The sequence below is a fragment of the Flavobacterium oncorhynchi genome (genome assembly GCF_002217355.1).
Lineage (GTDB): Bacteria > Bacteroidota > Bacteroidia > Flavobacteriales > Flavobacteriaceae > Flavobacterium > Flavobacterium oncorhynchi.
The window spans coordinates 1-57671 of record NZ_MUHA01000005.1 but is presented as its reverse complement, the minus strand read 5'-3'; the positions used below and the strand labels follow the sequence as shown (position 1 = coordinate 57671).

Sequence of the window (57671 nt, the reverse complement as noted above, 5' to 3'; positions counted from 1 at the left end):
GAATCAATAATTTTATGTGAAGCTGCAGGTTTTGATACTATAATTATTGAAACAGTAGGCGTTGGTCAAAGCGAAACAGCTGTTCACAGCATGGTAGATTTTTTTCTTTTATTAAAAATTTCTGGCGCCGGTGATGAACTTCAAGGTATTAAACGCGGTATTATGGAAATGGCAGATGCAATTGTAATTAACAAAGCCGACGGCGATAATATTAAAAAAGCAAATCAGGCAAAACTTGAATTCAACAGAGCTTTACATTTGTTTCCTCCAAAAAAATCAAACTGGCAGCCAAAAGTAACTACTTGCAGCGCCATAACTAAAGATGGAATCTTAGATATCTGGAACACGATTTCTGACTATTTCGAATTAACAAAAGAAACAGGTTTCTTCCAAGAGAAAAGACATGAACAAAATCATTTTTGGATGATGGAAACAATAGACGAACAATTAAAGCAAAATTTCTATAACAGTCCTGAAATTATCTCCCTTTTAGAACAAAACAAAAAAGCAGTGCAAAATAATGAAATTTCACCTTTTACGGCTGCACAGAGTTTATTAAAATTGTATTTTAATAAAGGTTCAAAGTAGCAAAGATTCAAAGAGACAAAGGTTTTTTCTTATCAAACATAGCCCGTGGTTTCAACCACGGGAAACGTGTTTTTAAATACATTGTGTCCCCGTGGTTGAAACCACGGGCTATATTTTTGCCTAATCCCCAACTTTTTCGTTTGACCCAGGTTTTCTCCTAGTTTGTCTTTTCTAAGTCTAAATTCATAAAAGTAAAAAGGTTCAAAGTAACAAAGTCATTAACTCTGTTTCTTTGAACCTTTGCTCCTTTGTTGCTATGCACCTTTGAACCTATTTTTTAGCTCTAAGCTTATATTTGCTTTCTTTATACAAATTACCCGCTGTAATTACGTGTGCCAAGGCATCTTTTGCCAATTCTTCGTTTAATTTTACAGGAACTAAAGTCGTATCGTTTTTAACTTCAAACTGAAGAGGTTTTAAATTGGGCTGCATAATTACAACCTGATTTTCGACTCTAAATGCATTAATATCATTAAACTGCATAATTGCTCTTCCTTGTACCTTTTCATCAAGTTTGCTTAAGTTTCTGCCTACCATTGGTGTTTCAAACGGAAGTCCTAAATAGCTTAATAATGTTGGCGGAATATCAATTTGGCTTGCTAATTTATTATAAACAGCACCTTTTGGAACTCCAGGTCCCATAATAAATGCAGGAATATGGAATTTATTTATTGGCACTAAATTTTTTCCATAAGTTCTTGTATTATGATCCGCAATTACAATAAAGATTGTATTTTTAAAATAAGGCTCTTTTTTAGCCATTTCAAAGAATTTTCCAATCGAAAAATCGGCATACTTCATGGCATTGTTTACCGTTGCAGGTTTTGTATCATAAGGTTTTATTCTGCCAGCAGGATATTCAAAAGGTTCATGATTTGAAGTCGAAAACATTAAAGAGAAAAATGGTTTATCCCCTTTTGCTTTAAAGTAATTATTTGCTTTAGTAACCAAATCTTCATCAGAATAACCCCAAGTTCCTTTAAAAGCATATTTATTTCCATCAGATTCAAAATCTTCTTGATCTACAATATCTTGAAAACCATTTCCGTTGAAAAACGACGCCATATTATCAAAATTGGCCATTCCTCCATAGATAAAACTCGTATCGTATCCTTTTTGTTTTAAAGCATCGGCAAGTGTAAAAAATCCTTGCTGCGAGTTTCCAAGTTTTACCACACTTTCTGAAGGCGATGGTAAAAATCCAGTTACAACAGCTTCAATTCCGCGAACACTTCTTGTTCCTGTGCAATACAAATTGGTAAACAATAATCCTTCTTTTGATAATTTATCAAATTCTGGTGTCAAAGGTTTTCCTCCCAAAATTCCAACATATTCAGCACCTAGACTTTCTTGTAAAAAAATCACCAAATTGTATGGCTTTTTCATAACAGAATCTGGCTGTTGTACATGAAGAAACGGAATTTCAGCATCGGTAAAATCATTAGGACCGGCAATCATGTATTTTTTTACACGAGCTATTGCTTCTGTTTCATCCATTTTACCGTACATTTTTGTGTTTCCTTCATTCTTAATTGAATAAGCAGCAAAAGCAACAGTATAAAATGAATTTAATCCTAAAGTATTGGTCAATTGATCTGTTGAAAAAACAGCATTACTGGCATTAATAGGACGTTTTGAAGTAAGACTTGAACGTGCTCCAAAAAACAATAAAAATGCTAGTAATGGAAAAACCATTAATTTGAATTTATATTGAGTACTTGTGGTATGAAAATACTTTTTCCCTTTTTTGAAGGCAAAGTAAATCACAACTCCTAAAATTAAAAAAGTTACAATAATAGAAGTCAAATAACTTTTTAAAAGCATTCCAACAACTTCTTTTGGGTAAATAAGATAATCTAAGAAAATTTTATTGGGACGTGTGTCGTATTGTTTGACAAAATCAGGTGAAGCTAATTCTACAAAAAGAATCAGAAACAGGAATAAAAAACTATAAATTACCAAAAAATTATTGGTGAATTTGAGCCATTTATTGGGTAAAAAAGTAATCAAAACAGCAGGTAGAAATGACAAATAGCAAAGTAAAATCAAATCCATTCGCAAACCGATTGGAAAAATGTACCAGAAATTTGGTGTTTCTATTACTCTTTCTTTAAATAGAAAAAATAAAAAGATTCGGCTTAAAGTAGTAATCAGTAATCCGATTAAAATAAAATTAACTATAGGTTTTAAATAACGTAAATTTTTCATTAGATGATTTAAACTATTTTTTGATTAAGGCAAACTCCAGCGAAACACTCTGGTGCGTTTCTACTCTTCGTAACGTTTTATTTCTCTGTCATAGAACTCATTTGCCAAAACAATCAAGCCTTCCATTTCTGCATTTAACTCTGCTTCATCAAGATCTTCAGCTTCTTCCATAAACTCAACCTCATCATCTTTTAGATTGATTATAAATCTAGGGTAATCAAGGTGAATGATAAAAATATCATCTGGAAAATCAGTATTATCTCCAAGTAAAAATTTAGGTAATTCCATTTTTATTTATTTATTATTTTGTTTTATTTTTTTGCTTTTCCCGAAGTTATCGAAACGCAAGGATTAAAGGATTTATTATTTGTTTAAGTCATTTAATCCGTGCCAGATTCTTATTTTCTGCTCAAATTTAAGTATTTGAAACTGAATTAGTATTTAATTTCTTAGTTAAATAATGAAAGCGAATGAACAAGAAAATTGCCGCAGCGGTTAATCCCGCTAAAAGTCCAATCCAAACACCCTGTGCTTTCCATTCAGTATGTTCACCTAAATAATACGAAATTGGAAAACCAATTATCCAATAGGCTACAAAAGTGATATACATTGGAATTTTCACATCCTGCAAACCACGTAGAGCTCCAAGAACAACTACCTGAATTCCGTCAGAAATTTGAAAAACTGCCGCGATTAAAAGTAATTTTGATGCAATACTTATTACTTCGGTATTATCAAGAATCTGCCCAGTATTTTCCATATTTAAAAAGATATATGGCAGGTAATCATGAAAAACAACAAAGAGTATCGCAAAAACGGTTTCTATTATAATGGCAAGCAAGAAAATAGAACGTGCCACAATAATTAACTTTTTATAGTCTTGTAATCCTCTCTGATTACTAACTCTAATCATCGAAGTTACGCTTAGTCCCATCGCAAACATAAATGTCATGGAAGCAAGACTTAAAGCAATTTGATTGGCTGCCTGGCTCGTTTTACCAATATTGCCGCAAAGCCATATTGATGCTGTAAATAAAACAACTTCAAAAAGCATTTGCATTGCCGATGGAAATCCAATACTTATAATTTTTTTAATGGTTGCTTTTTTAATTTCCTGAAAGCTGAAATTCTTGAAAAAACGCTTTAAATCATTTCTTCTAGAAAGCATAATATGCATAAACATAACTAAGAAAATTCTAGAAATTACAGTTCCTAAAGCAGCTCCAATAATTCCCATTTTTGGAAAAATCCATATTCCATAGATCAACACATAATTGATTCCTACGTGCAGTACATTTGCCATAATCATGGCATACATAGAGTATTTTGTCAATGATAATCCGTCAGCAAATTGTTTGTATCCTTGATACATAATTAAAGGAATCAACGAAAATGCCACCCAGCCTAAATATGGTTTTGCCAGTACAATTACTTCTGCCGGCTGCTGCAGTAATTCCATTATCGGTTTTGCAAACATAATTACCGTAAAAAGAACCAATCCTAAAATGGTACATAAAAATAATCCGTGATGAAAAGCAGATCTAATTTTAGTATCGTTTTTTTCGGCATCACCTTCAGCAACAATCGGAGTAATAGCAGTAGAAAAACCAATTCCAAGAGACATTGCTATAAAAATCATACTGTTTCCAAGAGAAACTGCTGCGAGTTCAGTACTTCCTAGTTTCCCCACCATTATATTATCAACAATACCAATTAAGGTATGCCCAACCATTCCTAAAATTATAGGATATGCTAATTTTAAATTGTATGAAAACTCTTTGGTGTACTGCTTTAAATTCACTTCTATTCTTTTTTAGTGTGCAAAGATAATCAGAAGCTTCGAATTCTATTCTATTAATAAAAAGATAAGCCAATTTTAAGGTGAAATTTGACTAAACGCAATATTATGTAACGATTTTTTAAAATTATATAACGAGCTCCAAAGGTCTTGATCCTACTTTTACAATATTAGAAATTCAAAAAAAATTGTCATGAGAAAATTACAAATGTTATGCCTGGCGACTTTCGCTTTTTTATACGCCAATACCACTTTCGCTCAAGACAGTGAAACAAAAAATTACGATAAAGGTTTTAGATTAGGATTTGGTGTAAATGGCGGAATACCAACTGACAATGATTACAGATGGTCGCTTGGTGGAGATGTTCGTTTACAATACGATTTATCTAAAAAAACATCGTTGACCTTAACTACAGGTTTTACAAACTTGTTTATGAAAGATCAAAATGGAGTTGAAGTAAAAGATCTTGGATTTATACCTGCTAAAGCTGGTTTTAAAGCCTTTATCTGGGAAGACCAATTTTATGTTTTAGGTGAAGTTGGTGCTGGTTTTGCCGTAACAAATGGCTATAACGACACTACATTTTTGTGGGCTCCGGGAATTGGATATGCCAATAAGTACATTGATATTAGTGTTCGCTATGAAGACTATAACAAATTCAATACCAACCAAGTGGCATTACGCTTAGCTTATGGTTTTAAATTATAAAAAGAAAGGTTTAATTTATTATTTTGTTTTTGGTAACAAGCCCGATAGTTTTCATAGTCTATCGGGCTTTGTTTTTTTTATACCATTGGTCAAAAGAGAAGTGTCATTAGTCAAATGATTTTTTAGGATTGATTTAGAAGGCAGTAATTCGCAGAAAAATTAATCAAATCATGAACAAAACAGTTTTTTATTTAGCACAACTTTTACTTTTTTTATTGCTTTCTGTTGCCACAAGGGCACAATCTGGAATCTCAGGAGAATTTAAAGTCGATTATGTTCCTTTTTCTAAGTACGTTCGACCAATGGACAGTACTAAAACAAATGCTGAAAGTAATTTTAAACGAGCTCAAATTGCTTTTGAAGTTCCATTATCTTTAAAAATGGATCAATACAATCATCCAAGGCTCTGGTCTATTTTTGTTAATGGAAGTTATGCCCGAATGGAGAACAAGAATTATGAAATTCAATCGCTTCCAGCACAATTTCAAGAAGGATTTCCAAATGAACTGCTGAATACACAAATTGGTGTCAAGCATTTACGCTCTCTTTCATCCTCTTGGTCTTTATTGACAATGTTGTCAGTTGGAGTTTATACTGATATGGTCGAAATTAATAAAGATGATGTTTTAATACAAGGAGGTGTTCTTTTTATCAAACAATTCAATCCTAATTTGGCATTTGGTATGGGGCCAGTTTTAACCAATAGTTTTGGTGTTCCGATGGTTCTGCCAGGAATTTACTTTAATTGGGAATCTAGAGGAGCTTTACATTTTAAAGTTGCATTTCCAGAAGGTTTAGAATTAGGTTACCGAATGTCTGACAATTTTGATTTGAAAGCCGTCGCAGAAATAAGCGGAATGACAGCCGAAACTAGAGTTGAAAACAAATCAATGTTATTGGGATATCAACAAATTATTGCTGGATTGCGTCCTCAGATAAAATTAGGAGAACACTGGACATTAGAACCTACGGCCGGAAGCACTATTGTTCGAAATTTCTCAAGCAACAGCCGAAAAATTAAAGACATTTTTAAAGAAAAAGATATAGCCGATCCAAGATTCACTACTACTTTTTATGGAGCTGTGGCTTTAAAATGGAAATTCTAATGCTATCGACTTAATAAGTTTTTATACACTACCTCTTTCAGCAATGCTTCTCGGCGTGTTCTTGAAATAGGTAGTTCTTGTCCATTTATAAACAATCGTCCGCCAGAAACAGAATCTATGTGTGTTATATTTACTAAAAAAGATTTATGAATTCTAAAAAAAATCTCTGTCGGGAGTGTTTCTTCTAATGAAATCATGGTTTGATGAATTACCAGCACTTTATCTTTAAAATGAAGTTTGGCATAATTCTGCATTCCTTCAATATACAAAATATCAACCCAAGAAATTTTCTGAAATCCTTCTTCCTGACGCACATACAAAAACAGATCCAATTGGTTTTGCTTTGGAGATTGAATCATTTGATACCATTGTTTTGCTTTTAGCGAAGCCTGATAAAAACGCTGAAATGAAATTGGCTTCAATAAATAATCAACTACTTGCAAACGATATCCATCTAAAGCATGCTCAGAATATGCTGTTGTAAAAATCACCAAAGGCGGGTTATCTAATGCTTCCAGAAACTCTAATCCGGTAAGATAAGGCATGTTGATATCTAAAAACATCAAATCAATTTGCTTTTCCTGAAGATACGAAGTCGCCTCTAATGCCGAAGCACAAGTTCCTGCAACTTCCAGAAAATCAATTTTAGAAATAAAGTCTACGATTCCGTTTCTTGCGATAGGTTCGTCGTCTATAACGAGGCATTTCATAGTCATAATATTGTTTTGTTTCTGGTTTGGTGTTTTTTTGTTTCACGCAGATTTGGCAGATTTGGCAGATTTTTTTTGAAATCCTTTTAATCTGATAATCTGTGGCAAAAAATTTAACCGCAAAGGTTTACGCAAAGTTTTAAGTCTTAAAAAGGATGCAAAGATCACAAAGCAACATGTTAAGATTCTACAGATTAAAAATTCGTGCTAATTCGTGCAATTCGTGGCAAAAATAAAATCTTTTTAATCCTTATAATCTGCGGCAAAAGTAAAATCATTTTAAATCTAAAGTCACTGTAACCGTAAAATCAGAATCGCTTTTATTGATATTAAATTGATGTTTTTCTGGATACTGGATCGATAGCCTTTTCTTCACATTTTCAAGTCCTAAACCTTGATTTTTAGATGGTACTTTATATTGTTCAGTATATGAATTTTCGATTCTAAAATTCAATTGATCGTTTAGCTGTTCGCATGATAAACGTACATAACCTTTTTGGTTTGGAAGTCGGGAAACATGTTTAAAGGCATTTTCAATTAACGGAACCAAAAGTAATGGCACAATTTGAAGCTGTCCGTCTTCAATATTCCATTTGCTTTTTACTTCTAATTCATTTCCCCATCGGGTTTCTTCAACGGCAATTAAATCTTTCAAATATTTAATCTCGAGATGCAGCGGCACATATTCTTTGTTGCATTCATACAATTGATAACGCAAAATATCCGAAAACTGAACCAATAAAACAGACGCCAGTTTTACATTACTCTGCATTAGAATATGAATATGATTCAGGATATTAAACATTAAATGCGGATTAATCTGATCTTGCAATATTTTGATTTGAGCTTCAAGATGTACTTGCTGCAATTGCGCATGATTTCTTTCGATTACATTATGTTCCTGATAAAATCGAAGTCCGCAAGCAGTACCGCAAATTAAAATCGCTGACGGAATGTTGCCGTAAAATCGTGTCCATAAAAAATGAAGAGAATCCACATCTGCTTCTTCAGGATATATTCTGCTTCTCAAAACCGAATCTGAAAAAACAATATAAATCAATGACAGACAAAATGCCAAAAGCAGTACAACAATAACGCTTTGTACCGCAAAAGAGTTCATTTTATTTTGTTTTAGTGCTTTGGGCAATATAACATCGCTCAAAATATGAGCTAAAACGGCAGAACAAAACAAAACTAAAACAGCCTGAATTGTAGCCGTCAAAAAATCGTAATCTTCGATCATCTGCGCCCAGATTGTCATACCTAATAAGCTCCAAAAAAAGACTAAGAATATCCAATGCCTATTTTTATATTTTGCAATCATCTAAAAAAAATCTATAATTATGAGAAAGTTTGAGTTCAAAAATACCCCTATATTTTCTAAAGAAACAGCAAAGAACCAAAAAGATTCTGTGCTGTTCATAAGGCTAAACGATAAGTTGTGAACTTATAAGAAAAAGTATCCAACGCTTACATTAAACGAATTTGGTTTAGAGCTGAAATTATTACTTATATTATTTAATCCGCCTTGGTAAATTACATCTACAGTAAATTTCCACATTTCAACTCCTGCCCCAACCTGATATCCAATATTCGATTTATCAAATTTCTTATACGAATCTTTTAACTGGTTCAATGACGAAAAATTTTCATCCAAAACATAAGAATAAACTCCGCCTCCAAATACTCTGACATTTAAAGCCTCAAGATCAATTACTTTGTAACCAATAAGTAAAGGCATTTCAAGACTTTTCCATTTTGCATTTTTAGATCCTGTTGAAGTCGTTTTTTCGATTTCGGAAGATTTCTCGCTGTATAAGATTTCATTTTGAATATAGAATCTCTTAAAATCAAATCGAGCCATAGCGCCTCCAAAATAACCAACAGCATATTTTGATTTGTAACCATCTGAAACTGGAAGCTCAGAATAATTAGATCCGCCTTTAATTCCAATATGAATTGGAAACGAAGATTGTGCATTAATTTTAGAAGAAACTAATCCGAAAATAAAAACTGTAGTCAACAATAATAATTTGTACATGTTCATGATAATAATGTTTATAATTTGATGCAAAGGAGCACAAACCTCAACCACTATTAAAATTAGTTTGATGAACTACATTAGTGTTTTGACAAACGGATTTAAATAATTGCTATTTAGCTGTTTTAACTAAACGATTCCTATTTAGAACCCAACTTCAAAAAACAAACCCAACAAGTTTTAAAAACCTGTCGGGTTCATTATAAAAAAATGATCTAATAATCTAATTAATCATTTTCTAAAGCTTTTTTATACATTTCGAAATTAGCTTTTATTTTATCGTCTAATTCTGGTTCCTTAATATCGGTATGTTTTTGCATTTCTTCCCAAATAATTTTTGCCACAATGTAACGTGCCATTTCCTTATCATCGGCAGGAACTACATACCATGGCGCATAATCTGTAGAGGTTTGATTAATTGCTTCTTCATAATATTGCTGATATTCTGCCCAATGTTCACGTTCCTTCAAATCGCCTGGTGAAAATTTCCAATGGTGTTTTTCTTCTTCCAAACGGCGCAATAAACGATTCTTTTGTTCGTCTTTACTTAAATGCAAAAAGAATTTCATGACAATAGTTCCGTTTTGAGCAATATGCTTTTCAAAATTATTGATCTGTTTAATTCTATCTTCCCAAAATTTAGGCGTAATATCATCTATCGATTTAATATCTGGTAAATTCTCTGATAAAATATATTCGGGATGCACGCGCGTCACCAAAACATTCTCATAATGTGTTCTATTAAAAATCGCAAACTTTCCTTTTTCGGGTAAGGCAATATAATGGCGCCATAAATAATCGTGTTCCAGCTCTGTTGAATTGGGTGTTTTAAAACTATGCACCACTACTCCACGCGGATTAAATTCTTTAAAAACTTCTCGAATCAAACTGTCTTTTCCTGAGGTATCCATTCCTTGAAGGCAAATTAAAACTGCATATTTATTATGAGCATACATTACATCCTGCAAATCACTCAATTTCGCCTGAACCTTATCCAATTTTTCTTCCTTTTCATCGTCATCAGCATCGATATTTAATAAAGTAGGGAGCTTACTTAATTTAATTTTATCTGTAACTTTAAAATCTTTCGGGTCTATTGATTTCATATTTTTTTAGTTTTTTGTATTATAAATATAGTAATTTTACGAATTCCGATAACTATCGGAACTGCTATTCATTGCAATACTTTTCAAAACAACATTAATGGAAAAATTCACTTTAGAAATATTATTTCAAATCATAGGAATCGGCTCAGCATCAGGATTATTTTATAATAATGATGCACTTTATGTAATTGGCGACAACAGTGGATTCTTATACGAATACAATATGCAGAATCAGCAATTGAATCAGCATGCTTTAATTGATAATCCGACACAGAATATTCCAAAAAACTTAAAACCAGATTTTGAATCATTGACAAATCATAATGACACTTTATATGTTTTTGGTTCTGGTTCAACCGAAAATCGAAATAAAATGATTGAATTCGACCTTAAATCTAAAACTGTTTTACAAAAAAACAATTTGGTCGATTTATACGGTTTAATGCAAAATTTTGGAGAAATAAAACCCGAAGATTTCAATCTCGAAGGCTCTATTTTCGACGGCGAAAACTGGTATTTGTTTAATCGCGGCAATGGCGTTTCAAACAAAAACACCATTTTTACGATTCACGCCAAAAGTCTTGGTGAAGAATTTGCTTTAATTTCTGTGAATTATAAACTTCCAAAAATAAAAGGTATTCGTTCCAGCTTTACTGATGCAATTTTAGTCGAAGACAAAATCTATTTTCTTTCTACAGTCGAAAACACTAAATCAACTTACGATGACGGTGAAATCTTAGGAAGTTTCATTGGCCGAATCGATCAGAAAACCATGAAAATAGATTTTACTCAAAAAATTACTTCAACTAATAAATTTGAAGGTTTAACTTTTTACAAAAAAGAAAACAACAAAATTGAATTCTTGCTTTGCGAAGATAATGATACAGAAGTTTTAGAAACTAAAATTTATAAGTTGACGCTGCCAGTTAAATAAAAACTATTCTACTACAATAATAACATGAAGACGCACTGCGGTGCGTCTCTACAATAAAACCTTTGAGCCTTTGTAGCTTTGTAACTTTGACCCTAAAAAAATATTTTAATATTTTTTCACCCCTGTCCCAACCTTTTTATCTTTTTATCTCTCTATATAAGAAAGACAACAATTGTGATAAACGAGACTCAAATAGCAAACTGTAAAAAAATGCATCGTGATGCCCAGCGTCAGGTGTACGAATACATGGCGCCAAAGCTGTACCGCCTTTGCAAACGATATTTAAAAAAGGAAGAAGAAATCGAAGAAGCTTTGGCAGATTCTTTCTTTACCATTTTCACCAAATTGGATCAATTGAAAGAAGCGTATGCTTTTGAAGCTTGGGCAAGAAGAATAACGGTAAATCATTGTTTGGCGACCATTAGAAAAGAAACAAACTTCAATATGTATCTTGACGATGTTAAGCTGATTTCGCAGCCTTCAACAGATGAATTAACGACATTGGAAGAAGAAGATTTACTTAATTTATTAAACCATATTCCAGACGGCTGTAAAACAGTATTTAACCTTTTTGTTATTGAAGGTTTTGCGCACAAAGAAATAGCCGAAATGCTAAAGATCTCCGAGGGCACCTCAAAATCACAATTGAATGCAGCAAAGACCAAATTAAAAGAACTGGTTAATAAACTCTATTATCAAAAAGCAAAATAGTCATGGACAATCAAGATAAATTATTCGATAAAATAAAACAAGCTTCGCAAAATGCCGAGTTTAAAGACTTTCCAGGAATGGAAAAGGTCTGGTCACGCGTTGAAGAAAAACTGGACAAAAAAGAAGATAAAAAAACAATCGCATTGTGGAAAAAAATTGCTGTTGCTGCTTCTCTTCTTTTATTGATTTCTTTAGGTTCCCAATTTTTTCTTTCAGATAACAATGCTGTAACTGAAACTCCAAAAGTGGTAATTCAAGAAAATGAAAAACAAAAATCTAAAGAACCTGTTTTAAATCAAGAAAATACAATTACGTCTTCTGGTTCTGGGCTTATTTCAAATGAAGAAGCAGCTAAAATTTTAGAAAAACAAAATAAAGGACAAGAAGCTGTTGCCATTCATGAAACTGCGGCTCCAAATGCACAATCGATAGAGCCTTTAGCAGACAAAATAGTTTTAACAGAACCTGTTGGTTCAGCTCCTGCACTTGCTGCCCCAGTTCAGCAAAATTATGCTGAAGAACAAGACAATGCTGCATTTGCAAAAGAAGAAACAGTCTCAGCGGCTAGATATTCAAAAGCCAAAGAATCGGCTAAAGTCGCTTATGCTGCAAAACAATTTCAAAGCGTTAAAAAAAGTACGCCTTTAGTAATTTTGAACGGGAATGCAGTAGCTCACAGTGATGATGCCAAAAAAGAAAAAATGATGCAGGATGAGCTTCCGAATCTAAATCCAGAGAATGTAGATTCTCTTGTTGTTCTTGACGAGCCTTTATATATCATTGACGGTATTTATTATTCAGAAAATGATTTATTTGGTAATAACCCAACAAGTCCATATGCACCTTTAGACAAACAGGACATTAAAACAATAACCATTTTACAAGACCTTGAAGCTACAGCAAAATATGGCGAAAAAGGTAAAAAAGGAGTTGTCATAATTACAACAAAAACGGGAAAACCTACTCCGAAAAAATAATCCCAAGCTTTGTCAAAGTCTGCAGCTTTGACAAAGCTAAATCCGAACATTAATTCTTAAAACTTACTATCATGAAAAGTCTAAAACTTATTTCATCAGCCATTGCTATGCTTATATGTTTCGTAACCATAGCACAGCAAAGAACTATTACTGGAACAGTTACAGATGTAAATTCTGCTCCGCTTCCCGGCGCTAACATCTTCATTAAAAAATCAAAAACATCTGCTGTCACCAATTTTGACGGAAAATATACTATTAAAGCTGAGAAAGGAGACATTCTCGTTTTTAGTTATATTGGAATGCGGACTGAAAATATTGTTGTAAAAAACTCAAATGTAATTAATGTTACATTGAAAGAAAATGCTAACCAACTGCAAGAGGTTGTTACAACAGCTTATGCTGCTACAAAAAAGAAAATGACAACAGGATCAGTGGTGATGATTCGAGGTACGGCGGCAGGTGTTCCAGTTTCATTAAATAGCCAATATCTTTCGGCTCCGAATGTTAGTATACGTGAAATTGAATCTATTTCGGCTAAAAATGAACCCATGTACATTGTTGATGGTGTTCCTGTAAAAGCAGATCAAATTGCAAAAATTAATCCGAATGATATTGATGACGTGAAAGTTCTAAAAGATGAATCGGCGGCCTCTCTTTATGGCAGTAAAACTGCAAACGGAGCCGTTGTAATTGTCACTAAAAATGAACTTTATAAAAATCTTTCGGAAAAAGAATTAGACAAAAAATTAAACATTATTAGACCAATTCCAGCTCAACCAACTCAGGAAGATTACGATACTTTTGTAGAAAATGCTTTTGAAAGCCCAAAAACTGCTCCGCTTTCTACATTTTCTATAGATGTTGATAATGCTTCTTACACTAATATTAGACGTTTTCTAAACAACGGACAAGAAGTTCCAAAAGATGCTGTACGTGTTGAAGAAATGGTAAACTTTTTTAAATACAATTATCCACAGCCAAAAGACCAGCACCCGTTTTCTATTAACACTGACGTAAGTGACTCGCCTTGGAATTCAAAAAACAAAATTCTGAAAATTGGTTTACAAGGAAAAAACATTCCAACAAATGATTTACCAGCTTCAAATCTTGTTTTCTTAATTGATGTTTCAGGATCGATGAGCGATATGAATAAACTGCCTTTATTAAAACAATCTTTAAAAATATTGGTAAATGAATTACGTGCAAAAGACAAAGTTGCAATTGTAGTTTATGCAGGAGCAGCAGGAATGGTTTTGAAACCAACTTCTGGAGATGAGAAAAAAACAATAATTGAGGCACTGGATAAATTAGAAGCCGGAGGAAGTACTGCCGGCGGAGCAGGAATTGAACTTGCTTATAAAATTGCATCTGAGAATTTTATTAAAAATGGCAATAATCGCGTAATTCTAGCAACCGACGGAGATTTTAACGTGGGAAGTTCTTCTAATTCTGATATGGAAAAATTAATCGAAGAGAAAAGAAAAACTGGTGTTTTCTTGACTTGTCTGGGTTATGGAATGGGAAATTACAAAGACAGCAAAATGGAAATTCTTGCTGATAAAGGAAACGGAAATTACGCCTACATTGATAATATTCAAGAAGCCAATCGTTTTTTAGGAAAAGAATTTAAAGGTTCGATGTTTGCCATTGCTAAAGATGTAAAAATTCAAATCGAATTTAATCCAAAACAAGTTCAGGCGTATCGTTTAATTGGTTATGAAAACAGAAAACTTCGTCCAGAGGATTTTAAAAATGATGCTATTGATGCAGGAGAATTAGGAAGTAATCATACGGTTACAGCTTTGTATGAAATTATTCCAGCTGGTGTAAAAAGTGATTATTTAAATGTTCAGCCGGATGATTTAAAATACACTAAAACGGAAACTAATTCTGCTAATTACAGCAGCGAACTGGCGACAATAAAATTCCGTTATAAAAAACCTGACGGCGATAAAAGCATTGAAATGATTCAGGTAATTGACAATAAATCGGTTCCTTTAGACAAAGCAAGTGATGATTTAAAATTCAGTTCCGCTGTAGCTTGGTTTGGTTTAAAATTAAGAGATTCTAAATTGATTGCTGACAAATCATCAGAAGAAATTGTGAAATTAGCCAAACAAGGAATTTCAAATGACGGCGATGGTTATAAAGCTGAATTTATCCGTCTTGTAGAGACTTCAAAACAGTATAATTAATAAATATTTTATTACATTTGGGTTCTAAAATCTAAACACTAATTTTTTTAAAAAACGTATGAACCCAATTTTAAGCCAAAATCTATTTTTAGTAAAAGAACATGTCGGAATGTTTAAAGCTGCTAACAATTATGATATTTATAATCCTGAGACAAATCAAATAACTATGAATTGCCGTGAGAACAATCTTGGTTTTTTTACAAAAATGATGCGTTTCACAGATTATAAAAGAATGACTCCTTTTAATGTTGAAATTACAACGGCTTCTGGAGAAAAATTAATCTCAGTAAAACGAGGTATTGCAGTTTTTCGCTCAACGGTCGAAATATTTGATGAGAAAGACAGATTGGTAGGAACTTTTAAACAAAAATTCTTTTCTATTGGAGGGAAGTTTGAAATCATGGATAAAAACGAAAAACCAGTTGCAACTTTACAAGGAAAATGGACGGGTTGGGATTTTAAATTTTCTCACGAAAACAAACAGCTTGCTCAAGTAAGTAAAAAATGGGCTGGTTTAGGTAAAGAGTTTTTCACCAGTGCTGACAATTACGTGCTTCAAATCGAAGATAGCGTAGCAGCCGACAGTTCGCTTAGACAATTAATCCTTGCTGCCGTAATGTGTATAGATATGGTTTTGAAAGAATAACAAAGTTGTTAAACTTAGATTAAGAAAATACTTGAAAGCATCATTTTAGTTTGCAAAAGCTTTATTTTTGTAAGACTTAAAATGATGCTTTCGGCATTTCTAAACAATAAATCATGACAAGCTTAAAAAATAAAAATGCTCTAATTACAGGAGCTGGAAAAGGAATTGGAAAAGCAATTGCAATTGCCTTGGCAAAAGAAGGTGTAAACGTAATTTTGGTTTCAAGAACTCAAGCAGATGTTGATCAATTGGCAGATGAAACGAATGATTTAGGTGTTAAATCTTTAGCACTTTCTGCAGATGTATCGGACATTAATTCTATAAATAGTGCCGTTGAAAAAGCACTAACTGAGTTTAAACATATTGATATTTTAATCAACAGTGCAGGAATTGCTTCTTTTGGAAAATTCCTTGATCTAGAACCTGCTGCTTTTGAAAAAATCATTCAAGTAAATTTAATGGGAACTTATTATGCAACACGTGCCGTAATCCCAAACATGATAGAGAGACAAACTGGAGACATTATTAATATTTCGTCAACAGCTGGTTTAAATGGCAATGCTTTAACAAGTGCATACAGTGCTTCTAAATTTGCAGTTTTGGGTTTAACGGATTCTTTAATGCAGGAAATGCGCAAACACAACATTCGTGTTACTGCTTTAACTCCAAGTACTGTTGCAACAGATATGGCAAAAGATTTGAACTTAACGGATGGGAATCCTGAAAAAGTGATGCAATCTGAAGATATTGCAGAATTAGTTGTTGCACAGTTAAAACTAAACCGCAGAGTATTTATAAAAAACAGCAGTATTTGGTCGACCAACCCATAAAACTAAATTCCAAATTTTTAAAATCCCAAATTCTAACAACGTAGTAAATTGGAATTTGGAATTTAATTATTGAAATTTTAAAAAATATATGATGGAACAATATTTAAGACAATTAATAGCAATAGAATTTCAGGATAAAAAAGAAATTTTCACAGGATTTCTTATTGACTATTCTGATGATTGGATTCTGCTTCGAAACAATCCGGTTGATTACATTTTGGATGGTTTTGTCATTTTAAAAAACAAAAATATTGAAGCTGTTCACAGAGATCAGGATTTGGCTTTTATAGAAAAAGTGATTCGCTTAAAAGGTTTAAAAACAAATGCCGAAGATATTATTCCGATTCGGGATTTAAATTCGATTTTAAATTTCATCAACAATAAACATGGTATTTTTCAGATTTCTAAAAAATCAGCAAAATCAGCTTATTTAGGAAAATTAATTTCTTTAAACGACGAAGAACTTATAATTGATTTCTTAGATACAAAAGGTCAATTTGGCGGAGAATTAAGTTTTAATCCGCAAAAAATCCGAGTTATTGAATTTGATACAGACTATATTAATTCTTTGAAATTAGTAATTCCCGAAAACCAGAAGTAGATTTTTTATTATAAAACAACAAAGCCCTTTATATAAAGGGCTTTGTTGTTTTTTGTCATTTCGACGGAGGAGAAATCACACTCGTAATTTCACATTAAAAACCTATAATCTTTGTCGACTCACTAGTGTGATTTCTCCCTTTGGTCGAAATGACAATACTTTGCGTATATCAATATCACATTAACTTTGTCAAAGCTAAATTATGTTTTTAAGCTTCCGCTAATTTATTTATAAACTCTAAACGAACGCTTCCGTCTTCATCAATTTTAGTCAAATTAATTTCTTGCAGCGTATTTACAAGTTCTGGATTCCATGGTGTTTTTACTTTTACGTAATTCTCTGTAAAACCGTGAATATAACCTTCTTTATTTTCACCTTCAAAAAGAACTGTTCTGTTTGTTCCTAATTGGGTTTCGTAAAAGGCACGACGTTTTTTTACAGATAAACCGCGAAGCATTTTACTTCTTTTTGCTCTTACATTTGCAGGAACAACTCCAGGCATATCTATAGCTTCTGTATTATCTCTTTCAGAATAGGTAAAAACGTGTAAATACGAAATATCCATTTCGTTTAAGAAATGATACGTTTCTAAGAAATGCTCATCTGTTTCTCCTGGAAAACCAACAATTACATCAACTCCTATACAAGCATGAGGCATCACTTCACGAATTTTATTCACTCGTTCAGTATACACTTCACGCAAATAACGGCGTTTCATTAATTTCAAGATATCATTGCTTCCTGATTGTAATGGAATATGAAAATGCGGTACAAAGGTGCGGCTTTTTGAAACAAATTCTATCGTTTCATTTTTCAATAAGTTTGGTTCAATCGATGAAATTCTTAAACGTTCGATACCTTCAACTTTATCTAAAGCTTGAACAAGTTCTAGAAAAGTATGTTCATGTTTTTTATTTCCAAACTCTCCTTTTCCGTAATCTCCAATATTAACTCCAGTTAAAACAATTTCTTTAATATTTTGAGCCGAGATTTCTTTGGCGTTCTGCAATACATTTTCTAAAGCATCACTTCTTGAAATTCCTCTCGCTAAAGGAATTGTACAATACGTACATTTATAATCGCAGCCGTCTTGAACTTTCAAGAAAGCTCGAGTACGATCTCCTATTGAATAACTTCCAACATAAAAATCAGCTTCAGCAATTTCGCATGAGTGAACTTCACCCATATCATTTTTGCTTAAGTCATGAATATAATCTGTAATTTTAAACTTTTCTGTAGCTCCAAGTACCAAATCAACTCCGTCAACATTTGCCAACTCTTCAGGTTTCAACTGCGCATAACATCCCACGGCTGCAACAAATGCCTTATCATTAAGTTTCATTGCTTTCTTTACTACCTGCTTAAACTGCTTATCGGCATTGTCTGTTACAGAACAAGTATTGATTACATAAATGTCTGCGACTTCTTCAAAATCGACGCGGTCGAATCCTTCGTCATTAAAATTTCTGGCAATTGTAGACGTTTCTGAAAAATTCAGTTTACATCCAAGCGTATAAAAAGCAACTTTTTTTCTATTTTCCATGGGAACACACTACGTTTTAAGCAGTAAGATATTATATTTATATCTCTTTTAAAGAGTTTGCAAATTTACGTACAATATTCTTTAAAATAAAATCAATAATACACTATATATCAATATTTTGCATTAAACACCTATTTAAAATCGTCTTAATTGACCATATCGCAAATCGCAGGCATAATTAATTGTAAAAAAACAAAATCAGGATTCAATAAGAATAAAATGACAAAAACATCGATTAAGTGCAAATTACATCGGTAAAGCGCATTTTTTTCAAGTTATGGCTTAAAATTTTCTTACATTTAACTTTGTTTAAGTCTTTAGCAAGATTTAATTAAGATTCTAAAAAAATGACCGTTATTAGTAATATTATAACAATTCGAGCATAACTATTTTGAAATTCAATCGTTATGTTGTTGTTTTGTTACAAAAAGCATGGGAACGCCGAAAACCAGAAAGAGTAGGCAACAATTAAAAATTACAAATTCCATTATGAAAGCATTTTTACCCACAATCTGCTTAATGTTCTTAACCATTTTTAGTTCGCAGGCGCAAACTAATACTCCTGCTGCAAATCCATTTCCGTCTATCAGTACCTTAACAACTTGGGCGAGCTTAAATTCGCAGTCTCAATTTGATATTGCCATTCGTGCTGTTGGATTTAAATTTGAAGTAAAAGAACCAGGCGAAGGATCTACAGCTTATACTTATATTCGTAAAGTTACTGTAAACGAAGTAAACTATACAGACAGAATTGTTTACAGAATTACAAACAATAACTCAGCAAGTATTATTTCATTAGTAACAGCTTCAACTGATTTGGTAAGTTTATACACACCTCAATTGGCTACTTTTAAAAATAACAATTGTAAAACTGAAATGTCTAAAGACAAAAACACAACTTGCAGCTGCTACGAAAGTGCAAACTTTGCGATTGATTTATGCGACGAGCGTGTTAAATTGACAATGGGAGACGGAAATAAATATTTTGTTTCTGTAGCTAAAAAATAAAATACTTTTCAGGTATTTACAAAAACTTCGAGCTGTTTTCCAAATCTTTGCAAATCTTAAACGAGATAAGTTTACAAAGATTTGGGACACAATTCTTAGAACAACATTATAAGTTTGGGTTCTTTAACTCATACCAAACCTCTAACTCTTCTTGGTATTCAAAAGAATTTACATATCGTAAACCTAATTTTTCGAGTATTTTTCTTGAATTATCATTGCCCGCATCTGCATAGGCATAAACAGCATCAGCTTTTAAATTATCAAAAGCATACTCTATAAAAGCTTTTCCGGCTTCGGTTGCATATCCTTTGCCCCAATGTTTCTCTATAAAACGATAACCAATTTCGTAGAAATTTTTATGGTTGTTGATTTCATCCGTAATAAATTTAATCCCAGACCAACCTAAAAACTCATTTGTTTCTTTTAGAATTACAGCCCAGCGTCCAGTTCCAAAATCTTTGTATTGCTGCTGAAGATTTTCAATGTATGCTGCACTCTGTTCAATGGTAGTAACAGGTTTCTTTCCAATGTAAATATGAACATTCGGATTAGAATCTAATTCAAACATTCCATCAACATCTGAGACAATTACTTCGCGTAATAGCAAGCGTTCCGTTTCGATTGGTTTTTTCATCTAAAATTAATTTAGAATAAATTTTTGTACTACTTCGGCAACGCCGTTATCATTATTTGAAGCTACAATTACATCTGCTCTATCACGCAATTCAGGTGTTACATTATCTACCCAAACTCCTAATCCAGCATATTCGATCATCGTTAAATCATTTCCTGCGTTTCCAACAGCGATAATTTCGCTTTGATTAATATTTAGTTTTTCAGCTAAAAGTTTTAAACTAGCCGCTTTATCAATTCCTTGCTGTGCTGCTTCTAAGAAAAATGGTTTAGACATCGAAACGCTTAAATGTGGCATTTCTATAATCAAATCATTTTCTACAGATTTTAAATAGGCAGGGTTTTCTAGCAAAATACATTTTACAGCTGGTCGATCGATGTAATCTTTAAAACTTGCTACTTTGCGATGCGCCATTCCTGTAATTTCCTTTTCAACCTCAATATATTCAGAATCTGTTTCGCTTATGATTTCATCATCCAAATAGGTTATGATATGCGTTTTTGTTTTGACGCTGTAATCATACAATTCGTGAATTTGCTTAACCGTTAATTTCTGCTCAAATAAAATTTGATCATCTTTTGCCTGACTTATAATAGCACCATTAAATGAAATTATATAAGAATCGTTTAAATCTAATTCCAATTCTTTAGCATAAGCGGTCATTGCCGAAGTTGGTCTTCCTGAAGCCAAAACGACATAAACACCTTTTGCCTGAGCTTCTAAAAGTACTTTTTTATTTAAATCAGATATTTTGTGGTCGTCGGTCAACAAGGTATCATCCATGTCGAGAACTAACATTTTGTATTGCATGCTTTTTAAGTTTTCAGTTTCTCGTATTCATTCTGCCTTACTAAAACTATTCATTTCAGACTGAATACTGATAACTTTTTAAATACTCATTCTGAAATTTTCGATAACTGGATTTGCTTTTGCAAAATCAGTTTCTTGAATAAAAATCTCAACAGCAAGATCTGTGCGAGGAAAACCTCCTAAACGAGACGACTGAATATTATCTTTTTTAACTGTTTCTACTCCTGCTTCTTCTAATCTTTCCTGTAAAGCAATTGCTAATACTTCACTTCCTGAATACACTTTCATTAATCCCATAACACTTTATTTTATAATGATTTTCAATTATTCCTCTTCTTCAATATCTTCTTCGTCCTCATCCAATTCTTCTTCACCTTCTTCATCCATATCGAAAAAATAAGGTTCTAACAGCATTTTATCTGTCAGGATCTCGATACGTTCTGTCAAAGTTTCAGCAAAAACGATACGCTGTGTTTTTGCAATACTGTTTGAAATACGCATTATTTTAGTTTCATGACGCAATTTCAAAATAGGATCAGCATCATCTAAAATAAACATTTTTAAACGGTTTACATTGTAACCAGCCGTCGAAAACATGTCGCTTAATTTATTTGGTGTACCAATTAAAACATCAATTCCCGTAGAAACATAATTTTTATCGTAATCCATGTCGCCTTTATCGTGTACACCGTAAACCTCAAGATTAGTATATTTTCCATACTTTTCAAAAAGTTCTTCCATTGCAAGAACCTTTTCTTTATCTTCAACGATAATCAAAGCACGAGGCGATTCTTCGGTTTTTCCTGCCAATTGCTGAATAACATTCAATACAATCGTAGTTGTTTTACCACTTCCTTCCGGAGAAACAATCAAACAATCCGCACCGCTTTTTATAGTCGAAAAAGTTTCCTGCTGTAAAGCATTTGCTTCTGTTAAACCATTTTCAATTAGGGCGTCTTGTAATTTCTCGTTTATTTTTTTTAGTTTCATTTTTTTTTATGCTTTAAGCTTTAAGCGATACGCCGTAAGCAAAAATTATTTATAATTTTAACAGCCTAAAGCTTAAAGCTTATAGCCTATTGCGCGAAGCACTTATTTGCTTGCGAACATTTTTACATCAGTTTCAGAGATTTCACTTCCTCCTAAAATAATCAATCTCTCGACTACATTTCGAAGTTCACGAATATTCCCTGTCCAATCGTATTCCTGCAATAATTTTATGGCTTGCGCCGAAAATCCTTTTACAGCATTTCCTTGCTCTGATGCAATTTTTTCTGCAAAATGCTTAATCAAAGCCGGAATATCGTCACGTCTTTCATTCAATGGCGGTACTTTTATTAAAATAACTGCCAAACGATGGTATAAATCTTCACGAAAACGGCCTTCGGCAATTTCTGTTTTTAAATCTTTATTGGTTGCGGCAACCACACGAACATCTACTTTAATGTCTTTTTCAGCTCCCACTCTAGTAATCATACTTTCTTGAAGTGCACGCAAAACTTTGGCTTGCGCCGAAAGACTCATATCTCCAATTTCATCTAAGAAAATAGTTCCTTTATCAGCAGCTTCAAACTTTCCAGCACGATCTTTAACTGCTGATGTAAAAGCACCTTTTACGTGTCCGAACAACTCACTTTCGATTAATTCACTCGGAATTGCAGCACAGTTAACTTCAATTAAAGGATAATTAGAGCGTTCACTTTTTTCATGCAATTGATGCGCAACTAATTCTTTACCTGTTCCGTTTGGACCTGTAATTAAAACTCTGGCTTCTGTTGGAGCTACTTTATCAATCATCACTTTAATATGATTAATTGATTCGCTCTCGCCTATCATTTCATAATTCTTGCTGACTTTCTTCTTTAGAATTTTATTTTCAACAACTAATTGTTTTTTGTCTAAAGCATTACGAACTGTATTCAATAAACGATTCAAATCCGGCGGTTTTGAGATATAATCAAAAGCTCCTAAACGCATGGTATGAATTGCTGTTTCCATATCTCCATGACCAGAGATCATAACCATCGGGATTTCTGGTTTTATTTTTTTTGCTTCTTCTAAAACCTCAACACCATCCATTTTTGGCATTTTGATATCACACAAAACCAAATCGTAATCGTTGTTTTTTATTTTTTCAAGACCTGCAGCACCATCTTCTGCTTCATCAACCTTATAGGAATCATTTTCTTCTGATAATATTTTTACCAAAACTCTTCTGATCGCTGCTTCGTCTTCGATAATTAGTATTTTACTCATTTTTTTAAGGTTCTGAGGTTCTAAGATACTAAGGTTCTAAGGTTTTTCTGCAAGAAGCTAAAAAAAATCTTAGCATCTAGAACCTAAGTACCTTAGCAGCTTTAAAAATTAATATTTAAGCCACTTATACAATTCCTTCCAAGTTGGTTTTTTGCCGTACATTAAAATACCTACACGATAAATTTTTGCTGCGAACCAAACGACAAGGAAAAAGGTAGCAAACAATAATGATACCGAAATTGCAATTTGCCACCACGGCACGCCAAACGGAATACGCATAAGCATAACAATTGGCGATGTTAGCGGAATCATTGAAAATGCAACTGCAACTGTCCCGTGAGGATCATTTACAACTGTAAAAAATCCGATATAGACACTCAAAATAAGAGGCATTAAAATGGGCAGTAAAAACTGTTGAGAATCTGTTTGATTGTCAACTGCTGCTCCAATTGCCGCATAGAATGAACTGTACAGAAAATATCCTCCAATAAAATAAACTATAAATCCAATTATAATACTCGCAATTGGCAGATTCCATAATTCAGCAATATACATTTGTGCTGAACCCGAAAGTTGATGCTGTGCTGATTGCATTAATTCTGGCGAAATTCTAGCCGTTGGACCAACATTAACTCCAAAAAATGTCGAAGCAGCAAACATTAATCCCAAACCAATAATCGCCCAAATCATAAACTGTAAAATTCCAGCTAACGAAGTTCCAACAATTTTACCAATCATTAACTGGAATGGTTTTACTGATGAAATAATGATTTCTATAATTCGATTTGTTTTTTCTTCGATTACACTTCGCATTACCATATTTCCATAAATGATAATAAACATCATAATCAAATAACCAAAAGCGCCTCCAATTGCAATTTTTATTTCGTTCAAACCTTTTAAACTCTCTTCTCCAGATGCTTTTATCAAATGAATATTGACATCTGACTGTGCTTTTTGAATTGCTAAAGTGTCTAGTTTTGCTTTTTCTAGATTTAGTTTCGTTATTTTATTTCCAATGATATCTTGTGTGTTTTCTACAAAAGAAATACTTGGACTGTTATTTGAAATAAATTCAATTTTACTTTCTAAATCTTTAATATCAGCTGTTTTTGGAATAACTATTAAACCGCTGAAATTTTCTTTTGTAATACTGTCTTTTAAAGCTTTTACTTCAATCTCAGATAAATTAAAGTATTTAAATTCGGCTCCTTTTTTATTCTCTTTTAAAAAATCTGCCGCAAAAAGCCCTGTTTCGTCATGAATTGCGATACGCTTTGTTTCTGCTTTCATTGAACTTAAATAGCCAATAAATACGGCTATAGCTACAAACAAAAGCGGACTCAAAAAAGTCATGACAACAAAAGATTTATTACGAACTTTTGCAATGAATTCTCTTTTTATAATCAACGAGATAATACTCATAAATGTTTTTTAATTTTCAAATCTAAAATTCCAAATTCCAACTTTTTCTGTCTCAGATTTGGAATTTGGAATTTAATTATTGGAATTTAGTTTTTTGTTTTCGGTAACGGTTTGAATAAAAATATCGTTTACGCTTGGAATTTTTTCTACAAAGTGTGTTACTTGTCCGCGTTGTGTCAACACATTCAATAATTCATTTGGAGCTGAATTTCCAATTTGGATATTTAATTTTAAATCGTCATTTAAAGACTTGAAATTCGCTGGCGAAACGGTAAATTTTTGTGTAATATCGTACATCAAACCTTCGACATTGTCAGTCAAAATTCCAACTTCAAAACTATTGGTTTTAAACTGACGTTTTACGTCACTTACTTTTCCTTCAATCAATTTATTTGATTTATGAATTAAAGCTATATGATCGCAAAGCTCTTCAACGCTTTCCATTCTATGGGTCGAAAAAATAATGGTAGCTCCTTCTTCTTTCAGAGCCAAAATCTCGTCCTTAATAATATTGGCATTTACAGGATCAAACCCTGAAAAAGGTTCATCAAAAATCAGCAGTTTCGGTTTATGCAGTACACAAACCACAAACTGAATTTTTTGTGCCATTCCTTTAGATAATTCTTGAATTTTCTTGTTCCACCATCCTTGAATACCTAAGCGATCAAACCAAAACTCAAGCTGTTGCTTTGCCTCAGCTTTAGAAAGTCCCTTCATTTGTGCCAAATACAAACACTGCTCTCCCACTTTCATCGAGCTGTACAAACCTCTTTCTTCGGGAAGATATCCTATAGTTTGAACGTGTTTTGGCTGTAATTTTTCGCCATCTAATATTACTTCACCGCTGTCTGGCATTGTAATTTGATTGATGATTCTGATAAGAGAAGTTTTTCCAGCTCCATTAGGTCCTAAAAGTCCATAAATACTGCCTTTTGGCACATTTAATGAAACTTCGTTAAGCGCTACATAATCGCCATATTGTTTTACGACTTTATGTACTTCGAGTAAGTTGCTCATTTTATTTTTTAGGTTTTCTTTCAGTGGCTTTTTTATTTTTGCCAACAGTCTGTAAAAGTAAATAATTCACACGGAATCTACATTATAATACGCAAAAAACCCATTCTATTTATGTTTAGAATGGGTTTTGATTTTATATACATCTTCAAAAAAAGTGCTGCTTACGAGAACATATCTTTTACTTTCTCGAAAAATGATTTCTCTGATTTTTCTGGGCTTGGTACAAAATGTTCATCATTTAGAGCTTTCTCAAAGAATTGTTTTTGCTCTTTATTTAATGTTTTTGGAGTCCAAACGTTTACGTGAACTAGTAAATCACCACTTCCGTAACCGTTTATACTTGGAATTCCTTTTCCTTTTAATCTTAAGATTTTTCCAGATTGAATTCCTTCTTCCAGCTTAATACGAACTTTTCCGTTAATTGCTTCGATGTCTTTTGAAGCTCCTAAAACAGCTTCTGGAAAACTAATGTATAAATCGTAATGAATGTTCTCACCTTCGCGTTTCAAGAATTCGTGTTCTAACTCTTCAATGGCAACGATTAAATCACCTGGAATACTATTTCCTGGCGCATCGTTTCCTTTGTTAGAAACTTTCAACTGCATTCCGTCAACAACACCAGCTGGAATTTTGATAGAAACTGTTTCGTCTTCTACCACCATTCCTTGTGCATCTGCTTCAGAAGGTTTTTTATCTAAAATTTGACCAGAACCTCCACAAGTAGGACAAGTTGATGCTGACTGCATTCTTCCTAAAATGGTATTTGTAACACGCATTACCTGCCCTTGACCATTACAAGTCGTACAAGTTTTATACGTTACACCTTTGGCTTGAACTTTACGTTTTACTTTTACTTTTTTCTCTACACCATTTGCAATCTCTTCTAAAGTTAGTTTCACTTTAATTCGAAGATTACTTCCTTTAGCGCGACGAGGACCTCCGCCTCCGCCTCCGAAACCGCCAAATCCACCACCAAAAATATCACCAAACTGGCTGAAAATATCATCCATATTCATACCGCCGTGACCACCGCCAAATCCACCAGAACCATCAAATGCTTGATGTCCGTATTGGTCGTATTTTGCTTTTTTGTTAGGATCGCTTAATACTTCGTAAGCTTCTGCCGCTAATTTAAAGTTTTCTTCTGCCTCTTTGTCGCCTGGATTTTTATCCGGGTGATATTTCAACGCACTTTTTCTGTACGCTTTTTTTATTTCGGCAGCATCAGCACTCTTAGAAATGCCTAGTATTTCGTAAAAATCTTTTTTCATAATTTAGGTTAAATTCCAATACTACAAATTCCAAATTTCAATTTAAAAACTGATTTCTAGAATCTATTTGCATTTTAGTTTCCAACAACAACTTTAGGAAAACGAATAATTTTGTCTCCTAATTTGTATCCTTTTTCAATAACATCAACAATTTTGCCTTTTAATTTATCCGAAGGAGCTGGAATTTGAGTAATTGCTTCAGCAATATCTGCGTTAAAAGCATCACCTGCTTTAATCTCAACCTGCTCTAAACCTTTAGAAATTAAAGTGTTTTTCAATTTTTCATGAATCAACTCAACTCCTTTTTTCAAATTTTCATCGTCAGATTTATTGATCTCTACAGTTGCTCTGTCAAAATCATCTAAAACAGGAAGCATTGCTTGCAAAACGTCTTGATTTGCCGTTTTGAATAAATCGATGCGCTCCTTTGAAGTTCTTTTTTTGTAATTTTCAAATTCGGCAAATAATCTCAAAAACTTATCTTTTTCTTTTGCCAAGTCTTGAGCCAATTGCTCTTCAACACTTAATTCTTCAACAATTAACTGCTCACCGTTGGCATTGTTCTCTAACGTTACATCATCTAATTCCTGATCGAATTCTGTATTTTCCGTAGTCATATTACTTTTATTTTTAAAAATATTTTTAAACTTCATTTTTTATTCTTTCTGTTGGATTGCAAAAGTACTGCCAAATCTTATAAAATGTCAAATTGTCACTTTATTAGTTATGAGAGTTTTAAAAACCTAATTCGGAAATTAAAATTTAGTATAATTTTAAGACTATTACGTTTTAGTTTATGCTAAATTTGAGTTCAAAATTGGAAACTAAATTATTACCTATCAAAATTGAATTTAAGGGTTGGCTTCGGCCTCATAAATAATTATTAATTCAAGTTTACCTTATATTAAAAAAAGCTTCGCCTTATAGTAGAGACGAAGCTTTTTTTTATGCTTTTTGAGAAAAATTTACCGCAAAGAACGCTAAGATTTTTACTCTTGACTTCAAAAAAAAAATTCGCAAAGCTTTGTATTGATTTAGCTTTGCAAACTTTTTTTGATAGTATCTTAGATAAAATCCTTGTTTCCTTTTCGATAAGAAATATTGCACGGGCGGAGGGATTCGAACCCCCATCAACGGTTTTGGAGACCGCTATTCTACCCTTGAACTACGCCCGTAACTCAAGTCCGCAAATTAAAGGCTTTTTTTTCTTTTCTACCAACTATTTCGGGCAAATTTTAAAAAGATACAAGCAGATAAAGACTGAGATTTATTAACACAATCACTTTCAGAACTTTGTGCGTTTTTATTTTTCAATCAAAACAAAAACTTTACAAAATAACCGCAAAGTACGCTAAGTTTTTTAAAAGTCTGGTTTTATAAAAACACAAAGCTCGCAAAGCTTTATTTTGATCTAGCTTTGCGAACTTTGTGTTTTCTATGCGTGAAGCAAAATTAAATCTTAGCGCACTTTGCGGTTAAAATCTTATGCCAATAAAGCAGCTTTCAATCCTTCAAAGTCAACAGAAATCTGCTCTCCTGTCACTAAATTTTTAAGTGCGTAAGAATTTGAAGCGATTTCTTGATCTCCTGCAATTACAGCAAATGGAATCAAACGTTTATCAGCGTATTGAAACTGCTTGCCCACTTTTACATTGTCAGGGTATAATTCTACTTTTATATTTTCTTTTCTTAATTTCTGAATGGCTTTTGAAGCATACAAAACCTCATTGTCTCCATAATTGATAAACAATGCTTTCGAAGTAGCTGCAACAGTTTCTGGAAACAACTGTAGTTCTTCTAAAACTAAATAAATCCTATCTAATCCAAAAGAAATTCCAACACCGCTCATATTTTTCAATCCAAAAATACCCGTCAAATCGTCGTATCTTCCACCGCCTCCAATAGATCCCATTGAAACTGTTTTTGGTGCTGCAACTTCAAAAATAGCTCCGGTATAATAATTTAAACCACGAGCAAGTGTCACATCAAGGTCCAAAATTGCTGTAGACAAACCTAAAGTTGCCACATTGTCACAAATAAATTTAAGTTCCTCAACTCCTTTTGTACCTTCTTCAGATGACGCTAATAATTCTGATAACTGTTTAATTTTATCTGCAAATGTTCCTGTAAAGCTAAAAAGAGGCTGTACTTTTACCAACGCTTCTTCAGAAATACCTTTTTCGATCATTTCTTTCTTTACGCCGTCTTCGCCAATTTTATCCAATTTATCCAGAGCAACTGTAAAATCTATCAATTTATCAGAAGCGCCAATAACTTCGGCAATTCCTGATAATATTTTTCGGTTGTTAATTTTAATAGTAACACCTTCTAATCCTAAAGAAGTAAAAACAGTGTCATATAATTGAACCAATTCTACTTCCTGCCAAAGTGACTTTGAGCCAACAACATCGGCATCACATTGATAGAATTCTCTGTAACGTCCTCTTTGCGGACGATCAGCTCTCCAAACGGGTTGAATTTGATATCTTTTAAAAGGAAACTCAATTTCATTTTGATGCTGTACAACGTATCTTGCAAATGGAACTGTTAAATCGTAACGAAGTGCTTTTTCAGAAATTTTTCCTGTAAATTTATTCAGCTCGATTCTTTGATTAAGATCGATCGTTTCTGCTGAATTAACTTGCAGTGACGCTATAGATTCTGGTAATTCAATTTTATTTTTATTGAAGAAAAAATTCCCTGAATTTAATATTTTAAAAATCAAACGATCCCCTTCTTCTCCATATTTCCCCATTAAGGTATCTGAATTTTCGAACGAAGGTGTTTCAATGGGCTGAAAACCAAATTTTTCAAAATTATTTTTTATCGTCTGAATTATATATTGACGTTTTGACACCTCTGCAGGCGAAAAATCTCTTGTTCCTTGCGGAATGCTTGGTTTTGAAGCCATCTTTTTTATTTTAGATTGTAGATTTTAGATTTTAGACTTCTTTGAGAACTAAAATCATAAACCTTTAAAATTAATTTATTTCTAGATTTTTTTTAGATTGTTGGCTCTTTAGTCTTTCGACTTTATGACTTTCCAACTTTCGACTTAATTAAGTTTGCAAATATCTTACTTTTTAAAATAAATAATACGTGTTCGAAAACAAACTTGTAACAAAAACCGTATTTTCGTGACAAATTGGTCATGATGCTAAAATTATTTAAAGAAAATATCCGAATTGCTTTTGGTTCTATCAAAACACAATTATTGCGAACCATTCTTACTGTATTAATTATTGCTATCGGAATCACAGCATTAGTTGGAATTCTTACTGTTGTAACGGCACTCGAGAATACTGTTTCGACCAATTTTGCTTCAATGGGAGCTAACACATTCAACATCAAACAGTATGCAAATACAGTTCGAAATCGCGGCGGAAACGAACGTGAAGTTATTAATCCTATTATTTCCTATCCAGAAGCTGTTGCCTTCAAAAACAAATACAAATATCCTTTTACCGAAACTTCTCTTTCGTTTACTGCCACATCAAAAGCGGAGGTAAAATTTCTAGACACTAAAACTGATCCTGAAATTTCGATCATTGGAGTCGATGAACATTATATTTCTAATTCTGGTTTAGAGACAACTTTAGGCAGATCATTTAATCAATTTGACATTGACAATAACACTTACACCTGCATAGTTGGTTCTGATTTTGAAAAAGGCTTACTGAAAGATGTTAACCCTATTGACAAAGTTATTTCTATTCGAGGCGCTCGTTTTAAAGTAATTGGAGTTTTAAAAGAAAAAGGATCTACTTTTGGAAACAGTCAGGATTTACGCGTTTTAATTCCTATTCAGGTGGCGCGATCTTTATTTACTGCCCCCAATATTAATTACACGATGAGTGTAATGGTTTCTAAAAAAGAGCTTTTAGATCAAGCTGTTGATGATGCAACAAGTGTTATGCGCAGAGTTCGCAAATTAAGCCCGGTTAAAGATAATAATTTTGGGATTGGACGCAGCGATGATTTAATTAATAGAATTCTTGGAATCACCAAATATTTAGGATGGGCTTCGTGGATTATAAGCATCATTACTATTCTAGGTTCATCAATCGCTTTGATGAATATTATGATTGTATCTGTAACTGAACGTACTCGTGAAATTGGGGTTAGAAAAGCGCTGGGCGCAACAAAAGTTACTATTTCGGTTCAATTTTTTATTGAAACCTTATTAATAGGACAAATTGGCGGTTTGGTTGGTATTGTTTTAGGAATCTTGGTAGGTTTTGCTTTTGCTGCCGCTATGAGTTTTGCATTTGTAATTCCGTGGATGGCAATTTTTGCTGCGTTTGCAACCAGTTTTATGGTTGCAATTGTTTCTGGATTATATCCTGCAATCAAAGCTTCAAAACTAGATCCAATTGAAGCACTTCGATACGAATAAATTTAGGTATTCAGTTCAATGAGGATTCATTAAAACGTTCTATTTACTGAACACTTAAATATTGCCTTTAATCATTCGATCATTATCATAAATATCTTTTCGCAATTCGATACTTTTAAAATTCATTTCCTCCAGTAAGCCCGCCATTTCTTTTCCAAGATATTGGTTAATTTCAAAATACAGCTGACCATTTTCTAAAAGATTCTTTTTTGCTAAATCAGCAATTTTTCTATAAAAAATCAACGCATCGTTATCCTCAACAAAAAGCGCCAAATGCGGCTCATAATCCAGAACATTTTTCTTGATTTCTTCTTTTTCTAAATTACGGACGTAAGGCGGATTGGAAACAATTATATCATAATTTGATTTCAAAATTTCTAATTCCAGAACATTCTTAAGCATAAAAATTATTTCAACTTTATTGCTTATTGCATTTCTCTTCGCTGTTTCAAGTGCTTTTTTCGAAACATCGATTGCGTAAACTTCTGCATTTGGTAAATTTTTAGCCAGTGAAATAGCAATACAACCGCTTCCCGTTCCTATATCAAGAATTTTAATTTTCTTCTTTTTATCAATGGCTTTATTCTCGTTGATAACCCATTCGACCAATTCTTCGGTTTCTGGTCTTGGAATCAATACATTTTCATTTACTTCAAACTCTAAGCCGTAAAAATGCGTTTTCCCGAGTAAATACTGAATTGGAACTTCTTTTTTTAATTCTTCCAATATCGAATTCCATACTATAAAATCAGCTTCACTAAAAGTCAAATCATGATTTAATGCCAAATCTATTTGTCTTAATTTATGTTTATCTTCTAAAATCAAATAGAAAAAACTCTCCGCTTCGTATGCATCATAAAAAGGTGATAATTCTTTTATAAATTGAGTCCGGTATTGTTTAATTTTCATTTTTATATCTCCTGTTATTAGATAATCTTTTTAATTAGCAGTCAAACTGCACTGCTATTTCCGAAACTTTCTTCACTGAATCTCCGTTTTCAGCTTTTGAAGAAAGAAACAAAATTACTCGTTCTTCTTCGTAATTTCTATTTGCCCCAAAAACAAAATCAAGTTTTCCATCTCCGTCAATATCCCCTGCAAAAAGCAACTCTACAAAGGTGTCATTAAACGACATTTCGGTCAACAGCAGTTTTTCTGGATTATTACCAACGGTTAAATACAGTTTATAATCCTCTACTTTCTTAAAAATCTCTATTTTATCATCATCAGTACTTACTTGTTCTTCTGAAAGAACTTTTCCTTCTCCACGTAAAGTGTAATTAAGATTACCAAAAGTAAAACTCAACTTTTCTTTTGGCCAGATTTTATCCTCTTCAATTTTTATTGATTTTACTTTTCCTATTTTCAATTCAGGATAATCCATCAATAGCAAAACTTTCTTTTTAGGCAAAATTGAAAGAAGAGAATCACCTGAACATTCGCTGTATCCTTTTTCAATTTTAAAATTAGATTTCCCTAAAAAATACTCATCATTTTCCTGATACAACTCAATCCATTTATTATTTAAAGCTGTTACAGGATTTTGATTATCATAAGTTCGATAGTTTTGTGGTATCAGAATATTAAATTCATTTTTAAATTCGTCTTCTGATGCGGTAATTTTACTTTCGTCAGTAGTAATTACAGAGTCTTTTGCAATTACGTTATTCTTTACTGACTTTGCTTCTTTAGCATCTTTACAAGAAAATAAAATTGAAATCAAAAGAAAACCAAAAACACTTTTTTTCATAAACTTATAATTTTTTCAACATCCATACAGGGCAAGAATCGTGCCCAGTAGAACCCAATGGAGCATCTAAATATTCAAAACCTGATTTTTTATATAATTTTTGAGCGGCGTGCATAAAAGGCATTGTTTCGATATAACATTTTTCAAAGCCAAAATTTCTTGCCTGCTCTAAACATTTCTCCATCATTATACTTCCTATTCCTAAACCACGTGTTTCAGGCAAAAAATACATCTTTTGCAATTCACAAATCTTCGGATCGCTGTTTTCTAATGGAGCAATTCCCGCACAACCTAAAATTTTACCATCGTTTTCAACTACAAAATAAACCGAATTTGGTTTACTGTATTCTTCAAACATTAAATCCAAATAGGGATCTTCGTATGCGGTACCCACTTTTGGAATTTCCATTTCATCAAAAACAGATCTTATTAATTTCGCAACCGACTGATTGTCTTTATTTTCAATTTTTCTTATAATCCAATTATTCATTTTCCTTATATTATTCAATCCTATTGTAAATGTAAAATAGTTTTTTTGATCATTAATCGAATCCGAACCATTATTGAGACTAAACTCAAAAATAACTACTTTTGCAGGGTGAATATACATGAAAAATACATAAGACGCTGCATTGAACTAGCCAAAAATGGCCTCGGAACAACGTATCCAAACCCAATGGTTGGAAGTGTAATTGTTTATAATAATACAATTATTGGAGAAGGCTGGCACAAAAAAGCCGGCGAACCACATGCCGAAGTAAATGCAGTACGTTCTGTAAAAGACAAATCGCTTTTAAAGAAAGCTACAATTTATGTTAGTTTAGAACCTTGCAGTCATTTTGGAAAAACACCTCCGTGTTGTGATTTAATTATTGAAAATAAAATTCCGAATGTTGTTGTAGGAACTGTTGATCCAAATGAAAAAGTAGCCGGAAACGGAATCAGAAAACTTGTTGAGGCGGGCGCTAATGTGGTAGTAGGTGTTTTGGAAGACGAATGTAACGAACTCAACAAACGCTTTTTTACTTTTCATCAAAAAAAGAGACCTTATATTGTACTAAAATGGGCCGAAAGCCTGGACGGTTATCTAGCTCCTGAAAAAGAAACTAATCAGGAACGCAAACCGGTTTGGATTACTAATACATTTTCTCGTCAATTAGTTCACAAATGGCGCAGTGAAGAACAGGCAATTCTAGTTGGCACACAAACTGTTATTGATGACAATCCTAAATTAAATGTTAGAGATTGGTCTGGGAACAATCCTGTTCGCGTAGTTTTAGACCAAAACAACCGAATTTCAAAAGACAGTTTTGTTTTTGATAATAATGTAAAAACTATTGTTCTAACAAAATCAGAAAATAATATTTCGACTGAAAATACGATTTATGAAACAATAGTGTTTAATAAAAATACGATTGAGAATATTTTATCGGTTTTACATCAGCATCAAATTCAATCCATAATTATTGAAGGCGGGAAACAAACACTGCAATCTTTTATTGATAAAAACATTTGGGACGAGGCTAGAATTTTTATTGGACAGAATACGTTTGAAAAAGGTACGAAAGCGCCAGAACTTAAAAGGAAGAATGAAGCAAAAACTTATATTCAGAACGACGAATTAATATATGTAAGAAATCATGATTGATACTATAATTTTTGACTTTGGTGATATTTTTATCAATCTAGACAAACAAGGAACTATTTCGGGATTACAGAAATTAGGATTAAAAGAATGGAATGCTGATCTTGATCGTTTGAATCTATTATTTGAAACTGGAGATATTTCATACGATGATTTTATTGGCGGATTTCAAAAACAGCTTCCAAATGCAAGCATTGAAGAAATTCTAGAAGCTTGGAATGCCGTTTTGGCTGATTTCCCTTCATATCGACTAGACTTCTTAAAAGAGCTTTCAAAAAAGTATCGTTTGTTTTTATTAAGCAATACTGATTCTATTCATATTGCGACTTTCGAGAAAAAAAGCGGCGTACCATTTTATACTGATTTTTACAATTGTTTTGAAAAAGTTCATTTTTCATTCGAGATCAGAAAACGAAAACCAAATGCAAATTCATTTCAGCATTTAATTGACGATCATAATTTAATTCCTGAACAAACGTTATTTGTTGATGACAAAAAAGAGAATACTGATAGTGCAGCAACATTAGGTTTTCATGTTTGGAATTTACAAGTTGGCCAAGAAGATGTTGTCGATTTATATAACAAAGGGATACTATAAAAATACTTAGTCACCAATTAATGTGACTAAAAGGATTAAAAAACACCGCCACGAATTACACAAATTTTCACTAATAAAATTGGATTAAATAAAATTCACGAAAATTTGTGTAATTCGTGGCAAAAACTCAATTTAGAATTTTAATTTTGGAATACAGCGATACTTATCAAACCATAGCAATTGAATCTGAAGAAGTACTTTTTAAAGAAAAAGGAAGCAAATTCTTTGGTTACGCTTTTCCTATAGAAAATGAGGAAGAAGTAAAACCAATAATTGAGAATTTAAGAAAACTTCATCCGCATGCTGTACATTACTGCTATGCATATCAATTGGGCACAGCTCCAAAAATTTCCTACCGAGCAAATGATGATGGCGAACCGAGCAACACGGCTGGAGCGCCAATTTATGGACAAATACAATCTTTTGGTGTAACAAACGTTCTTATAGTTGTGGTTCGTATTTTTGGAGGTACTAAATTAGGCGTTGGCGGTTTAATAGCTGCTTATCGAACAACGGCGCAAATGACATTAGAAGTTTGTGAAATTGTTGAAAAAACAATTGACGTTCATTTTTTAATTTCGTTCGATTATAAAAACATGAATAAAGTAATGCGGGTTATAAAAGAAAAAAAACTCGAAATTACTTCTCAAGAAATGGAAATGGATGAAGATTCTGGACTTCCAATTGGCAAAATAATCACAAAAACGCGAAAAAAAAATGCCGAATCAGTATTCGACATTTTTGATTTAATGTTTGAAATCGATATTAAAATTATATAAATTAACATTAAAACACATCTCATTTTAACAATTATTCAAGTGTTTTAAATAATTCTAAAATGTAATTTGGAGGTGCAGTCGGACGACCCGATTTTAACGAAATAAATACTAAAATAAACACTGCTGTTGTTAATAACTCATTTGACTCATTATAAATTGCGCAGTCGAATTCAATCTTAACAGAAGACTGACTTTTGAAGGTGGTATGAATTGTTAAAAGCTCATCATAACGTGCCGATTTTTTGTAATTAATCTGCATCGAAACAATTGGCAGTCCAATTCCGCTTTCTTCCATGCTAGCATACGAAATCCCTTTATTTCTAAGCCATTCGACGCGTCCAATTTCAAAATAAGGCACATAATTTCCGTGATAAACAACCCCCATTTGGTCAGTTTCAGAGTAACGAACACGCACTTGCGTTTGATGATTTTTCATTATTTACAGATTAAAAAAAATTAACTTTCAAAAACGTCCTTACAACATTTTTTTATAAAATTAGACCCCAAAATATTTTTTTTTACAGAAATTTGTTCACATATTTGTTATCCCGAAATACGGAATAAAATTGCTCCATTTTTATTAGGAGAATCTTTATCAATAATAAAAAAACTTATCTGAATTTATGACTAAAACTGCTCAATCGGTATGGGAAAACTGTTTGTCCTTTATAAAAGACAATATTCAAGATCAAGCTTATAAAACTTGGTTCGAACCAATCAAATCAGTTGAGCTAACCGACAACGCATTATATATTCAGGTACCAAGTAAATTTTTCTACGAATGGCTCGAAGAGCACTACGTAAAATTATTGAAAGTTGCGCTTACCAAAGAACTGGGAAAAAACGCAAAGTTACTCTATAAAATTAAAATGGAGAACACTTATGGAAATAAACAGCCGTTTACCGAACAGCTGCCAAGTTCCAACAGAGTGCCAATGAAACCGCAAGAGGTTGATGCTCCGTTTAAAAATTTAAATCCAGAACTTAAAAATCCTTTTGTAATTCCGGGAATTAGAAATTTAAAAATTGAATCTCAATTAAACCCTAATTACAGCTTTGACAATTTCCTTGAAGGAGACTCAAACCGTTTAGCTCGTTCTGCAGGTATGGCTGTTGCCAACAAACCTGGAGGAACTTCATTTAATCCATTGTTGATTTTTGGAGGAGTTGGTTTAGGAAAAACGCACTTAGCACATGCTATAGGTGTAGAAGTAAAAGATAAATATCCAGAAAAAACGGTTTTATATATTTCTGCTGAGATTTTCACACAACAATATATTGATTCGGTTAAAAAGAATAATCGTAATGATTTTATTCACTTTTACCAATTAATTGACGTTTTGATTATTGATGACGTTCAGTTTTTATCTGGAAAATCAGGAACTCAGGATGTATTTTTCCATATTTTCAACTACCTGCACCAAAACGGAAAACAGGTAATTTTAACTTCGGATAAAGCTCCTGTTGATATGCAAGATATTGAACAGCGTTTATTATCTCGTTTTAAATGGGGATTATCTGCAGAATTGCATCAGCCTGATTACGAAACTCGTATCTCAATCTTAAAAAATATTTTATATCGTGATGGAGTTGAAATGCCAGAAGATATTATAGAATATGTTGCTCGAAACATTAAATCTAATGTTAGAGAATTAGAAGGCGCGATCATTTCATTAATTGCTCAATCTTCTTTCAATAAAAAAGAAGTTACTATTGAGCTGGCAAAAAGTGTTGTAGAGAAATTCGTTAAAAACGTTAAGAGAGAAATCTCTATCGATTATATTCAAAAAATTGTATCTGATTATTTTCAACTTGACATTGAAACACTTCAATCTAAAACACGAAAGAGGCACGTTGTTCAAGCGAGGCAGTTGGCTATGTTTTTTGCAAAAAAATTCACCAAAGCTTCTTTGGCAAATATTGGTTCACAAATTGGAGACCGAGATCACGCCACTGTTTTACACGCCTGCAAGACTGTTGACAATTTAGTTTCTACAGACAAACAATTCAAAAAATTTGTCGAAGATATCAACAAAAAACTAACGCTATAAACGCGAATCATGCCAGTAAAAATTTTAATGGTTTGTTTAGGAAATATTTGCAGATCTCCTTTAGCAGAAGGAATACTAGCTTCAAAATTACCTAATGATAGATTCATCGTTGATTCTGCTGGAACAGGATCATGGCATATAGGTCACGCACCAGATAAACGTTCTATTGCTGTAGCTAAAAAAAACGGCTTATGTATTGACAATCAAAAAGGAAGACAATTTAAAACTTCTGATTTTGACGAATTTGATTACATTTATGTAATGGATAATTCCAATTTACGCGACGTCCTTCATCTTGCCAAAACTCCCGAACACAAAAACAAAGTTCATCTTATTCTGAATGAATTATTTCCAGACGAAAATGTAGATGTTCCAGATCCTTATTACGGAGCTGCAAACGGATTTGATAATGTTTATCAAATGTTGGACGAAGCATCTGAAATAATTGCCCAAAAACTTATCAAAAAACATTCATAATTTAATTTGTATTTTAGTTATTCATAAATAATTAAAATACATTTTTTGTTTTAAACTATAAAATATCACAAAATGAAACTTCTAGGAAAACTATATTTAATTCCAACTACAATGGGCGAAAGCGATCCGATGGATGTTTTGCCGCAAACCGTTAGAAGAAGTATCGAACTTATAGATCACTATATTGTCGAAAATGACAAAACTGCTAGAAAATCAATAAAAGCAGTTTATCCTGAAAAAAAACAATCAGAATTGGTTCTTTTTACCCTTAACAAACGAACGGAACCAAGCGAACATTTAGATTTTATCAAACCTTTACTAGAGGGAAAAAATATGGGTTTAATGAGTGAAGCAGGCTGCCCAGGCGTTGCTGATCCTGGTGCTGTTATTGTAAAATTAGCACATGAAAAAGGAATTCAAGTAGTCCCATTAGTTGGCCCCTCTTCTATCCTATTAGCCATGATGGCTTCTGGAATGAATGGCCAAAGCTTTACTTTTAATGGCTATTTACCAATTGACAAAGACGAAAAAAAATCGGCATTGAGGCATTTCGAGAAATTATCTCACGATAAAAATCAATCTCAGATTTTTATTGAAACGCCTTATAGAAATAATAAATTGGTTGAAGATATTTTACAGATTGTAAATCCGTCAACATATTTATGTATTGCAACAGATATTACTTTACCAACAGAATTTATTAAAACAATGCGTATTTCTGATTGGAAAAAATTGAAAGTAGATTTACACAATCGCCCTACTATTTTTATTATTCATAAAATGTAAATTTAAAAGTTCTCGCAATGAAAAAGCTTTTAATCCTGATTTTGATTTGCGGTCTACAAACTGCGTTTTCTCAAAACACTAAACAAGTTTCTAAAACAAAAAATGCAGAACCAGACAGTATTAAAGACAAGAATCTTTATTTCGATTCACATTTAATCATCGAAGAACCTATTCCAACGAATAGTGACAACAAAGTTTACAATACGGCAGAGATAGATATAAAACCAATTTTTCCGGGAGGATTTGAGAAATTTTATAAATTCATAGAAAACAATTTTAAATATTCTGACGAAGGCCTTGACTTAAAAGGAAAAAAAATATACGCAAGATTTATAGTAGAGCAAGATGGCGCACTAACTGACATAAAAATCCTAAAAGATGCAGGCTATAATACAGGAATTGAAACAATTCGAGTTTTAAAAAAATGCCCGAAATGGTCTCCTGGAGAAAAAGACGGCAAAAAAGTTAGAGTTTTATATTCACTCCCAATAACTTTAAAATAGTTAAACTTTATCATGAGTAAACTACCAAATGTAACCACAAGCATTTTCACGGTAATGTCAAAAATGGCAGCCGAATACAATGCGATAAATCTTTCTCAAGGATTTCCAAATTTTCCTGTTGATGAAAGGTTGACAGATATAGCAGCGAGATTATCAAAAGAAAATGTACACCAATATACACCAATGGCAGGCTTTCCGCCATTGATGAGCAAAATTGCCAAGCTGACTCAGAGTTCTTACGGCAGAACAATAAATCCTGAATTAGAACTTTTGATTACTGCTGGCGCAACACAGGGAATTTTTACATCGATTTTGGCTTTGGTTAAAGAAAATGATGAAGTAATTATTCTTGATCCAAGTTATGATTCGTACGAATCTCCAGTTTTACTCTGTAATGCAAAACCTGTACGTGTGGCGCTAAACGATGATTATACTCCAAATTGGGAGACAATCGAAAAAGCCTGTTCTCAGAAAAGTCGAATGATTATTATTAATAACCCGCATAATCCAACAGGGAAAATATTAACTGAAACTGATTTTGATAAACTAGAGAAAATACTTTCAAAATATCCAGATCTTTTGGTTTTATCTGATGAAGTTTATGAATACATAACTTTTGAAGAGAAACACATTTCGGCACATACCAAAAATTTCCTTTTAAATCGTTGTATTATGATTTCCTCTTTTGGAAAATCATTTCATATTACGGGTTGGAAAATTGGTTACACTATTGCACCGGAACATTTAATGAAAGAAATCAAAAAAGTACATCAGTTTTTGGTTTTCAGTGTAAACAGTATTTCTCAAGCTGCAATCAGCGAATATTTAGACGTTGTTGATGTCAATTTACTTGGAAAGTTCTATCAAGAAAAAAGAGATTATTTCCAGGAACTGCTTCAAAACAGCCGTTTCGAATTGAAACCATGTGAAGGGACTTATTTTCAGGTAGCTTCTTATGCTGCTATTTCTGATGAAGATGATGTAACTTTCTGTAAAAATCTAATTATTAATCATGGCGTTGCTGCGATTCCTATTTCAACTTTCTACTCTGATCATAAAGACCAGAAATTAATTCGTTTTTGCTTTGCCAAAGATAATTTAACACTAGAAGCTGCCACAAAAAAACTACGCGAAATATAAAGTTTATCAAAATTTTACAACTTTATTATGCGTGCATCCTATTTTTTTAATTAATATTGTAAAAAAAGAAAAGTATGAGCTATACAGATAAAATGTTACGTGATGACGCTTTAAAAGGAAAAGTTATCGTTGTTACAGGCGGCGGAAGCGGTTTAGGAAAAGCTATGACAAAATATTTTCTAGAATTAGGCGCTCAAGTCGCTATAACTTCTAGAGATTTAGAAAAGTTAAAAACGACTGCAGCAGAGCTTGAAAGTGAAACTGGCGGAAAATGTTTACCTCTTCAATGTGATGTTCGTCATTATGAAGAAGTAGAAAACATGCTTCAGGAAACTTTAAAAGTTTTTGGAAAAGTAGACGTTCTTTTGAACAATGCTGCTGGAAATTTTATTTCTCCAACAGAACGTTTGTCTGCAAATGCATTTGATACTGTTATAGACATTGTACTTAAAGGCTCTAAAAACTGTACACTGGCTTTTGGAAAACACTGGATTGACACCAAACAAACATCGGCAACGATTTTAAATATTGTAACGACTTATGCTTGGACAGGTTCTGCCTATGTCGTACCAAGTGCTACTGCAAAAGCTGGAGTTTTAGCTATGACAAGAAGTCTTGCTGTGGAATGGGCAAAATACGGAATTCGTTCTAATGCTATTGCACCAGGACCGTTCCCAACAAAAGGAGCTTGGGACAGATTATTGCCAGGAGATCTTTCTGAAAAGTTTGATATGGCAAAAAAAGTGCCTTTGAAACGAGTTGGAGATCACCAAGAATTAGCAAATTTAGCCGCTTATTTAGTTTCTGATTTTTCAGCTTATGTAAATGGAGATGTTATCACAATCGACGGAGGTGAATGGCTTAAAGGTGCAGGACAATTCAATTTATTAGAAGCAATCCCAGAAGAGCTTTGGGACCAGCTTGAAATGATGATAAAAGCAAAAAAGAATAAATAATTTTACGTGCTTACTAAATTCAGAATATTTTATTAAAACTATACTGATTGCGCGAAATCCCGAAGGTTTACTTTCGGGATTTTTTTTATATTTTTCACCATATAAGTGATATTAGTTCAATGAAGTAATAAATTGTTTGAATATTCTGCTTGCGTAAATTTACTTACATTACTTATATGGTTAAATACATTAATATGCTTACACAATTCACTTAAATTATTATTTTTGCCAAACAAATAACAAACAAAAATTTTATGCTCATTATTGGACTTGCAGGAGGAACAGGAAGTGGAAAAACAACAGTTGTACACCAAATCATGACTGAATTACCCGACACTGAAGTTGGTGTAATTTCTCAAGATTCGTATTACAAACAAACCGATAATTTATCTTTTGATGAAAGAGCATTAATTAACTTTGATCATCCAAGATCTATTGATTTTGAACTTTTAGTAAAACATCTAAAGGCTCTAAAATCAGGCGAAACTATCGATCAACCTGTTTATTCTTTCATACAACACAACAGGACAGATGATACCGTGTCAACACACCCTAGAAAAGTAATGATCGTTGAAGGAATTTTAATTTTAACGAATCCCGAATTACGTGAACTTTGCGATATCAAAATTTTCGTTCATGCCGATTCTGATGAAAGATTAGTTCGACGTTTAAAAAGAGATATTTCAGAAAGAGGACGTGATATCGACGAGGTTTTAAACCGTTATCAAAATACATTAAAACCTATGCACGAGCAATTTATAGAGCCATCTAAGGCTTTTGCTGATATTATTATACCTAATGACAAATACAATACTGTAGCAATTGATGTAGTTCGCGCTGTAATTAATCAGAGAATTTCATAATTTTTATTGTAAATTTAAACCATCAAAAAATGAGCTGATCCTGATTTTATTGGGATCAGTATAATGTAGGTAATGAAAAGTAAAATGAAAAATCCTTATAAAGACAAAAAATGGTTTAAACTCCTAGGCAATAAGTATGTTTGGGTACTTCTCTTTTTTGTTATCTGGATGCTGTTTCTAGACAATTATTCCTATTTTGATCATCGTTTTTTAGACCAGCAGGTTAATGAGCTGCAAGACAATAAAAAGTACTATCAGGACGAAATAAAGAAAGATCAGGAACAGATCAAGCAGCTAAAAAATCCTGAACAAATAGAAAAATATGCTCGCGAAAAGTACTTTATGAAAAAAGACAGCGAAGATATTTACATCATTCAATTCGAAGGAGATACTATTCCAGATAAAGAATAATCAGAAAAAAGCAACTAATGGCTAATACACTATTCAACGATTTTAATCCTATCTCATCCAAACAATGGAAACAAAAAATTCAGTTTGAATTAGATGGAGCTGATTATAACGAAACGATGATTTGGAATTCTCCTGAAGATATTCAAGTTAAACCTTTTTATCATCGAGACGAATTCACAAAAGCGGCATCGGTTAAAACTCACACTTCTAATTTTCAAATCTGCCAAAATATCTTTGTACATGATATCGAAAAATCGATTAAACGTGCAATTGATACAATCGAAAGAGGTGCAGAAAGTCTTCGTTTTACAATTCAAAACGAAAATACTGATATTCAAAAATTATTAGAAAATCTTCCTTTAGAAAACAAAATCGTTTACTTCAATTTAAGTTTTCTCTCAATCGATTTCGTAAAATTATTAAACGCAATTTCTGTTCAGAAAAAGGCTGTTTTTTATTGTAATTTAGATCCTATCGGGCAATTGGCCCGTGACGGAAATTGGTTTACAACCTCAGACAAAAATAATTTTGAAACGCTTGAAAAAATTTCAAACGAGGCAAAAGATCTTTCATTACTTAGTGTTGATTTAGGTTTATATCAAAATGCCGGGGCAAATATTACGCAGCAAATCGCATATAGTTTAGCGCATGCAAATGAATATTTAAATCGTTTACCTAGTATTACAAAACCAATTGTTTTTCAAGTTTCTGTTGGAACAAATTATTTTTTTGAAATTGCGAAACTTCGTGCTTTACGAATGCTTTTTAAATTAATTGCAGCTGAATACGACTCTAATTTAGAATGTCATTTATTGGTTACGCCAACGAAACGAAATAAAACTATATACGATTATAATGTCAATATGCTTCGTACTACAACCGAATGTATGTCGGCAATTTTAGGCGGCGCGGATGCTGTTGCTAATTTACCTTATGATGCTTTATACCATAAAGACAATGAGTTTGGTGATAGAATTGCGAGAAACCAGCTTTTAGTTTTAAAACATGAAAGTTATTTCGACAAAGTCGATAATCCAGCGGATGGAAGTTATTACATTGAAAGTTTAACCATGCAATTGGCAGAAAAGAGTTTGACTTTATTTAAAGATATTGAAGCCAATGGTGGTTTCTTAAAGCTTTTGAATGATGGAACTATCAAAAAGAAAATTCAGGAAAGCGCTGCTAAAGAACAAGAATTATTTGATTCTAAAAAAGAAGTTTTATTAGGTACCAATAAATACCCTAACAAAGAAGACAGAATGAAACATGATTTAGAATTGTTTCCTTTTGTAAAAATCAAACCCAGAAAAACATTAATTACACCTATTATAGAAAAAAGATTAGCCGAGAAACTTGAACAAGAAAGACTAGAACTTGAATAATTTTTTTTTTAACGTAATTAATATTCACACCAAAGAAAGCGTCTCCATAATGAGAAAAGACCTTAAACATATTAAATTAGACATTGAAAAATCGAAAGTCGAAAATCAAGAACCTAAAGATTTAACTCATAACTTTACAACTGCTGAAGGTATTGAACTTAAAAAAAGCTATTCTGAAAAGGATATAGAAGATTTAGAGTTTCTAGATTTTGGAGCTGGTTTTACTCCCAATTTACGTGGACCTTACGCTACGATGTACGTTCGTCGTCCGTGGACGATTCGTCAGTATGCCGGATTTTCGACTGCAGAAGAAAGTAATGCTTTTTATAGACGAAATCTTGCTGCAGGTCAAAAAGGACTTTCAATAGCTTTTGATCTACCTACTCATCGCGGTTACGATTCTGATCACGAAAGAGTTGTTGGAGATGTTGGAAAAGCTGGCGTCGCCATAGATTCTGTTGAAGACATGAAAGTATTATTCGACCAGATTCCGCTTGATGAAATGTCTGTTTCAATGACCATGAATGGTGCAGTTTTACCTATTATGGCATTTTACATTGTTGCTGCTGAAGAACAAGGCGTTGAACTTAATAAACTTTCTGGAACAATTCAGAACGATATTTTGAAGGAATTCATGGTGCGCAACACTTATATATATCCACCAGCACCATCAATGAAAATTATTGCTGATATTTTTGAGTTTACGAGCAAAAAAATGCCAAAATTCAATTCTATCTCCATTTCTGGATATCATATGCAAGAAGCTGGAGCGACTGCCGATATTGAATTGGCCTATACTTTAGCAGATGGATTAGAATATATTCGAACTGGATTATCAACTGGAATGACGATTGATGAATTTGCTCCACGCCTTTCTTTCTTTTGGGCAATTGGAATGAATCATTTTATGGAAATTGCCAAAATGAGAGCGGGCCGAATGATTTGGGCAAAACTGCTTCAACAGTTTAACCCGAAAAGCGACAAATCATTAGCATTAAGAACACATTGCCAAACAAGCGGATGGAGTTTAACGGAACAAGATCCTTTTAACAATGTTGCCAGAACTTGCATTGAAGCAACGGCAGCTGCATTTGGAGGAACACAGTCTCTACATACCAACGCACTTGATGAAGCTATTGCATTACCTACCGATTTTTCGGCCAGAATTGCACGTAATACTCAAATTTATTTACAAGAAGAAACTAAAATAACTAAAACAGTTGATCCTTGGGGCGGAAGTTATTATGTAGAATCGCTTACAAATGAAATTCTAGAAAGCACTTGGAAACTGATAGAAGAAGTTGAAGAGCTTGGCGGAATGACAAAGGCGATTGAAGCTGGAATTCCAAAATTAAGAATTGAAGAAGCAGCTGCAAGAAAACAAGCTAGAATCGACAGTGGTCAAGACATAATTGTTGGCGTAAATAAATTTAGATTAGAGAAAGAAGATCCTCTTCATATTTTGGATGTCGACAACCAAATGGTTCGTAAACAACAAATTGAACGACTTACAGAAATAAAAGAAAAAAGAGATTCACAAAAGGTAAATCAATCACTTGAAAAATTAACTCATTGCGCAAGAACTCAAGAAGGCAACTTATTAGAAATTGCTATTGAAGCTGCTAGAAATAGAGCTACTTTAGGAGAAATAAGCGATGCTCTTGAAAGTGTATTTGGAAGGTTCAAAGCGCAAATTAAATCATTTAGCGGTGTGTATAGTGCAGCAATAAAAAATGACGAGAATTTCGAAAAGGCAAAACAGTTAGCTGATGCTTTTGCGAAGCAAGAAGGAAGACGCCCTAGAATTATGATTGCCAAGATGGGACAAGACGGTCATGATCGAGGTGCAAAAGTTGTTGCAACGGGTTATGCCGATGTAGGTTTTGATGTTGATATAGGACCTTTGTTTCAAACTCCTGCTGAAGCAGCTAAACAAGCTGTCGAAAACGACGTTCACATATTAGGCGTTTCATCGCTTGCCGCAGGGCATAAAACATTGGTTCCGCAGGTTATTGAAGAACTTAAAAAACGTGATCGTGAAGATATTATGGTAATTGTTGGCGGAGTAATTCCTGCACAAGATTATCAATTTTTGTTTGATGCTGGTGCGGCCGCGGTATTTGGTCCGGGTACTAAAATAAGTGAAGCTGCCATCAAAATTTTAGAAATATTGATTGACTAACATTTAAAAAAAATATCNNATATTTTTTTTAAATGTTAATCGTTTATTGTCGCATTACTGTCTGCTTCAATAAAAGAAAGATCATAACCACCAAAATCGCGCATGTAACTTTTTAATGAAGTTCCAAAAGCATCTCTAAAATGTCTATTGCCTTTATTTTTAAAAAAGTTTTTTACTGATCCAGCACCACCTAAATGCGCTGCCGCTAAAATACCTGATTCGGTAATTTGAATACCACTAACAACTTTTCCTTCATACTTTTCAATTTCATTACGCAAAATCCATTTGTTTTTAGATAATAATGCTAGAAAAGCTTTTTCCTGTAAGGCAGGATCTTTTAGAAACTCTTTTTCATTGCTGACTCCGATAGCACGTAAAGCTTGAGAACCAAATTGATATTTTCCCATATATCCTAGAGAATTTACCATTCGGTATTTTCCCTGAGATTCTTTAAAAGCAACTGCTTCTTTAAAACCAATAAGACGATTTCCTGTGTATGGGACGTTTAGACTAATTTTAGGATAATCATCCTTTTCTGTTGATGGAAATATGTACTCAGATCCATCTGTTTTTTCTGTTAAAAACCAAGGTTTGGTTTCCAAAGTAAAGGGTTTAAAACCCAAACTTAAAAATGTAATAATAACGATCAAACTCGCATAAAAATACCACTTCTTTATCATAAATTGTTTTTCTTCAAAACGCTGTCACCTTTTTGAAATTTCTACGCTGCAAAGATAACGAATATTAAACAATGCTGTAAATCAGCACTTTATAAGTTTGTGAGATTTTTAAAATTTAGTCTAAACCCTTTAATCACGCATTATTAGAGCTTATTTTTTTAAAATGAATGAGGCTTAAAAAAGGGAAAAAACTAATTCAATAAAATGTCATTTTTATCAAATTTTTATCAAATTTGTTAAAATAGAAAGATTAAACCTACCTTTTTATATCATTTTTAACGTGAATAAAAACTTCAATTATAAAAATCAAGAAAAAAAACATAGAGAAAAAATATATTTTTATCAGATAAATTCCTGTTCGTGAAATAAAAATTTTCAAATCTAGCTTTAATATTCTTTGCATTCACATTTTATTAAAATTGAATGTTAAATGCTTCTACTTTTCAAACTCAAAAAAAAACTTTGAATTGGAAAATCAGCCATACTCAAAAAATAAAAAAACCGAAGTAAAAACTTCGGTTTAATATCTTATATTTTATTTTAAAAAAGCGTTAAACTAAGTTATCTGGTTACACCTTGACTTGCAATCCAGTCAGAATATTTTTTTGCATTCACATTATGTTCTGCTAAAGTTGAAGCAAATTCATGATAACCAAAACGATCTACACTTGCACAAAAATAGATATAATCGTTTTTCTCAGGATTCAAAACGGCTTCTAATGCCGTTATATCAGCCATTGCAATAGGTCCAGGAGGAAGCCCAGTATTTACATAAGTATTATAAGGTGATTTCATAACCAAGTCATTGTAAAAAACTCTTTTTATTACTTGATCAAAATTATTGTCTCGCAGTTTTAAAGCATAAATAACTGTTGGGTCTGCTTGTAATGGCATATCTAAACGTAATCTGTTTAAATAAACACCGGCAATACGCGGACGCTCATCTTTTTTAACTGATTCTTTATGAACTATAGACGCTAAAATAGATACTTGAACTGGTGTTAAACCTTGTTTTTTAGCTTGCTCAATTCTTTCAGGAGTCCAAAAATTATGATATTCTTTTATCATTTTATCTCGGAACTTTTCTGCAGATGTATTCCAGTATACTTCGTATGTATTTGGAATAAACATAGCAAAAACATTATCTTCGTTGAACCCATTTGCTGCCAAAAAAGTAGAGTCTTTAAATGCTTTCATTAAAGACAAACTATCCGCTTCAATTTCAGAACCAACTCTTCCGGCAAAATTCTCTAAACGTTCTTGATTATTAAAAGCCAATTTTACAGGAACATTTGAACGCATAGCACGAACTAAGTCAATATTGTTCATGTCTTTTTTAAGAAGAAAACGCCCAGACTTTACATTTTCTGGATAACTTCTTTTGTTTGCCACCATTTCAAAATTTTCAAAGTTCTTGATATAGGGTTCTAATATCTTTTTTACATCGGTATAGTTTGCGCCAGTTGGAACGTAAACGTAAACCTCTTTTTCCTGAAATTTTGTATTGGCGCTGAATATTTGGCTAATTAATATAAAACCGTAAACTATTAAAACAGAAATTACGGCTACAGCAGTTATTGTGATGATTTTCTTTAGATTCAAAGCTATAAATTTAAATGTTCTTTATTAATTAATTGAAAAATTGCTTCGTCATGATAGTGGTTATTTAACAAAATCCAATCTTTTTTAATTCCAATTTTCTCAAAACCAAATTTAGTAAAAAGAGCCATACTTGCAGCATTGCTTGTACTAATATTTGCATAAAGCTGATGCAGATTCAAATTAAAAAAAGAATAATTAATCAGCAGTTCTAATGCCTCAGAACCAATGTTTTTACTTCTATTTTCATTTTTTTGAATCACAATCCCTACTCCTGCTCTATTATTTTTTGGATCAAAATCAAATATATCGATCAAACCAATTGCTGGAAAATCTTCATCCTGACAAATCGCAAGACGCAGTTGCTTTGCTTCATAAATATCTTGCTGTGCATTCTCGAGATACTGGCGAATTAAAAAACGACTATAAGGCGTATGAGTATTGCTGACTTCCCAAATACTCTGATCATTTTCCATCGCAAATACAAACTCTAGATCATTAGGCTCTAATGCACGCAGATAGATTGTATCTCCTTTGAGTGTAATCATTATAAAATTAGATTTCGATTGTTCCTTTAAAAACAAATTTTGCAGGTCCAGTTAAAAAAACATTTGTAAAATGTTCTCCTAGTTTATCAAAAGAAACATTTAGTTTTCCGCCTTCAACATTTAAATCAATCGAAGTTTTATCAGTCTGACCAGTGGCATTCATTGCAATTGCAACTGCGGTCGCTCCAGTACCGCAGGCCAAAGTTTCATCTTCAACTCCTCTTTCATAAGTACGAAGTGAAAAAGTTTGATCGTCAACTTTTTTCACAAAATTAATATTACTTCCTTTTTCTCCATACAATTCTCCATAACGAATGGCTGCTCCGTTTTCTTTCACATTATAATGTTCTAAATCATCAACTAACTGAACATGATGCGGCGATCCTGTATTTAAAAAAGTATAAGAATCGTTTTTTTTCACTTCATCAACATCAATCATTTGCAATGAAACAATTGCATCATTATTTACGGATGCATGGTGCAAACCGTCTGTTGCTATAAAGGTTGTTTTATTATCGATTACACCCAGCTGATTTGCAAAAGCTACTAGGCAGCGTCCTCCGTTTCCACACATTGAACTTTGGTTTCCATCAGAATTATAATAAACCATTCTGAAATCCGTTTCTTGATCATTTTCTAGCAGAATAAGACCATCAGCTCCAATACCAAAACGTCTGTCACATAAGCGTTCAATCAATTTTACATCTTCTTTTGGGAAAAAATTTGTACGATTATCAATCATGACAAAATCATTGCCAGTTCCTTGATATTTATAGAATTCTATTTGCATTTTTTAGTCATTAAGTAATACAAAAGTACGAACTAATAATTAATGAAATGTTAATCATTGTTAAAGAGAGTTAAACCACTTTACAAAATATTTTTTTGCTTTATTTTTACATTAAATAACTTAAACAAAATTGTAATTATGAAAAGATTTTCATCCTTATTTTTAGTATCACTTTTAAGTGGTGCTATTACCCTTGGAGCTTACAAGTTATTATTTGAGAGTAACAATTCTCTTTTTGGAAAAGGAAACTCTGTTGTTACACTTGCGCCCAATTCATTCGGAAAAAATGTCGCTCTCTCTGCTGAAACTGTAGATTTTACAGAAGCTGCGGACAAAACAATTCATACTGTTGTTCACGTTAAAAATGTCAGCAGGCGAACTGTGAGTAATCCTATGCTTGAATTTTTCTATGGTTATGGAGGACAGCAGCAGCAAGAACAAGTAGGGACTGGGTCTGGTGTTATTATTTCTGAAGACGGCTACATTGTAACAAACAATCACGTTATAAAAGATGCTACAGAAATTGAAATAACATTAAACAATAAAAAGTCTTATAAGGCAAAACTTGTTGGCACGGATTCTAAGATGGATATAGCTCTTTTAAAAATTAATGCCGATGAAAAATTACCTTATACGCCTTTTGCAAACTCTGACAGTGTAAAAGTTGGTGAATGGGTTTTGGCAGTAGGAAATCCTTACAACTTAACTTCGACTGTAACTGCAGGAATTGTTTCGGCTAAAGCTAGAAATCTAGATCAAAGCGGTATTCAATCCTTTATTCAAACAGATGCTGCCGTGAATCCAGGAAACAGTGGTGGAGCATTGGTAAACACAAGAGGTGAATTAATTGGAATTAATACTATGATTTCATCTACAACAGGATCTTATGTAGGATATTCATTTGCAGTTCCTTCTAATATTGCTCGAAAAATTATTGAGGACATAATGGAGTTTGGAAATGTTCAAAGAGGAATTTTAGGTGTTGAAGGCGGAGAACTGAATAGTGCTGTGTCTAAAGAATTAGGAGTTACTGAAACTCAAGGTTTTTATATTAGTAAGGTTTCCAAAAATTCTGGAGCAGAAAAAGCTGGTCTTGGCAAAGGCGATATTATTGTAAAACTTGATGAACAAAATATTTCAACTTATGCAGATCTTTCTGGTTACATTAATACTAAACGTCCAAATGATGTTATTAAAGTTACCTATATTAAAGAAGGTAAAACTAAAACCGTTCCGGTTACTTTAAGTAAAAATGAATTTTTTAGTACTGAATATAAAGGAATGGAACTAGAAAATATTGATGCTTCTGACAAAAAGAAATTCAGAATTGATTATGGTGTAAAAATCAAAAATATTACAAACGAGAATTTAATGCAGTACCAAAACGAGCTGCAGGGTAATATCATTTTAAGTATAGACAATGTAAAAGCAACAAATGTTGAAACTGTTTCTAAACTTTTGAGTAAAAAAGACGAAGGACAGAGTTCTCGTATTGAAATGATAAACAGAAATGGTGAAATTTTTAGAATCATAATCTAAATCTCTGTTTACAAAATAACATTGCTAAAAGCCATCTTAATTATTTAAGATGGCTTTTTTATATTTAATGAAAAGAAAAAGCCTTTATATTAATTTCAAAAATAAATGCTAAAACAGTTTACGAAATCGATTGAAATAGGTACTTTTGCGCAAAATTTTAAAATAGTGAGCATTTTATTTTTTTAATTTAATCAATTATGAGCAAAAAATCTTTGTACCAAAAAGAGGTATCATTACAGGTCGACCGAAGAAGAGCTGGTGTCGAATTAATCAAAGTAATAAGTGATTTATGGTACGACAAATCCATTGAAATGGTTTTATTCAAAAACCAATTACTGGATAAAAATGTTAGTGACATTATCAATCTTCATCAATATGCAGGTGAATTTGTAGGTAAGCCAATTACAATTTTTGATTCGGTAGAAATCGCAAAAGTTGTTTTATCATTAGATCTTCCGCCTGCAAAAATAGATCTTGGTAAACTTACCTACGAGTATCGTTTAGAAGATGAAAAATATCCTGACGCAAGATATTTTGTTATCGAAAAATTAAAAAAGGCTAAATCATCAAAAGAAATTCAGCCAAAAGATGTTGTTCTATACGGCTTTGGAAGAATCGGACGTTTATTGGCGAGAGAATTAATGTCTAAAACTGGAAAAGGAAACCAATTGCGCTTAAGAGCAATTGTTACTCGAGATAAAAATGATGCATCAAGTTTAGAAAAAAGAGCTTCTTTACTTCGTTATGATTCAATTCACGGAGACTTTCAAGGTTCAGTAATTGCCGATCCAAAAAATAATGCCTTAATCATTAATGGAACTACTGTTCATATTATTACAGCAAATTCTCCTGAAGAAATTGATTATACTCAATACGGAATAAATGATGCTTTAGTAATTGATAATACGGGAGCATTCACAACTGAAGAGGCTTTAAAAAGACATTTAACTTCTAATGGAGCAAATAAAGTATTACTGACTGCACCAGGAAAAGGAGTACCAAATATAGTACATGGTGTAAACCATAATGAGTATAATCCAGATGAAAACGATATTTTTTCAGCTGCTTCATGCACCACAAATGCAATCACACCAATTCTAAAAGTTATTGAGGAAACATTAGGTGTAGTAAAAGGGCATTTAGAAACTATTCATGCATATACAAATGATCAAAATTTAGTTGATAATATGCACCGAAAATATCGTCGCGGCAGAGCTGCTGCTCTAAACATGGTAATTACCGAAACTGGTGCAGGAAGTGCCGTTGCAAAAGCTTTACCATCTCTAGAAGGAAAGTTAACTTCAAATGCTATTCGAGTTCCTGTTCCTAATGGATCACTTGTAGTTTTAAATTTAGAGGTAAAAAAAGCCACTTCAATTGCTGCGATCAATAAAATTATGAAGAAATATGCACTTGAGGGAGAATTGGTAGAGCAAATAAAATATTCTTTAAATAATGAATTAGTTTCATCAGATATTGTTGGTACTTCTGCTCCTTCAATTTATGACAGTAACGCAACAATTGTATCAAAAGACGGTAAAAATATAGTATTATATATCTGGTACGATAATGAATACGGCTATAGCCATCAGGTAATTCGTCTTGCAAAATATATAGCAAAAGTAAGACGATTTACTTACTATTAACAGAAACCTAACCAAAACCAAATTACCTAAAAACCATCAAGGAGACTTGATGGTTTTTTCTTTTAAACGGGTAAAACTGTAGTGCTTTTAACTTCAGAAATAACAAAAACAGTATTTATAAGAGATACTTCTGGCAAGATAGAAAGTTTTTTTTGATGAAAATGATGATAGCTTTCCATATCTGGAATTATAATCTTTAACATATAATCAAAATTCCCAGATACATAATTGCACTCTACCACTTCAGGCAGATTCAAAATTGACTGATTAAAACCTTCAGAAGTATCATAGGTCTGTTTAGTGAGTGTTACTTGGCAATAAACAGTCAAATTATTCCCAAGTTTTTTCTTATCCAAAATGGTCACATATTTCTCTATAATTCCATCTTTTTCAAGTCGTTTCACTCGATCATGAACAGGAGTTAAAGACAAATTTATTTTGTTTGCAATATCTTTTAAAGTATAATGTGCATCTACTTGTAAAAGACGTAAGATTTTTTTGTCTATTTCATCTAAAGCCATAACGAAAACGTTGTATTAAAATTTATGAAATTTAGTTTTTTTTTCTCTTTGAATATTTAATCTATCGCTTAAAAAGAATAATTTTCTGTAAAATTAAAAAATAAAATAATATTTTCTTATTTATTACCCTATAAACCATAATTTATTCTCTATCTGTAGATTTGTAAAACAATTTCAATAAAAACAAAAAAATATAACAAAATGATAATAGGAGTTCCAAAAGAAATAAAAAATAACGAAAATCGTGTAGCATTAACTCCAGCAGGAGTTTCTGAAATGAAAAAACACGGGCATGTTGTTTATGTTCAATCAACTGCTGGTTTAGGCAGCGGTTTTAGTGATGATGAATATGCACAAGCAGGAGCGGTAGTTTTACCGACAATCGAAGAGGTATATGCTATTGCTGAAATGATTATTAAAGTAAAAGAACCAATTGCATCAGAGTATCCTTTAATCAAGAAGGATCAATTATTATTTACTTATTTCCACTTTGCTTCGTCTGAGCCATTAACTCATGCAATGATTGAAAAAGGTGCAGTATGTTTAGCTTACGAAACAGTTGAAAAAACAGATCGCAGTCTGCCATTATTAGTACCAATGTCTGAAGTTGCAGGTCGTATGGCAATTCAACAAGGTGCAAAATATCTAGAAAAACCATTAAAAGGAAGAGGAATACTTTTAGGAGGTGTTCCAGGTGTTCCACCAGCTAAAGTATTAGTTTTAGGAGGAGGAATCGTAGGAACTCAAGCTGCAAAAATGGCAGCTGGATTAGGAGCTCAAGTAACAATTATGGATTTAAGCTTACCTCGGTTACGTCAATTAGACGATATTATGCCTGCAAATGTAAATACAGAAATGTCTAACCATTATAACATTACAAGAGCAATTAAAGATGCAGATCTAGTTGTTGGAGCCGTCTTAATTCCGGGAGCAAAAGCACCTCACTTAATTACTCGTGATATGCTAAAATTAATGCGCCCAGGAGCTGTTGTAGTAGACGTTGCGGTTGATCAAGGAGGTTGTATTGAAACTTGTACTCCAACAACACACGAAAACCCAACTTTTATTATTGATGATATTGTTCACTATTGTGTAGCTAATATGCCAGGTGCAGTTCCTTATACATCTACTTTAGCTTTAACTAATGCTACTTTACCATATGCTGTGCAATTAGCAAATAAAGGATGGGAAAAAGCTTGCGCTGAAAGTGAAGAATTGAAAAAAGGTTTAAATATAGCTAACGGAAAAATCCTATATAAAGGAGTTGCTGAAGCATGGAATCTTCCATATAATGAAGAATTAGTATTGGCAAACGCATAGTGCCAATATTAAATAAGTGCTTACTAAGCAATAAAGCAAAAGGCTTTTCGTAATGAAAAGCCTTTTTTTATGTTTAAAAAAACCTGCTCTTTAAGGAGCAGGCCATAATTTATTATTTTTTAATAGTTACTTATTTCTTTTCATCTAAAACTTCTTGTAAAACCTTTGCCTCAGTTCCGTTCGGGAAAGTAACTTTAATTTTTTGTGCAATTGTTGGAGCTATTTCAGTTATTGCTTTTTTATCATAAGATTCTCCTTTTTTAATATGCCAGCCGTAAAAAATAGCTGGTACATGGGTATCATAGCTATAGATAGTACCATGAGAAGTTCCTGTAGTAGAATATTCAATATCTCCAGGTTTATCCACAATTACTAAATCTCCATTTTGAGTAACATCGTAACCTTTAGCAACAAAATTTAATGAATAGTCATTTCCTCCATTTGCTAAAATTTCCTCTTCTGTATAAACCTTTTTCACTTGTGGTTGAGAAATCAAGAACTCTTTAAAAGCTTGCTTAACTTTAGCCAATTCCAAACGTTTATCTTTTATGATTTGTCTATTAAAAAAAACATTAAAATTTGAGTAATTTAAAATCAAATCAACACCAAAAGTTTTTGTTGAAAAATCTTGTAGGCTTTTCTTAACTTGCTTAGAAGGGTAATTATCTACATTATACTTACGATCCTTTAAATAAATTACATTTTCTGCTCCTGCATGATCAGCTGTTAAAAAAAGTAAATAATTTCCTTTTCCTACTGTTTTATCCAAATAAGCTAAAAAATCAGCAATAGTTTGATCTAATCTCAAATAAGTATCTTGAAGTTCCATTGATCTAGGCCCAAGCAAATGCCCAACATAATCAGTAGATGAAAAACTAACAGTTAAAAAATCTGTTATATTATCTTTTCCAAGTTCTTCTTTTTCTATTGCTCTTTTAGCAAATTCAGCTAAAAGATCGTTCCCGTATGGAGTCGCACGGATAACTCCAGCATCGTTCTTCTCGTACATTGATTTTAAATCATATGGAAAAACAGGAGCTGCACTTCCATACAGTTTCCCTTCATAAGGATTATTATCTGGAAGACTCTCATTATACACTGAAGCAGGTTTATACAAATCCCAGCCTTTATTAATGTATTTTAAGTAGTTTTTTTCATTATTAAATTCAGAAACCCATTCTGGCAATTTCTCTCCATAAAAAGTACTAGAAATAAAAGATCCTGTCTTACTATACCAAAATGCCCAATTGGCAAAATGTCCAGCTGGCAAAATTGCACCACGATCTTTAAGACTCATTCCAATTACTTTTCCATTAAAATTGGTTGCCATTCTAACTTCATCAGTAATAGTAGTACTTTGAAGATTCTTAGGTGACATAGCCCCTTCGTCAGCAGTTCCATCACCAACAGTTTTTACATCTGCATCATCTGTACAATACATTTCTTTTCCAAGAGTCCTACTGAACCACTCGTTACCAACAATACCATGTGTAGCAGGAGTTGTACCAGTATAAATTGAAGCATGTCCAGGTGCAGTATAAGTTGGCATATAATTATAATGCATATTTTGAAAAACATATCCATTATTCATTAATTTTTTAAAACCATTTGGGGAAAAATCATCAGAAAATCGATATAAATATTCCATTTTCATTTGATCAACTACTATACCTACAACCAATTTGGGACGTTGTTGTGCACTAAGATTTGTAATAACAAAAAGTGTCAACAGTAAAATACTTTTCTTCATGTTTAAATAAATAATTTAAAGACAAAAATACTCATTCAAATCCAAAAATTCTAAAGTATTAATACCTAAGACTAAACAAATAATCATAATTTAACAAAATTAAACTACAACCTATTATTGAATTAAAGAAATACTCACTTAAAAACTCTGCTTTCTAAAATAAATAATATTAAAAAGTGAGCAAGCAATCTAAAATCTAAAACATTTATAAAACAAAAAAAAATCCTCATCAAAT

General features: G+C 32.6%; 56 protein-coding genes and 1 tRNA gene (1 of these 57 running past the window's edge). 28 read left to right on the top strand and 29 right to left on the bottom strand.

Translation table 11 applies throughout. From position 1 onward, the window contains the following. Positions 1-588 carry the 3' portion of a methylmalonyl Co-A mutase-associated GTPase MeaB gene (meaB, locus tag B0A75_RS03485; RefSeq protein ID WP_089052901.1) on the top strand. It extends 510 nt beyond the left edge of the window, so 588 of the gene's 1098 nt are visible here — the last part of the coding sequence; the start codon falls outside the window, past its left edge; the stop codon is at positions 586-588. Between the two features lie 270 nt (positions 589-858). Here the strand turns inward: meaB and B0A75_RS03480 are convergent, their stop codons facing one another. The 3 genes from B0A75_RS03480 to B0A75_RS03470 form a co-directional block, all read right to left on the bottom strand. After that, a complete protein-coding gene (locus tag B0A75_RS03480; protein ID WP_089052900.1) occupies positions 859-2796 on the bottom strand; it encodes an LTA synthase family protein in 1938 nt (645 codons plus the stop codon). A gap of 60 nt (positions 2797-2856) precedes the next feature. Continuing rightward, positions 2857-3084: a hypothetical protein gene (locus tag B0A75_RS03475; RefSeq protein ID WP_055095484.1), complete on the bottom strand. Its 228-nt coding sequence runs from the start codon at positions 3082-3084 to the stop codon at positions 2857-2859. Between the two features lie 127 nt (positions 3085-3211). Beyond that, entirely contained in the window at positions 3212-4597 is a 1386-nt protein-coding gene (locus B0A75_RS03470; protein WP_089052899.1) for an MATE family efflux transporter, read from the bottom strand. A gap of 190 nt (positions 4598-4787) precedes the next feature. Here B0A75_RS03470 and B0A75_RS03465 point away from each other — a divergent pair, with 190 nt between their 5' ends. Both B0A75_RS03465 and B0A75_RS03460 read left to right on the top strand, forming a co-directional pair. Next, complete coding sequence (locus B0A75_RS03465) at positions 4788-5303, top strand: hypothetical protein (protein WP_089052898.1); 516 nt, start codon at positions 4788-4790, stop codon at positions 5301-5303. 170 nt (positions 5304-5473) lie between these two features. Then, positions 5474-6409 carry a DUF6268 family outer membrane beta-barrel protein gene (locus B0A75_RS03460; protein ID WP_089052897.1) on the top strand — a complete coding sequence of 312 codons (936 nt, stop codon included), beginning with the start codon at positions 5474-5476 and terminating at the stop codon, positions 6407-6409. Positions 6410-6411: 2 nt separating this feature from the next. Here B0A75_RS03460 and B0A75_RS03455 read toward each other — a convergent pair whose 3' ends face one another. The 4 genes from B0A75_RS03455 to B0A75_RS03440 form a co-directional block, all read right to left on the bottom strand. Further along, positions 6412-7125 carry a LytR/AlgR family response regulator transcription factor gene (locus B0A75_RS03455; RefSeq protein ID WP_208861255.1) on the bottom strand — a complete coding sequence of 238 codons (714 nt, stop codon included), beginning with the start codon at positions 7123-7125 and terminating at the stop codon, positions 6412-6414. A gap of 268 nt (positions 7126-7393) precedes the next feature. Continuing rightward, positions 7394-8380: a sensor histidine kinase gene (locus B0A75_RS03450; protein WP_089053089.1), complete on the bottom strand. Its 987-nt coding sequence runs from the start codon at positions 8378-8380 to the stop codon at positions 7394-7396. Between the two features lie 186 nt (positions 8381-8566). Further along, the gene (locus tag B0A75_RS03445) at positions 8567-9166 is read right to left on the bottom strand and encodes a porin family protein (RefSeq protein ID WP_089052895.1); all 600 of its coding nucleotides are present in this window, start codon (positions 9164-9166) and stop codon (positions 8567-8569) included. 221 nt (positions 9167-9387) lie between these two features. Continuing rightward, a complete protein-coding gene (locus tag B0A75_RS03440) occupies positions 9388-10266 on the bottom strand; it encodes a PPK2 family polyphosphate kinase (RefSeq protein WP_089052894.1) in 879 nt (292 codons plus the stop codon). Between the two features lie 97 nt (positions 10267-10363). Here B0A75_RS03440 and B0A75_RS03435 point away from each other — a divergent pair, with 97 nt between their 5' ends. The 7 genes from B0A75_RS03435 (at position 10364) to B0A75_RS03405 (ending at position 17160) form a co-directional block, all read left to right on the top strand. Continuing rightward, a complete protein-coding gene (locus B0A75_RS03435) occupies positions 10364-11200 on the top strand; it encodes a DUF6929 family protein (protein WP_089052893.1) in 837 nt (278 codons plus the stop codon). Positions 11201-11410: 210 nt separating this feature from the next. Beyond that, positions 11411-11911 carry an RNA polymerase sigma factor gene (locus tag B0A75_RS03430; protein ID WP_089053088.1) on the top strand — a complete coding sequence of 167 codons (501 nt, stop codon included), beginning with the start codon at positions 11411-11413 and terminating at the stop codon, positions 11909-11911. A 2-nt stretch (positions 11912-11913) separates the two neighbouring features. Then, positions 11914-12888: a hypothetical protein gene (locus B0A75_RS03425; protein WP_089052892.1), complete on the top strand. Its 975-nt coding sequence runs from the start codon at positions 11914-11916 to the stop codon at positions 12886-12888. A 71-nt stretch (positions 12889-12959) separates the two neighbouring features. Continuing rightward, positions 12960-15083, top strand: a complete 2124-nt coding sequence (locus tag B0A75_RS03420) for a vWA domain-containing protein (RefSeq protein WP_089052891.1) — start codon at positions 12960-12962, stop codon at positions 15081-15083. A gap of 58 nt (positions 15084-15141) precedes the next feature. After that, complete coding sequence (locus B0A75_RS03415) at positions 15142-15729, top strand: LURP-one-related/scramblase family protein (protein WP_089052890.1); 588 nt, start codon at positions 15142-15144, stop codon at positions 15727-15729. A gap of 113 nt (positions 15730-15842) precedes the next feature. Further along, complete coding sequence (locus B0A75_RS03410; protein ID WP_089052889.1) at positions 15843-16559, top strand: 3-ketoacyl-ACP reductase; 717 nt, start codon at positions 15843-15845, stop codon at positions 16557-16559. 91 nt (positions 16560-16650) lie between these two features. After that, complete coding sequence (locus tag B0A75_RS03405) at positions 16651-17160, top strand: hypothetical protein (protein WP_089052888.1); 510 nt, start codon at positions 16651-16653, stop codon at positions 17158-17160. Between the two features lie 208 nt (positions 17161-17368). Here B0A75_RS03405 and mtaB read toward each other — a convergent pair whose 3' ends face one another. Further along, positions 17369-18703, bottom strand: a complete 1335-nt coding sequence (gene mtaB / locus B0A75_RS03400; RefSeq protein WP_089052887.1) for a tRNA (N(6)-L-threonylcarbamoyladenosine(37)-C(2))-methylthiotransferase MtaB — start codon at positions 18701-18703, stop codon at positions 17369-17371. Positions 18704-19192: 489 nt separating this feature from the next. On the opposite strand from mtaB, the gene B0A75_RS03395 reads away from it, so the two are divergent. Next, entirely contained in the window at positions 19193-19711 is a 519-nt protein-coding gene (locus B0A75_RS03395) for a hypothetical protein (protein WP_089053087.1), read from the top strand. 106 nt (positions 19712-19817) lie between these two features. On the opposite strand, the gene B0A75_RS03390 is transcribed toward B0A75_RS03395, so the two are convergent. The 11 genes from B0A75_RS03390 to hisS form a co-directional block, all read right to left on the bottom strand. Further along, positions 19818-20345 (bottom strand): GNAT family N-acetyltransferase, encoded by a 528-nt coding sequence (locus tag B0A75_RS03390; protein ID WP_089052886.1) that lies wholly within the window; start codon positions 20343-20345, stop codon positions 19818-19820. Positions 20346-20351: 6 nt separating this feature from the next. Next, a complete protein-coding gene (locus B0A75_RS03385; RefSeq protein WP_089052885.1) occupies positions 20352-21155 on the bottom strand; it encodes a Cof-type HAD-IIB family hydrolase in 804 nt (267 codons plus the stop codon). Between the two features lie 78 nt (positions 21156-21233). After that, a complete protein-coding gene (locus B0A75_RS03380; RefSeq protein ID WP_089052884.1) occupies positions 21234-21452 on the bottom strand; it encodes a putative signal transducing protein in 219 nt (72 codons plus the stop codon). Positions 21453-21479: 27 nt separating this feature from the next. Continuing rightward, positions 21480-22145, bottom strand: coding sequence for a DEAD/DEAH box helicase (locus B0A75_RS03375; RefSeq protein ID WP_089052883.1), 666 nt, complete (start codon positions 22143-22145; stop codon positions 21480-21482). Positions 22146-22247: 102 nt separating this feature from the next. Beyond that, the gene (locus B0A75_RS03370) at positions 22248-23411 is read right to left on the bottom strand and encodes a sigma-54-dependent transcriptional regulator (RefSeq protein ID WP_089052882.1); all 1164 of its coding nucleotides are present in this window, start codon (positions 23409-23411) and stop codon (positions 22248-22250) included. A gap of 108 nt (positions 23412-23519) precedes the next feature. Next, positions 23520-24836, bottom strand: coding sequence for an ABC transporter permease (locus B0A75_RS03365; protein ID WP_089052881.1), 1317 nt, complete (start codon positions 24834-24836; stop codon positions 23520-23522). A gap of 72 nt (positions 24837-24908) precedes the next feature. Then, positions 24909-25853, bottom strand: a complete 945-nt coding sequence (locus tag B0A75_RS03360; RefSeq protein ID WP_089053086.1) for an ABC transporter ATP-binding protein — start codon at positions 25851-25853, stop codon at positions 24909-24911. A 161-nt stretch (positions 25854-26014) separates the two neighbouring features. Next, a complete protein-coding gene (dnaJ, locus tag B0A75_RS03355) occupies positions 26015-27124 on the bottom strand; it encodes a molecular chaperone DnaJ (protein ID WP_089052880.1) in 1110 nt (369 codons plus the stop codon). A gap of 74 nt (positions 27125-27198) precedes the next feature. Then, entirely contained in the window at positions 27199-27777 is a 579-nt protein-coding gene (locus tag B0A75_RS03350; RefSeq protein ID WP_089052879.1) for a nucleotide exchange factor GrpE, read from the bottom strand. 451 nt (positions 27778-28228) lie between these two features. Continuing rightward, a tRNA-Trp gene (locus tag B0A75_RS03345) sits at positions 28229-28299 on the bottom strand. A gap of 308 nt (positions 28300-28607) precedes the next feature. After that, the gene (hisS, locus tag B0A75_RS03340) at positions 28608-30035 is read right to left on the bottom strand and encodes a histidine--tRNA ligase (RefSeq protein ID WP_089052878.1); all 1428 of its coding nucleotides are present in this window, start codon (positions 30033-30035) and stop codon (positions 28608-28610) included. 240 nt (positions 30036-30275) lie between these two features. On the opposite strand from hisS, the gene B0A75_RS03335 reads away from it, so the two are divergent. Continuing rightward, complete coding sequence (locus tag B0A75_RS03335; RefSeq protein WP_089052877.1) at positions 30276-31520, top strand: ABC transporter permease; 1245 nt, start codon at positions 30276-30278, stop codon at positions 31518-31520. A gap of 54 nt (positions 31521-31574) precedes the next feature. Here the strand turns inward: B0A75_RS03335 and prmC are convergent, their stop codons facing one another. From prmC to B0A75_RS03320, 3 genes are read right to left on the bottom strand one after another with little or no spacing between them, the layout of a single operon-like run. After that, positions 31575-32429, bottom strand: a complete 855-nt coding sequence (gene prmC, locus B0A75_RS03330) for a peptide chain release factor N(5)-glutamine methyltransferase (protein WP_089052876.1) — start codon at positions 32427-32429, stop codon at positions 31575-31577. 34 nt (positions 32430-32463) lie between these two features. Next, positions 32464-33270: a hypothetical protein gene (locus tag B0A75_RS03325; protein WP_089052875.1), complete on the bottom strand. Its 807-nt coding sequence runs from the start codon at positions 33268-33270 to the stop codon at positions 32464-32466. Between the two features lie 4 nt (positions 33271-33274). Further along, the gene (locus B0A75_RS03320) at positions 33275-33760 is read right to left on the bottom strand and encodes a GNAT family N-acetyltransferase (protein WP_089052874.1); all 486 of its coding nucleotides are present in this window, start codon (positions 33758-33760) and stop codon (positions 33275-33277) included. A 108-nt stretch (positions 33761-33868) separates the two neighbouring features. Here B0A75_RS03320 and ribD point away from each other — a divergent pair, with 108 nt between their 5' ends. The 3 genes from ribD to B0A75_RS03305 all read left to right on the top strand — a co-directional run bounded on the left by ribD (position 33869) and on the right by B0A75_RS03305 (position 36292). After that, positions 33869-34918 carry a bifunctional diaminohydroxyphosphoribosylaminopyrimidine deaminase/5-amino-6-(5-phosphoribosylamino)uracil reductase RibD gene (gene ribD, locus B0A75_RS03315; RefSeq protein ID WP_089052873.1) on the top strand — a complete coding sequence of 350 codons (1050 nt, stop codon included), beginning with the start codon at positions 33869-33871 and terminating at the stop codon, positions 34916-34918. Beyond that, a complete protein-coding gene (locus tag B0A75_RS03310; protein WP_089052872.1) occupies positions 34911-35513 on the top strand; it encodes an HAD family hydrolase in 603 nt (200 codons plus the stop codon). The genes ribD and B0A75_RS03310 overlap by 8 nt, the downstream gene beginning before the upstream one ends. Positions 35514-35659: 146 nt before the next feature. Continuing rightward, positions 35660-36292, top strand: coding sequence for an IMPACT family protein (locus B0A75_RS03305; RefSeq protein ID WP_089053085.1), 633 nt, complete (start codon positions 35660-35662; stop codon positions 36290-36292). Between the two features lie 31 nt (positions 36293-36323). Here the strand turns inward: B0A75_RS03305 and B0A75_RS03300 are convergent, their stop codons facing one another. Then, positions 36324-36728 (bottom strand): acyl-CoA thioesterase, encoded by a 405-nt coding sequence (locus B0A75_RS03300; protein ID WP_089052871.1) that lies wholly within the window; start codon positions 36726-36728, stop codon positions 36324-36326. A gap of 187 nt (positions 36729-36915) precedes the next feature. Between B0A75_RS03300 and dnaA the strand changes: the two genes are divergently transcribed. The 10 genes from dnaA (at position 36916) to scpA (ending at position 47043) form a co-directional block, all read left to right on the top strand. Next, positions 36916-38343 carry a chromosomal replication initiator protein DnaA gene (gene dnaA / locus B0A75_RS03295; RefSeq protein WP_065451227.1) on the top strand — a complete coding sequence of 476 codons (1428 nt, stop codon included), beginning with the start codon at positions 36916-36918 and terminating at the stop codon, positions 38341-38343. 9 nt (positions 38344-38352) lie between these two features. Continuing rightward, positions 38353-38820: a low molecular weight protein-tyrosine-phosphatase gene (locus tag B0A75_RS03290; protein ID WP_089052870.1), complete on the top strand. Its 468-nt coding sequence runs from the start codon at positions 38353-38355 to the stop codon at positions 38818-38820. Between the two features lie 72 nt (positions 38821-38892). Then, positions 38893-39606, top strand: coding sequence for an SAM-dependent methyltransferase (locus B0A75_RS03285; RefSeq protein ID WP_089052869.1), 714 nt, complete (start codon positions 38893-38895; stop codon positions 39604-39606). Positions 39607-39623: 17 nt separating this feature from the next. Then, on the top strand, positions 39624-40109 hold the full coding sequence (locus B0A75_RS03280) for an energy transducer TonB (RefSeq protein WP_089052868.1): 486 nt from the start codon (positions 39624-39626) through the stop codon (positions 40107-40109). 12 nt (positions 40110-40121) lie between these two features. Then, the gene (locus B0A75_RS03275) at positions 40122-41249 is read left to right on the top strand and encodes a methionine aminotransferase (RefSeq protein ID WP_089052867.1); all 1128 of its coding nucleotides are present in this window, start codon (positions 40122-40124) and stop codon (positions 41247-41249) included. Between the two features lie 74 nt (positions 41250-41323). Then, positions 41324-42205 carry an SDR family oxidoreductase gene (locus tag B0A75_RS03270; RefSeq protein ID WP_053474060.1) on the top strand — a complete coding sequence of 294 codons (882 nt, stop codon included), beginning with the start codon at positions 41324-41326 and terminating at the stop codon, positions 42203-42205. A 254-nt stretch (positions 42206-42459) separates the two neighbouring features. Beyond that, the gene (gene udk / locus B0A75_RS03265; protein WP_089052866.1) at positions 42460-43068 is read left to right on the top strand and encodes a uridine kinase; all 609 of its coding nucleotides are present in this window, start codon (positions 42460-42462) and stop codon (positions 43066-43068) included. Positions 43069-43152: 84 nt separating this feature from the next. Continuing rightward, positions 43153-43479, top strand: coding sequence for an FtsB family cell division protein (locus tag B0A75_RS03260; RefSeq protein ID WP_089053084.1), 327 nt, complete (start codon positions 43153-43155; stop codon positions 43477-43479). Positions 43480-43496: 17 nt separating this feature from the next. Further along, positions 43497-44861: a methylmalonyl-CoA mutase subunit beta gene (locus B0A75_RS03255; protein WP_089052865.1), complete on the top strand. Its 1365-nt coding sequence runs from the start codon at positions 43497-43499 to the stop codon at positions 44859-44861. 49 nt (positions 44862-44910) lie between these two features. Beyond that, entirely contained in the window at positions 44911-47043 is a 2133-nt protein-coding gene (gene scpA / locus B0A75_RS03250) for a methylmalonyl-CoA mutase (protein WP_089052864.1), read from the top strand. A 35-nt stretch (positions 47044-47078) separates the two neighbouring features. Here the strand turns inward: scpA and B0A75_RS03245 are convergent, their stop codons facing one another. The 4 genes from B0A75_RS03245 to dapF form a co-directional block, all read right to left on the bottom strand. Beyond that, positions 47079-47723, bottom strand: coding sequence for a peptidoglycan-binding protein LysM (locus tag B0A75_RS03245; RefSeq protein WP_089052863.1), 645 nt, complete (start codon positions 47721-47723; stop codon positions 47079-47081). A 561-nt stretch (positions 47724-48284) separates the two neighbouring features. Next, the gene (gene mltG, locus B0A75_RS03240) at positions 48285-49325 is read right to left on the bottom strand and encodes an endolytic transglycosylase MltG (protein ID WP_089052862.1); all 1041 of its coding nucleotides are present in this window, start codon (positions 49323-49325) and stop codon (positions 48285-48287) included. Between the two features lie 2 nt (positions 49326-49327). Next, positions 49328-49870: a GNAT family N-acetyltransferase gene (locus tag B0A75_RS03235; RefSeq protein ID WP_089052861.1), complete on the bottom strand. Its 543-nt coding sequence runs from the start codon at positions 49868-49870 to the stop codon at positions 49328-49330. A 7-nt stretch (positions 49871-49877) separates the two neighbouring features. Then, positions 49878-50660, bottom strand: a complete 783-nt coding sequence (dapF, locus tag B0A75_RS03230) for a diaminopimelate epimerase (RefSeq protein ID WP_089052860.1) — start codon at positions 50658-50660, stop codon at positions 49878-49880. Positions 50661-50798: 138 nt separating this feature from the next. Between dapF and B0A75_RS03225 the strand changes: the two genes are divergently transcribed. Together B0A75_RS03225 and B0A75_RS03220 are read left to right on the top strand one after the other, a co-directional pair. After that, positions 50799-52199 (top strand): trypsin-like peptidase domain-containing protein, encoded by a 1401-nt coding sequence (locus tag B0A75_RS03225; protein ID WP_089052859.1) that lies wholly within the window; start codon positions 50799-50801, stop codon positions 52197-52199. A 197-nt stretch (positions 52200-52396) separates the two neighbouring features. Next, on the top strand, positions 52397-53845 hold the full coding sequence (locus B0A75_RS03220; protein WP_089052858.1) for a glyceraldehyde-3-phosphate dehydrogenase: 1449 nt from the start codon (positions 52397-52399) through the stop codon (positions 53843-53845). Positions 53846-53907: 62 nt separating this feature from the next. On the opposite strand, the gene B0A75_RS03215 is transcribed toward B0A75_RS03220, so the two are convergent. Next, on the bottom strand, positions 53908-54366 hold the full coding sequence (locus B0A75_RS03215) for an Lrp/AsnC family transcriptional regulator (protein ID WP_089052857.1): 459 nt from the start codon (positions 54364-54366) through the stop codon (positions 53908-53910). Positions 54367-54567: 201 nt separating this feature from the next. Here B0A75_RS03215 and ald point away from each other — a divergent pair, with 201 nt between their 5' ends. Next, positions 54568-55686, top strand: coding sequence for an alanine dehydrogenase (gene ald / locus B0A75_RS03210; RefSeq protein ID WP_089052856.1), 1119 nt, complete (start codon positions 54568-54570; stop codon positions 55684-55686). A gap of 130 nt (positions 55687-55816) precedes the next feature. Here the strand turns inward: ald and pafA are convergent, their stop codons facing one another. Next, positions 55817-57436 (bottom strand): alkaline phosphatase PafA, encoded by a 1620-nt coding sequence (pafA, locus tag B0A75_RS03205; protein ID WP_089052855.1) that lies wholly within the window; start codon positions 57434-57436, stop codon positions 55817-55819. Positions 57437-57671: the final 235 nt, after the last annotated feature.

Bases quoted from the DNA above. Each gene is read 5' to 3' on its own strand.
- B0A75_RS03480 (WP_089052900.1), bottom strand. From the start codon at position 2,796: ATGAAAAATTTACGTTATTTAAAACCTATAGTTAATTTTATTTTAATC.
- B0A75_RS03475 (WP_055095484.1), bottom strand. From the start codon at position 3,084: ATGGAATTACCTAAATTTTTACTTGGAGATAATACTGATTTTCCAGAT.
- B0A75_RS03465 (WP_089052898.1), top strand. From the start codon at position 4,788: ATGAGAAAATTACAAATGTTATGCCTGGCGACTTTCGCTTTTTTATAC.
- B0A75_RS03460 (WP_089052897.1), top strand. From the start codon at position 5,474: ATGAACAAAACAGTTTTTTATTTAGCACAACTTTTACTTTTTTTATTG.
- B0A75_RS03455 (WP_208861255.1), bottom strand. From the start codon at position 7,125: ATGACTATGAAATGCCTCGTTATAGACGACGAACCTATCGCAAGAAAC.
- B0A75_RS03450 (WP_089053089.1), bottom strand. From the start codon at position 8,380: ATGACAATCTGGGCGCAGATGATCGAAGATTACGATTTTTTGACGGCT.
- B0A75_RS03445 (WP_089052895.1), bottom strand. From the start codon at position 9,166: ATGAACATGTACAAATTATTATTGTTGACTACAGTTTTTATTTTCGGA.
- B0A75_RS03440 (WP_089052894.1), bottom strand. From the start codon at position 10,266: ATGAAATCAATAGACCCGAAAGATTTTAAAGTTACAGATAAAATTAAA.
- B0A75_RS03435 (WP_089052893.1), top strand. From the start codon at position 10,364: ATGGAAAAATTCACTTTAGAAATATTATTTCAAATCATAGGAATCGGC.
- B0A75_RS03430 (WP_089053088.1), top strand. From the start codon at position 11,411: ATGCATCGTGATGCCCAGCGTCAGGTGTACGAATACATGGCGCCAAAG.
- B0A75_RS03425 (WP_089052892.1), top strand. From the start codon at position 11,914: ATGGACAATCAAGATAAATTATTCGATAAAATAAAACAAGCTTCGCAA.
- B0A75_RS03420 (WP_089052891.1), top strand. From the start codon at position 12,960: ATGAAAAGTCTAAAACTTATTTCATCAGCCATTGCTATGCTTATATGT.
- B0A75_RS03415 (WP_089052890.1), top strand. From the start codon at position 15,142: ATGAACCCAATTTTAAGCCAAAATCTATTTTTAGTAAAAGAACATGTC.
- B0A75_RS03410 (WP_089052889.1), top strand. From the start codon at position 15,843: ATGACAAGCTTAAAAAATAAAAATGCTCTAATTACAGGAGCTGGAAAA.
- B0A75_RS03405 (WP_089052888.1), top strand. From the start codon at position 16,651: ATGGAACAATATTTAAGACAATTAATAGCAATAGAATTTCAGGATAAA.
- mtaB (WP_089052887.1), bottom strand. From the start codon at position 18,703: ATGGAAAATAGAAAAAAAGTTGCTTTTTATACGCTTGGATGTAAACTG.
- B0A75_RS03395 (WP_089053087.1), top strand. From the start codon at position 19,193: ATGAAAGCATTTTTACCCACAATCTGCTTAATGTTCTTAACCATTTTT.
- B0A75_RS03390 (WP_089052886.1), bottom strand. From the start codon at position 20,345: ATGAAAAAACCAATCGAAACGGAACGCTTGCTATTACGCGAAGTAATT.
- B0A75_RS03385 (WP_089052885.1), bottom strand. From the start codon at position 21,155: ATGCAATACAAAATGTTAGTTCTCGACATGGATGATACCTTGTTGACC.
- B0A75_RS03380 (WP_089052884.1), bottom strand. From the start codon at position 21,452: ATGGGATTAATGAAAGTGTATTCAGGAAGTGAAGTATTAGCAATTGCT.
- B0A75_RS03375 (WP_089052883.1), bottom strand. From the start codon at position 22,145: ATGAAACTAAAAAAAATAAACGAGAAATTACAAGACGCCCTAATTGAA.
- B0A75_RS03370 (WP_089052882.1), bottom strand. From the start codon at position 23,411: ATGAGTAAAATACTAATTATCGAAGACGAAGCAGCGATCAGAAGAGTT.
- B0A75_RS03365 (WP_089052881.1), bottom strand. From the start codon at position 24,836: ATGAGTATTATCTCGTTGATTATAAAAAGAGAATTCATTGCAAAAGTT.
- B0A75_RS03360 (WP_089053086.1), bottom strand. From the start codon at position 25,853: ATGAGCAACTTACTCGAAGTACATAAAGTCGTAAAACAATATGGCGAT.
- dnaJ (WP_089052880.1), bottom strand. From the start codon at position 27,124: ATGAAAAAAGATTTTTACGAAATACTAGGCATTTCTAAGAGTGCTGAT.
- B0A75_RS03350 (WP_089052879.1), bottom strand. From the start codon at position 27,777: ATGAAGTTTAAAAATATTTTTAAAAATAAAAGTAATATGACTACGGAA.
- hisS (WP_089052878.1), bottom strand. From the start codon at position 30,035: ATGGCTTCAAAACCAAGCATTCCGCAAGGAACAAGAGATTTTTCGCCT.
- B0A75_RS03335 (WP_089052877.1), top strand. From the start codon at position 30,276: ATGATGCTAAAATTATTTAAAGAAAATATCCGAATTGCTTTTGGTTCT.
- prmC (WP_089052876.1), bottom strand. From the start codon at position 32,429: ATGAAAATTAAACAATACCGGACTCAATTTATAAAAGAATTATCACCT.
- B0A75_RS03325 (WP_089052875.1), bottom strand. From the start codon at position 33,270: ATGAAAAAAAGTGTTTTTGGTTTTCTTTTGATTTCAATTTTATTTTCT.
- B0A75_RS03320 (WP_089052874.1), bottom strand. From the start codon at position 33,760: ATGAATAATTGGATTATAAGAAAAATTGAAAATAAAGACAATCAGTCG.
- B0A75_RS03310 (WP_089052872.1), top strand. From the start codon at position 34,911: ATGATTGATACTATAATTTTTGACTTTGGTGATATTTTTATCAATCTA.
- B0A75_RS03300 (WP_089052871.1), bottom strand. From the start codon at position 36,728: ATGAAAAATCATCAAACGCAAGTGCGTGTTCGTTACTCTGAAACTGAC.
- dnaA (WP_065451227.1), top strand. From the start codon at position 36,916: ATGACTAAAACTGCTCAATCGGTATGGGAAAACTGTTTGTCCTTTATA.
- B0A75_RS03290 (WP_089052870.1), top strand. From the start codon at position 38,353: ATGCCAGTAAAAATTTTAATGGTTTGTTTAGGAAATATTTGCAGATCT.
- B0A75_RS03285 (WP_089052869.1), top strand. From the start codon at position 38,893: ATGAAACTTCTAGGAAAACTATATTTAATTCCAACTACAATGGGCGAA.
- B0A75_RS03280 (WP_089052868.1), top strand. From the start codon at position 39,624: ATGAAAAAGCTTTTAATCCTGATTTTGATTTGCGGTCTACAAACTGCG.
- B0A75_RS03275 (WP_089052867.1), top strand. From the start codon at position 40,122: ATGAGTAAACTACCAAATGTAACCACAAGCATTTTCACGGTAATGTCA.
- B0A75_RS03270 (WP_053474060.1), top strand. From the start codon at position 41,324: ATGAGCTATACAGATAAAATGTTACGTGATGACGCTTTAAAAGGAAAA.
- udk (WP_089052866.1), top strand. From the start codon at position 42,460: ATGCTCATTATTGGACTTGCAGGAGGAACAGGAAGTGGAAAAACAACA.
- B0A75_RS03260 (WP_089053084.1), top strand. From the start codon at position 43,153: ATGAAAAATCCTTATAAAGACAAAAAATGGTTTAAACTCCTAGGCAAT.
- B0A75_RS03255 (WP_089052865.1), top strand. From the start codon at position 43,497: ATGGCTAATACACTATTCAACGATTTTAATCCTATCTCATCCAAACAA.
- scpA (WP_089052864.1), top strand. From the start codon at position 44,911: ATGAGAAAAGACCTTAAACATATTAAATTAGACATTGAAAAATCGAAA.
- B0A75_RS03245 (WP_089052863.1), bottom strand. From the start codon at position 47,723: ATGATAAAGAAGTGGTATTTTTATGCGAGTTTGATCGTTATTATTACA.
- B0A75_RS03235 (WP_089052861.1), bottom strand. From the start codon at position 49,870: ATGATTACACTCAAAGGAGATACAATCTATCTGCGTGCATTAGAGCCT.
- dapF (WP_089052860.1), bottom strand. From the start codon at position 50,660: ATGCAAATAGAATTCTATAAATATCAAGGAACTGGCAATGATTTTGTC.
- B0A75_RS03225 (WP_089052859.1), top strand. From the start codon at position 50,799: ATGAAAAGATTTTCATCCTTATTTTTAGTATCACTTTTAAGTGGTGCT.
- B0A75_RS03220 (WP_089052858.1), top strand. From the start codon at position 52,397: ATGAGCAAAAAATCTTTGTACCAAAAAGAGGTATCATTACAGGTCGAC.
- B0A75_RS03215 (WP_089052857.1), bottom strand. From the start codon at position 54,366: ATGGCTTTAGATGAAATAGACAAAAAAATCTTACGTCTTTTACAAGTA.
- ald (WP_089052856.1), top strand. From the start codon at position 54,568: ATGATAATAGGAGTTCCAAAAGAAATAAAAAATAACGAAAATCGTGTA.
- pafA (WP_089052855.1), bottom strand. From the start codon at position 57,436: ATGAAGAAAAGTATTTTACTGTTGACACTTTTTGTTATTACAAATCTT.